At 67.6% G+C, this 43,207-nt stretch carries 46 protein-coding genes; 23 read left to right on the forward strand and 23 right to left on the reverse strand.

Translation table 11 applies throughout. The features are described 5' to 3' along the window. Positions 1-67: 67 nt before the first annotated feature. Positions 68-670, reverse strand: coding sequence for a hypothetical protein (locus A9974_RS17595; protein ID WP_183005452.1), 603 nt, complete (start codon positions 668-670; stop codon positions 68-70). 26 nt (positions 671-696) lie between these two features. Continuing rightward, entirely contained in the window at positions 697-1,188 is a 492-nt protein-coding gene (locus A9974_RS17600; RefSeq protein ID WP_183005453.1) for a hypothetical protein, read from the reverse strand. Between the two features lie 380 nt (positions 1,189-1,568). Here A9974_RS17600 and A9974_RS17605 point away from each other — a divergent pair, with 380 nt between their 5' ends. Then, positions 1,569-2,093, forward strand: coding sequence for a DUF4189 domain-containing protein (locus A9974_RS17605; protein ID WP_183005454.1), 525 nt, complete (start codon positions 1,569-1,571; stop codon positions 2,091-2,093). Positions 2,094-2,201: 108 nt separating this feature from the next. Here A9974_RS17605 and A9974_RS17610 read toward each other — a convergent pair whose 3' ends face one another. Beyond that, on the reverse strand, positions 2,202-2,537 hold the full coding sequence (locus A9974_RS17610) for a hypothetical protein (protein ID WP_183005455.1): 336 nt from the start codon (positions 2,535-2,537) through the stop codon (positions 2,202-2,204). Between the two features lie 258 nt (positions 2,538-2,795). On the opposite strand from A9974_RS17610, the gene A9974_RS17615 reads away from it, so the two are divergent. Next, complete coding sequence (locus A9974_RS17615) at positions 2,796-3,314, forward strand: DUF4189 domain-containing protein (RefSeq protein ID WP_183005456.1); 519 nt, start codon at positions 2,796-2,798, stop codon at positions 3,312-3,314. A 47-nt stretch (positions 3,315-3,361) separates the two neighbouring features. On the opposite strand, the gene A9974_RS17620 is transcribed toward A9974_RS17615, so the two are convergent. From A9974_RS17620 to A9974_RS17630, 3 genes are all read right to left on the reverse strand, one after another. Continuing rightward, the gene (locus tag A9974_RS17620) at positions 3,362-3,889 is read right to left on the reverse strand and encodes a DUF4189 domain-containing protein (RefSeq protein ID WP_183005457.1); all 528 of its coding nucleotides are present in this window, start codon (positions 3,887-3,889) and stop codon (positions 3,362-3,364) included. A gap of 149 nt (positions 3,890-4,038) precedes the next feature. Further along, positions 4,039-4,977, reverse strand: coding sequence for a tripartite tricarboxylate transporter substrate binding protein (locus A9974_RS17625; protein ID WP_255468218.1), 939 nt, complete (start codon positions 4,975-4,977; stop codon positions 4,039-4,041). 99 nt (positions 4,978-5,076) lie between these two features. Then, positions 5,077-5,970 carry an MBL fold metallo-hydrolase gene (locus A9974_RS17630; RefSeq protein WP_183005459.1) on the reverse strand — a complete coding sequence of 298 codons (894 nt, stop codon included), beginning with the start codon at positions 5,968-5,970 and terminating at the stop codon, positions 5,077-5,079. A gap of 121 nt (positions 5,971-6,091) precedes the next feature. Here A9974_RS17630 and A9974_RS17635 point away from each other — a divergent pair, with 121 nt between their 5' ends. Continuing rightward, positions 6,092-7,060, forward strand: a complete 969-nt coding sequence (locus tag A9974_RS17635) for a LysR family transcriptional regulator (RefSeq protein ID WP_183005460.1) — start codon at positions 6,092-6,094, stop codon at positions 7,058-7,060. 76 nt (positions 7,061-7,136) lie between these two features. Continuing rightward, a complete protein-coding gene (gene fdx, locus A9974_RS17640; RefSeq protein WP_183005461.1) occupies positions 7,137-7,475 on the forward strand; it encodes an ISC system 2Fe-2S type ferredoxin in 339 nt (112 codons plus the stop codon). Between the two features lie 79 nt (positions 7,476-7,554). Here fdx and A9974_RS17645 read toward each other — a convergent pair whose 3' ends face one another. From A9974_RS17645 to A9974_RS17660, 4 genes are all read right to left on the reverse strand, one after another. Continuing rightward, entirely contained in the window at positions 7,555-7,884 is a 330-nt protein-coding gene (locus A9974_RS17645; protein ID WP_183005462.1) for a YciI family protein, read from the reverse strand. A gap of 43 nt (positions 7,885-7,927) precedes the next feature. Further along, entirely contained in the window at positions 7,928-8,302 is a 375-nt protein-coding gene (locus A9974_RS17650) for a hypothetical protein (protein WP_183005463.1), read from the reverse strand. Positions 8,303-8,334: 32 nt separating this feature from the next. Continuing rightward, the gene (locus A9974_RS17655; RefSeq protein WP_183005464.1) at positions 8,335-9,042 is read right to left on the reverse strand and encodes an aspartate/glutamate racemase family protein; all 708 of its coding nucleotides are present in this window, start codon (positions 9,040-9,042) and stop codon (positions 8,335-8,337) included. An 88-nt stretch (positions 9,043-9,130) separates the two neighbouring features. Next, the gene (locus A9974_RS17660; RefSeq protein WP_183005465.1) at positions 9,131-9,589 is read right to left on the reverse strand and encodes a MarR family winged helix-turn-helix transcriptional regulator; all 459 of its coding nucleotides are present in this window, start codon (positions 9,587-9,589) and stop codon (positions 9,131-9,133) included. A gap of 200 nt (positions 9,590-9,789) precedes the next feature. Here A9974_RS17660 and aceE point away from each other — a divergent pair, with 200 nt between their 5' ends. Then, the gene (gene aceE, locus A9974_RS17665) at positions 9,790-12,453 is read left to right on the forward strand and encodes a pyruvate dehydrogenase (acetyl-transferring), homodimeric type (protein ID WP_183005466.1); all 2,664 of its coding nucleotides are present in this window, start codon (positions 9,790-9,792) and stop codon (positions 12,451-12,453) included. A 74-nt stretch (positions 12,454-12,527) separates the two neighbouring features. On the opposite strand, the gene A9974_RS17670 is transcribed toward aceE, so the two are convergent. Beyond that, on the reverse strand, positions 12,528-13,151 hold the full coding sequence (locus tag A9974_RS17670) for a LysE family translocator (protein WP_183005467.1): 624 nt from the start codon (positions 13,149-13,151) through the stop codon (positions 12,528-12,530). A 139-nt stretch (positions 13,152-13,290) separates the two neighbouring features. Here A9974_RS17670 and gorA point away from each other — a divergent pair, with 139 nt between their 5' ends. Continuing rightward, complete coding sequence (gene gorA, locus A9974_RS17675; protein ID WP_183005468.1) at positions 13,291-14,649, forward strand: glutathione-disulfide reductase; 1,359 nt, start codon at positions 13,291-13,293, stop codon at positions 14,647-14,649. A gap of 62 nt (positions 14,650-14,711) precedes the next feature. Here gorA and A9974_RS17680 read toward each other — a convergent pair whose 3' ends face one another. Further along, positions 14,712-15,539 (reverse strand): DUF72 domain-containing protein, encoded by an 828-nt coding sequence (locus A9974_RS17680; RefSeq protein WP_183005469.1) that lies wholly within the window; start codon positions 15,537-15,539, stop codon positions 14,712-14,714. A 237-nt stretch (positions 15,540-15,776) separates the two neighbouring features. Here A9974_RS17680 and A9974_RS17685 point away from each other — a divergent pair, with 237 nt between their 5' ends. Then, on the forward strand, positions 15,777-16,409 hold the full coding sequence (locus A9974_RS17685) for a LysE family translocator (RefSeq protein WP_183005502.1): 633 nt from the start codon (positions 15,777-15,779) through the stop codon (positions 16,407-16,409). Between the two features lie 63 nt (positions 16,410-16,472). Next, positions 16,473-17,111 (forward strand): LysE family translocator, encoded by a 639-nt coding sequence (locus tag A9974_RS17690; RefSeq protein ID WP_183005470.1) that lies wholly within the window; start codon positions 16,473-16,475, stop codon positions 17,109-17,111. A gap of 304 nt (positions 17,112-17,415) precedes the next feature. Here A9974_RS17690 and A9974_RS17695 read toward each other — a convergent pair whose 3' ends face one another. Next, positions 17,416-18,921: a PLP-dependent aminotransferase family protein gene (locus A9974_RS17695; protein WP_183005471.1), complete on the reverse strand. Its 1,506-nt coding sequence runs from the start codon at positions 18,919-18,921 to the stop codon at positions 17,416-17,418. 110 nt (positions 18,922-19,031) lie between these two features. Between A9974_RS17695 and A9974_RS17700 the strand changes: the two genes are divergently transcribed. Both A9974_RS17700 and A9974_RS17705 read left to right on the forward strand, forming a co-directional pair. Next, entirely contained in the window at positions 19,032-19,766 is a 735-nt protein-coding gene (locus A9974_RS17700) for a GNAT family N-acetyltransferase (protein WP_183005472.1), read from the forward strand. Beyond that, positions 19,757-20,659, forward strand: a complete 903-nt coding sequence (locus A9974_RS17705; protein ID WP_183005473.1) for a DMT family transporter — start codon at positions 19,757-19,759, stop codon at positions 20,657-20,659. The genes A9974_RS17700 and A9974_RS17705 overlap by 10 nt, the downstream gene beginning before the upstream one ends. Positions 20,660-20,668: 9 nt before the next feature. Here the strand turns inward: A9974_RS17705 and A9974_RS17710 are convergent, their stop codons facing one another. The 5 genes from A9974_RS17710 to A9974_RS17730 all read right to left on the reverse strand — a co-directional run bounded on the left by A9974_RS17710 (position 20,669) and on the right by A9974_RS17730 (position 25,659). Next, positions 20,669-21,598 (reverse strand): DMT family transporter, encoded by a 930-nt coding sequence (locus A9974_RS17710; protein ID WP_183005474.1) that lies wholly within the window; start codon positions 21,596-21,598, stop codon positions 20,669-20,671. Positions 21,599-21,611: 13 nt separating this feature from the next. Beyond that, positions 21,612-21,947: a co-chaperone YbbN gene (locus A9974_RS17715; RefSeq protein ID WP_183005475.1), complete on the reverse strand. Its 336-nt coding sequence runs from the start codon at positions 21,945-21,947 to the stop codon at positions 21,612-21,614. A gap of 31 nt (positions 21,948-21,978) precedes the next feature. Continuing rightward, complete coding sequence (locus tag A9974_RS17720; RefSeq protein WP_183005476.1) at positions 21,979-23,271, reverse strand: Zn-dependent hydrolase; 1,293 nt, start codon at positions 23,269-23,271, stop codon at positions 21,979-21,981. A 137-nt stretch (positions 23,272-23,408) separates the two neighbouring features. Then, positions 23,409-24,785 carry an MATE family efflux transporter gene (locus A9974_RS17725; RefSeq protein ID WP_183005477.1) on the reverse strand — a complete coding sequence of 459 codons (1,377 nt, stop codon included), beginning with the start codon at positions 24,783-24,785 and terminating at the stop codon, positions 23,409-23,411. 82 nt (positions 24,786-24,867) lie between these two features. Beyond that, positions 24,868-25,659, reverse strand: a complete 792-nt coding sequence (locus A9974_RS17730) for an enoyl-CoA hydratase/isomerase family protein (protein WP_183005478.1) — start codon at positions 25,657-25,659, stop codon at positions 24,868-24,870. A 140-nt stretch (positions 25,660-25,799) separates the two neighbouring features. Between A9974_RS17730 and A9974_RS17735 the strand changes: the two genes are divergently transcribed. Then, positions 25,800-26,711 (forward strand): SDR family oxidoreductase, encoded by a 912-nt coding sequence (locus tag A9974_RS17735; RefSeq protein ID WP_183005479.1) that lies wholly within the window; start codon positions 25,800-25,802, stop codon positions 26,709-26,711. Here A9974_RS17735 and A9974_RS17740 read toward each other — a convergent pair. Beyond that, positions 26,675-27,400, reverse strand: a complete 726-nt coding sequence (locus tag A9974_RS17740; RefSeq protein WP_183005480.1) for a TetR/AcrR family transcriptional regulator — start codon at positions 27,398-27,400, stop codon at positions 26,675-26,677. The two genes, A9974_RS17735 and A9974_RS17740, sit on opposite strands and share 37 nt — an antisense overlap. A 94-nt stretch (positions 27,401-27,494) precedes the next feature. Here A9974_RS17740 and A9974_RS17745 point away from each other — a divergent pair, with 94 nt between their 5' ends. The 11 genes from A9974_RS17745 to A9974_RS17795 all read left to right on the forward strand — a co-directional run bounded on the left by A9974_RS17745 (position 27,495) and on the right by A9974_RS17795 (position 39,368). Continuing rightward, positions 27,495-29,117, forward strand: coding sequence for an acyl-CoA synthetase (locus A9974_RS17745; RefSeq protein ID WP_183005481.1), 1,623 nt, complete (start codon positions 27,495-27,497; stop codon positions 29,115-29,117). A gap of 142 nt (positions 29,118-29,259) precedes the next feature. Beyond that, positions 29,260-31,116, forward strand: a complete 1,857-nt coding sequence (locus tag A9974_RS17750; protein ID WP_183005482.1) for a phosphoenolpyruvate carboxykinase (GTP) — start codon at positions 29,260-29,262, stop codon at positions 31,114-31,116. Positions 31,117-31,246: 130 nt separating this feature from the next. Then, the gene (locus A9974_RS17755) at positions 31,247-31,876 is read left to right on the forward strand and encodes a class I SAM-dependent methyltransferase (protein WP_183005483.1); all 630 of its coding nucleotides are present in this window, start codon (positions 31,247-31,249) and stop codon (positions 31,874-31,876) included. A gap of 49 nt (positions 31,877-31,925) precedes the next feature. Then, entirely contained in the window at positions 31,926-33,026 is a 1,101-nt protein-coding gene (locus A9974_RS17760) for an alpha/beta hydrolase (protein WP_183005484.1), read from the forward strand. 219 nt (positions 33,027-33,245) lie between these two features. Next, positions 33,246-34,034, forward strand: coding sequence for an SDR family oxidoreductase (locus A9974_RS17765; protein ID WP_183005485.1), 789 nt, complete (start codon positions 33,246-33,248; stop codon positions 34,032-34,034). A 68-nt stretch (positions 34,035-34,102) separates the two neighbouring features. After that, positions 34,103-35,344 (forward strand): styrene monooxygenase/indole monooxygenase family protein, encoded by a 1,242-nt coding sequence (locus tag A9974_RS17770; protein WP_183005486.1) that lies wholly within the window; start codon positions 34,103-34,105, stop codon positions 35,342-35,344. Next, entirely contained in the window at positions 35,344-35,853 is a 510-nt protein-coding gene (locus A9974_RS17775; protein WP_183005487.1) for a flavin reductase family protein, read from the forward strand. Before A9974_RS17770 ends, A9974_RS17775 begins: the two co-directional genes overlap by 1 nt. Positions 35,854-35,938: 85 nt before the next feature. After that, positions 35,939-37,567, forward strand: coding sequence for an NAD(P)/FAD-dependent oxidoreductase (locus A9974_RS17780; protein WP_183005488.1), 1,629 nt, complete (start codon positions 35,939-35,941; stop codon positions 37,565-37,567). Next, the gene (locus A9974_RS17785) at positions 37,564-38,457 is read left to right on the forward strand and encodes a transporter (RefSeq protein WP_183005489.1); all 894 of its coding nucleotides are present in this window, start codon (positions 37,564-37,566) and stop codon (positions 38,455-38,457) included. The genes A9974_RS17780 and A9974_RS17785 overlap by 4 nt, the downstream gene beginning before the upstream one ends. Positions 38,458-38,553: 96 nt before the next feature. Further along, complete coding sequence (locus A9974_RS17790; RefSeq protein WP_183005490.1) at positions 38,554-38,928, forward strand: glutathione S-transferase N-terminal domain-containing protein; 375 nt, start codon at positions 38,554-38,556, stop codon at positions 38,926-38,928. A 17-nt stretch (positions 38,929-38,945) separates the two neighbouring features. Continuing rightward, positions 38,946-39,368 carry a hypothetical protein gene (locus tag A9974_RS17795; RefSeq protein WP_183005491.1) on the forward strand — a complete coding sequence of 141 codons (423 nt, stop codon included), beginning with the start codon at positions 38,946-38,948 and terminating at the stop codon, positions 39,366-39,368. A gap of 94 nt (positions 39,369-39,462) precedes the next feature. Here A9974_RS17795 and A9974_RS17800 read toward each other — a convergent pair whose 3' ends face one another. The 4 genes from A9974_RS17800 to A9974_RS17815 all read right to left on the reverse strand — a co-directional run bounded on the left by A9974_RS17800 (position 39,463) and on the right by A9974_RS17815 (position 42,527). Beyond that, complete coding sequence (locus tag A9974_RS17800; RefSeq protein WP_183005492.1) at positions 39,463-40,506, reverse strand: AraC family transcriptional regulator; 1,044 nt, start codon at positions 40,504-40,506, stop codon at positions 39,463-39,465. A 340-nt stretch (positions 40,507-40,846) separates the two neighbouring features. Continuing rightward, complete coding sequence (locus A9974_RS17805) at positions 40,847-41,155, reverse strand: DNA-binding transcriptional regulator (protein WP_183005493.1); 309 nt, start codon at positions 41,153-41,155, stop codon at positions 40,847-40,849. Beyond that, on the reverse strand, positions 41,106-41,396 hold the full coding sequence (locus A9974_RS17810; protein WP_183005494.1) for a type II toxin-antitoxin system RelE/ParE family toxin: 291 nt from the start codon (positions 41,394-41,396) through the stop codon (positions 41,106-41,108). The genes A9974_RS17805 and A9974_RS17810 overlap by 50 nt, the downstream gene beginning before the upstream one ends. A gap of 267 nt (positions 41,397-41,663) precedes the next feature. After that, positions 41,664-42,527 carry a pirin family protein gene (locus A9974_RS17815; protein WP_183005495.1) on the reverse strand — a complete coding sequence of 288 codons (864 nt, stop codon included), beginning with the start codon at positions 42,525-42,527 and terminating at the stop codon, positions 41,664-41,666. A gap of 209 nt (positions 42,528-42,736) precedes the next feature. Between A9974_RS17815 and A9974_RS17820 the strand changes: the two genes are divergently transcribed. Beyond that, positions 42,737-43,207: DNA-deoxyinosine glycosylase (locus tag A9974_RS17820; RefSeq protein WP_183005496.1), on the forward strand; the 471-nt coding region annotated here is incomplete at its 3' end.

Here is a 43,207-nt window from a genome sequence, read left to right on the forward strand (position 1 = left end):
CGGCGGATCAGAAAGCCGGCAACCAGGCACAGCCCGCCCGACAGGGCAAGCGAGGGCATGGGGTCGCCTACAGCTTTTCCAGGCGCTGCGGATCGAACGCCCACTGGTGGCGGGCGTCCGCCTTGCACTGGATGACGGTCTTCGTGTCCCCCTTGGGGCCGACCTCCTTGAGCCCGACCTCGCCATTGCACACCGTGCAGTCCCCGCGCAGGACGGTGAAATAGACCCGGCCCGCCTGATCGGACTCGAAGTTGACCAGACCCGCCAGGCGGAAAAATGCCCGGCGCATCAGGCTATAGCCCATATAGAACGCGAGTCCGGTGGGAACGAGCAGCCAGAACCACCCGGTGTTCCAGCGGTAGGCCAGGTTGCCGAACATGATCACCAGACCCGCCGCGCCCATCCCCATGAGCCAGTTCCGCTTGAGAAAGCGGCCCCGCAAGGCGATCGGCACGACGTCGGTGCGCGTCAGCGCCGGCTGGCTCCAGATGCCCTCGCGGGCGCTTGGCTCAGGCGCTTGCGGGGCAGCGGTGGCTTCCTGGCCGGCCTTGAAACCATCCGCCAGCGACGGGTGCGTCTTGGCGTTGGACAGGCCCGACAAGGTCTTCTGGCATTCGTCGCACAGACGGCCGCGGCCGCGATGCGCGGCGCCACAGGTTTGGCAATGCACGTGTGCTCCTGTCTCTTGCTACGGCGTCAGCCGTGCTTGCCGAAACCGCCGCTGGCCCACTCGGCCGCGCGCTGCACGCTCAGCTTGTAGGTCGGCGCGACGTGGGTCTGGGCCAGTTGTTCGCCCGATTCGTCGTAGGCGCTCAGCACGGCATAGGGCTCGTCTTCGTCCGGAACGATATCCAGCTTGACAGTCAGGCGGCCCGCGGCGGCGTCGATCTTTACGCTCTTGTGTAGCAGGGCATGCAATTGCTGCTCGTGGCGGCGCAGGACTTCGTTGGCCGTTTTGACCAGCGTGATGAAGGCGGGTGAGTCGAGCGGCTTGGGGTTCTTCTTGTCGCGGCCCATCGTCCAGGGGCCCACCAGGGCCGGCTCTGCCTGGCCGTCCAGGGTCATTTCGACGGCCCAGCCGTCGTCGTCCTCGTTCTTGATGATGCGCGCGGTCCAGCCGTCATCGCGCCAGAGCCTGGCTTCCTGTTCCTTGCGGTCTTCCGTAACCTGCGGGGCGGTGTCATTCACTGCGGTACAACTCCTGAATTCGTGGGCTTGCGGGCCCGCTGCCGCGGGCCGCGATGGCGACGCTTGCCCTGTCAGCCTGATAAGGTCATGCATCGGGCAGGGCGGTTACGGGGAACCTGAAACGTCGCGGGGTTACCCGGCACTGTAGCGCAATGGGCGTGTGGTTTTCCTGGGCGGGGAGTTTTGCGCGACACATTGACCTTCCAATGATGGGCGGCTTTACGCTCCCGCTACCGTAAGCGGCGGCCTCGGCTGGTCGCACCGGGGCGCGGACCGTGGAGTGGCCATGCTACCCAAATTCCGCGCGTGATTCTATGATGGCGGCCGGCACCGCAGAAGCCGGATCCGGCGTTGCCTTGACAACCCCGCAGGTGAAACCGATGACACGTATGCGCTTGCCTTTCCTGACGTTCGCCACCCTGTGCCTGGCCCTTGCCCTGATGCGTCCGGCCGCCGCCGAACAAGGCTGCCCCGATGGGTACACCATGGCGCCCACGGGTACCGCCCAATGCGTTCCCATTCCCGGCCTGTACCAGGTTCCCAAGGATTCCCAATCCGACGGACCACCGGTGCCGCAAGTGCGCTGGGAAGCGCGCTGGGGCGCGATCGCGATGGACAACGCCTCGGGCAAGACCGCGGTTGCCGGCAGCCAGGCCAGCCGCCAGCAGGCCGAAAGCGCCGCGGTCGCGCTATGCCAAAAAAAGGGCGGAGGCGATTGTCGCGTCAGGATCTCGTACGCCAATCAATGCGGCGTCATGGCGTGGGGCAACGGCTGGTCGGTCGCCAAGTACGCGCCTACGCTGAAGGAAGCCTCGGAACAGGCGCTCAGTCAGTGCCAGAAAGAGATCGGCGCTACCTGCGAGATCTTCTTTTCGGATTGCAGCATGCCCGTGCGGGTGCAGTAAGACGATGCGAGGCAGAAAGGGCGCGCACGCGCGACGCTTGAATAAAAACAGCCGCCTGGCGGCGGCTGCGATAGCGCGGGCATGACACGGGCATGCCGGACGGCGGCATCACTTCTTCTTATTGATCGAGTGCACTTGCACCGGGGTGCACGACGGCGTCGTCAGCGTGGGAGGCGAGGTCAACAGACCCGGCATCATGCGCGCCGTGCAGTCGAAGCGGCGTCCCTTGGTGGTGGTCGCGGTGTAGCTCAGGTTCTGCGCGCCCAACGAATCGGGCTTGTCGGCTTTGACGTCGGTAATGCTGAGTTCATCAGAGGACGCCAAACCGATCATCTGCGCCGTGGCGCTTTGCAGCGGCACGATGGCTTCGTTGGTGCCCATGGTGGTGCAGCCGGCAATCACGGCCACAGCCGCCGCCGAAAAAAGGATCTTTCCGATGTTCATTGTTGCCCCAATTCTCGTAAGGTAAATCTGACGGGATGCCTCTCTTTCAGGTCGTGTGGACCCGCCCGTTGAACCTCTGATTGGCGTTCACGCGCGCTCCATCCGGCCTTCCCCTGCAAAAATCGCAGAGTGCGAATTTTAATGATTTTTCACACTAATGAAAGAGAATTGACAGAAAAACACAGCTCGATGTGCAATAGCCAACCTTCCCATTTGGGCAGGTCTGGAATGGGAACTTCCTTCTCTTTGGAGATCCTGATGAAAATGCTCCGTCATCTTGTCATGGCCTTGGCAACGCTGACCGCGACGGTAGCCCTCATGCCCGCGGCTGTGGCCGAGCAAGGCTGCCCCGACGGTTACACCATGGCGCCTCTGGGCACCGCCCGATGCGTGCCGATCCCGGGCCTGTACCAGGTCCCCGGAGGAACGCAGGAAGCCGCGCCAGCGCCCCCGCGTTGGAAGGAACAGTGGGGCGCCATCGCCGTGGACAGTGCGACGGGCAAGACCGGGGTGGCCGGCAGCAAGGCGAACCGGCAGCAGGCCGAGGACGCGGCCATGGCGATATGCGCAAAGAAGGGCGGCGGTGATTGCCGCGTCAGGCTGTCGTACGGCAACCAATGCGGCGTGATCACGTGGGGCAATGGCACGTTCGTTGCCCGCTCCGCCGGTACGCTGGAGGCGGCGTCCGAACGCGCCCTCAATGAATGCAGGCAGGAAAGCGGCGGCGCTTGCGAGGTCTTCTTTTCAGACTGCAGCCTGCCGGTGCGGATTCAGTAGCGGTTGACCTGTCAGACGGTGAGCCCTGGCGCCAAGGCCGATGCGGGTTATTGAATGAATTCCGCCTGGCTGCAATCGGAAAAATAGACTTCGCACGCTTTCAGGTTTTTCTCTTTGCAGATATCCATGGCGTCGTTGGTCGCCTGCTCGATGGTGTAGTGTTTCCGGAAAATGGTGGTGAACAGGCCATTGGCCGCTTCACCCGCAGCGACGATGGCGCATTGGTTGTAGAACGTCATTGCCGTCTTGCACTCGGACCCGCCCTTCGAGACGCAGTGGGAAATGGCGGCGTCCTTCGCCGCCTGCTCGCTGCGGCGGCCGCCCGCTACACCGATGAGATTTTCCTTGCTCTGTGCGAAGGCGCCCCAGCGGGTTTCCCAATGTCCTTGCGGGCGTTGCGGCGCCCCCCCGCCAGTCTGGGGCACCTGATACAGGCCCGGCATGGGAATGCACCGGGCCGCGCCTTGGGTCGCCATGGTGTATCCGTCGGGGCAGCCTTGCTCCGCAGCTGCCGGACGCGCCGCGCCAAGCAGCAGAACCGTGACCGCGAGAACAATGAAGGGAGCGCGTTTCATCTTGATGTCCGGTAAAGCGGGCCGGGGGGGCGCCGGAATGCGTGGATATTAGCAATTCCATGCCCACGCGCAAGCGAGGGCGCTGCGCGCCATTCTGGCGCGCCGGGGGGCTCGAACCCCGACCCTGGGCTCAGGGCGTCGGGGCGCGGCTAGTTGTCCAGGACCACGCCCGATTCACGCACCACGGATTGCCATTGCCGGGCCTCCTCGCGCCATATCGCGCCGAATTCGGCCGGGGTGTCCTGGCCTGGGACAAAGCCGTTGGCCAGGTAGGCCTGGCGCACTTGCGGCTGGCTCAGCGCGTCGTGCAGGGCCCCTGCAAACCGCGATACACGGTCGGCGGGGGTGTCCTTGGGCGCGGCAAATCCCCACCAATTGCCCCGTACCACGTCCGGCATGCCGATCTCGGCGGCGGTCGGTACGTCGGGCAGGCCGGCAAACCGTTGCGGCGCCGCCACCGCCAGCGCCCGGACCTTGCGCTGCGGCATGTAGGCGGCCCCGATGCTGTAGCCGCCGATGTAGAGCTGGATTTCGTTGGCAATCAATGCCTGCACGCCCGGCGCCGAGCCGCGGTAGGCAATGTGCGTCATGTTCGCGCCCATGGCTTTGGACAACCGGTAGCCGGACAGGTGCGGCGTCGTGCCCATGCCCGGCGAACCATAATTCAGCTTGCCCGCCTGCTCGCGGGCGTACTGCGCGAACTGCGCGTAGTCGGATGCCGGCACCTGTGTGCTCAGGTAGATGAAAGCCGGCACATCGGCGAGCTTGCCCACCGGCACCAGGTCAGCCAGCGGATCGAAGCCCAGTTTGCGGTACAGGAACGGGTTGATGACGAAGTTGTTGGCGGCGCCCAGCACCAGCGTGTATCCATCGGGCTTGGCGCGCGCGACTTCCTGCGCGCCGATGTTGCCGCCCGCGCCGGTCTTGTAGTCCAGCACCACGGGCTGGCCCAGACGCTTTTCCAGAAGCGGCTGGATCTGCCGGAAGGCGATATCTCCCGCGGCGCCTGGCGCGTAGGGCAGCACCACGCGGATGGGATGGTCGGGATACTGCGCCCAGGCGGGGGGCGGCGCCGCGATGGCGGACAAGACAGCCAGGACGGATACAGCACAAGATCGGTACGGCATCATGCTCTCCCTGGCCGGGCGGAAGTCGGCCCGGCGGCCGGTCATCGAACGTCACGGACACTACAGATCGATACGCATCAGGTCATGGGCAAGACGCAGCGGACCCGCGTAATTCTTGCGGATATCCGCCACGATCTCATCCATCAGGTGCGGCCCCATCAGTTCCACGGGCAGGTGCTTGGACGCTGCGCGCTTGAGCACCGGACTGGTGGAATCGAAGTGGCCAAAGTGCGTGGCCACCAGGCTCTTCACATTGGCCTGGCGCGCGATCTTGCCCAGATCGGTCGGACTGGTGTGGGCATAGGTGCCCACGCCCGTCTTGGCGCGATGCGCGATGAACGATTCGGGAAAGGTGCATTCGTGGATGAGCAGGTCGGCATCCCTGGCCAGTTCTACCATCGCCTCACAGGGCGCGGTGTCGCCGCTGAACGCGATGACCTTGCCTTCGGCCTCGACCCGCACGCCGAAGCACTCGCAGACCTCGCGCGGAATGTGCTCCACCCAGTCCACCGAAATGCGCACCTTGTCGTCCTCGAACACCACGCCGGGGCTGACCTCGCGCACGTCCGGCCGCATGGCCTCCAGGTTGCGCTGGCGCACGGGGTAGGCGGCTCGGGCCTGAAAATCGGTGTGATAGGCGCCGTTTTCGAACAGGTGGTCCACGAAATGCTTCGTGCCCTTCGGGCCCAGCACCAGGGGCGAACCTTCCTTGTTGAGTATCCAGCTTGAAATGACGAAATAGGGGTAGTCGCAGATGTGATCGTGATGCAGGTGGGTCAGAAAGACAAAGCCCACCTTGGCCGGGTCGACGTTGGCGCGAACCATCTGCCGCGTCGCGCCCTCGCCGCAATCGAACAGGTAGTGCCTGTCGTCGTCCAGCGTCAGCAGAATGGCTGACTGCCCACGATCGGGATCCGGCAAGGCGGCCCCGGTACCCAGCATGGTGATCTTCATCGGTAACCCTCTTTGGTCAAGAACGCGGAATGGGTGTGTCTGCCGGGTCAGTATAGGAAGGGAGTGCATACTCATTGATCAATTATTAGAATGCTGTGAAAACCTATGGGAATCACTAACTATGTCTGCCAGTCCCCGGATTCCTGATCTTCGCCACATCAGCGGACGCTTGCGTCTGCGCCACCTGGATCTGCTGCAGGCCCTGCATGCGCTGGGTAGCGTGCATAAAGCCGCGGCGCGGTTGGGCATGACGCAACCCGCGGCCAGCAAGCTGCTGCTGGAACTCGAGGATATGTTTGGCGTGGCCCTGTTCGTGCGCTCGCGGCGCGGCATCACGCCGACGGCGTTCGGACGTGCGTTGGCCAGCAAGACGGACGTGCTGCTGGCGGACCTGGCTGGCGCTCGCCATGAGATTGCCGCGCTGGCCGCCGGCGCCTGCGGCCGTATCCGCGTTGGCGTGCAGCCGGTGGCGCTACCGGTGCTGGTGCCGCGCGCCATCCAGCGGATGCGGCTGGATGGCCCGGGCGTCACCGTCATGCTGCACGAAGACACCCATGACGCACTGTTGGCCAGCCTGGCCCGCGGCGAACTCGATTGCGTGGTGGGGCGGCTGATGCTGGGCGCGGCCCAAGCCATGTTCCGGACCGAGATGCTGTATGACGAACCGATTTGCGTGGTGGCACGGGCGGGGCATCCCCTTGCGAGGTCCACTCGCATTACCGCCGAGTCGCTCGCCAAGCAGGACTGGATCCTGCCGCCGCCCGAAGCGCCTTTGCGTCAGCGCATCGATGCCTATTTCGCGCAGCAGGGCCTGGCCTTGCCGGCTCCCATTGCGGAATCGGTGTCGTTGCTGGCCAATGAAGTGCTGCTGCGCGGGGCAGACATGCTGGCGGCCATGCCGCGCGCCGTCGCCCACCACTACGCCGAACTGGGCGTGCTGGCCGTGCTGAAGTTCAAGCCCGATTGGAGCCTGCCCGCGGTGGGCGTGGTGCAACGGGCGCATCTGGAGCCGGCTCCCGCTTTGGCGCGATTCCTGGCGGCGTTACGCAGCGAAGCGCAGGCGTTGCGGGGCGCGGCCGCGCCCGCTTGACCTTGCCACGGTGGTCAGCTTCAGGCTGTGGGCATGATTCGGTCCAGACCTGGACAGACGCGAAAGGTGCCCTGATATGCCAAAGATTACCGTTCTTCCCCATCCCGACCTCGCGCCCGCCGGCGCTGTCCTGGACGTACCGGCTGGGACCACCATTTGCGATGCCTTGCTCGATCACGGCATCGAGATCGAACACGCTTGCGAGCAAAGCCGCGCCTGCACGACGTGTCACTGCATCGTTCGCCAGGGCTTCGACGGGCTCGATGCGCCGGATGAAAACGAGGAAGACCTGCTGGACCGCGCCTGGGGGCTGGAGCCGCAGTCGCGCCTGAGCTGCCAGGCGATCGTGGGGCAGGCGGACCTGACGGTGGATATTCCCAAGTACACGGTCAATCATGCGAAGGAAAATCACTGAAGCCACGGGCGCCAATGTCCGCGCAGTCCGTGCGGACCGCGATGCTGCCGGCGTTGCCTGGGGGGCGCGCCATGCCGTCTTATGGTTTTTCCAGGGGCCAGACCTCGACGACGCCGTGCGCAACCGCGCACGGCGTTCGTGACACGATGTCTATGGCTGCGGCCAGATCGGCCGCTTCGATGATGGAAAAGCCCGCAAGGGGCAAGGGCGATGTCATGTACGGCGCGTTCGTCGTTGCCACCCCAGCCGCTTCGGTATTGCGCACTTGCACAGGGCTCCCCGCCACGCCCATCAGCACGCCGGCACGCTGCAGGGCCGCGTCATGCGCATGGGCGGCGTCACGCAGGGCGGGCGGGGTTCGGTCGTAGCCCGCCTGATCGCCATATCCTATTGCTATAAATTTCGGCATCGGTCATCTCCTTGAGATGCTGAAATGAAGAGGGTTTCAGAGATCACCAGAGTTTCCACCAAGGCTTCCGGGGCGCGGGCGCTTCCGGGGGCGGAATATGTTCGGGCGGCACACCGGGTTCAAAGACGTACGTGCCTGTCGGATCCGTGATGACCTGCATTTCCTGGCGAAAATCCGCCAGCTTGCCGAAGAATTCCTTCGCTTCTGGCGGGATGGGCGAGGTAACGCCCAGGGGCTCGTCCGGCCTTAGTGTCGCGAGCTTGATTTCGGCTCGGCCCGCAAACTCGAAGCCGGGCAGATCGCCATCTGATTCGTGAACCGGCGCAACGAAGCCGATCTGCCTGAAAAGCGCGAGGGTCTGTTCGACATCGGGTTCGACAAAACCCCTGTCTTCGCCGTCATCCGATACGTGAGTCATGGGCAATCCCTTTGATGAATGTGAATGACAAGTCACGCGCCTTGCAACGCCCGCCCCAGCGCCGCCCGCGCCAGGATGCGGGTGGAATCCAGCGTCGGCAGCGCGCAGTTGCCGTCGTTCAGCACCAGCGGCAATTCCGTGCAGCCCAGCACTACCGCGTCGCAGCCGGCGTCGCGCAGCCGCTCGATCACGCCTTGCAGCAGCGCCACCGAGGCGGGCCGGAAATCGCCGTAGACCAGTTCGTCCATGATGACGCGGGCCAGCAGGTCGCGGTCGGATTCGGACGGGCGCACGAACGCCAGGCCCTGGGCCGCCAGCTTGTCGGGATAGACGCTGCTGTCCACCAGCCAGCGCGTGCCCATGATGCCGATGCGGCGAAAGCCGCGCTTGGCCGCCTCGGCGGCGACTTCTTCGGCGATATGCAGCCAGGGCAGGGGCGAGCGCGGCAGCACGGGGTCCAGCGCCTGGTGGATGGTGTTGTCGGGGCAGATCAGGAAGTCGGCGCCGGCGCGCGCCAGCTTGCCGGCCGACGACAGCATCAGCGCGCCCACGCCGGCCAGGTTGCCCTGGTTGAGGCACGCCACGTAATCGGCCAGCGAATAGGTATGCAGCGAGACCTGGGGATGGGCATGCGGGCCCATCCGCTGCGCGCCTTCGGCGCAGATCGTGCGGTAGCAGAGGGCGGCGCCTTCGGCCGAGCAGGCGACGATGCCGATGTGCAGGGGCGGGCGGTCGGACATGCGGGCTTTCTCCTTGGGTGTCCTGGACGGGCTTGCCTGATGAGCTTACCTGGTCGAATGACGGTGTGAGTTCACCCGGGGTGCAACGCTACTCAGCCGCGCTTTTCGTCAACGCCCGCACATGCCGGGCGATGCCGCGGAACTGTTCGGCCATGACGTCCTGCTGCGCCTGCGGCAGCCGCGACAGGAACAGCTCATCGATCGCCGGTCCGTAGATCTTCCACATCTTGCGCCGCAACGCCAGGCCATCCGGCGTGATGCGGGCAAAGGTCGCGCGCCGGTCTTCGTCGCTGCGGAACCGCTCGACCAGCCCGGCCGCCTCGATCCGGTCCATCAGCCGCGTCAGGTTGTAGCGCGCGATGACCATGCGTTCGGCCATCTCGAACATGCGGGCGGTGCCTTGCGGCGCGCGTTCCAGCGCCCACAGCGCGTCGTACCACGCGAGCGGCGGCAGGCCGGCGGCGGACAGTCTTTTCTCGATCTCTTCCACCACCAGCGCGTGCGCGGTCAGAAAGAGGCTCCACGCATCGGGCTTGCCCGTGGCCATGCGGTCGTTTCCTTGTCTAGAGATGTCACTGCCGCGATTGTAGAGGCGGCGGCCGGCAAATCCCCTGATAGTTGCACTTGCAATTGTTCGGGAACCTTCATACGATTGCAATTGCACATTATGCAAATGCAATTCACGATGTGAAATGAAGGCGCCGGCCCATTCCGTTCAGGCGCCGCTTTCCCCAAAGGAGGATGCCCATGGAAACCGAGATCGACCCTATCGACGCCGACCCGCAGGAAACCCGGGAATGGCTGGAGGCGATGCAGGCGGTGCTGGCCCACGAAGGCCTGCCGCGCACGCACTATCTGCTGGACCAGCTGATCAACCAGGATCGCGCGCGCCTGGGCGGTTACGCCGCGCCGGGCGCCACGCCCTACGTGAACTCGATCAGCCCGGCGGCGCAGGCGCCGTTTCCGGGCGACGTGGGCATCGAGTCCCGGCTGGACGCCTACCTGCGCTGGAACGCGATGGCCATGGTGCTGCGCGCGGGCAAGACGTCGGGGGTGGGCGGGCACATCGCGACCTACGCGTCGGCGACGACCCTGTATGAAACGGGTTTTCGCCATTTCTTCCGCGCGGCCACGCCGGATTACCTGGGCGACATGCTCTACATCCAGGGGCATTCGGCGCCGGGCATCTATGCCCGCGCCTATCTGGAAGGCCGCATCTCGGAAACGGAACTGGATCGCTTCCGCCGCGAGATCGGCGGCGGCGGGCTGGCCTCGTATCCGCACCCGCGCACCATGCCGGGCTTCTGGCAGTTTCCGACCGTGTCGATGGGGCTGGGGCCGCTGATGGCGGCATACCAGGCGCGCTATATGCGCTACCTGGAAGACCGCGAGTTGATCCCCGCGCAGAACCGCCGGGTGTGGGGCTTTCTGGGCGATGGCGAGCAGGACCAGCCCGAGACGCTGGCGGCGGTGGCCATGGCCGGGCGCGAAAAGCTGGACAACCTGATCTTCGTGGTCAATTGCAATCTGCAGCGCCTGGACGGCCCGGTGCGCGGCAACGCCAAGATCATCCAAGAACTCGAAAGCGTGTATCGCGGCGCGGGCTGGAATGTGATCAAGGTGGTCTGGGGCGGCGGTTGGGATGCGCTGCTGGCGCAGGACCACGACGGCCGGTTGCGCCGCCGCATGATGCAATGCGTGGACGGCGAATACCAGGTGTTCAAGGCCCGCGGCGGCGCCTATGTGCGCGAGCATTTCTTTGGCGCGGATCCGGCGCTGCTCGAACGCGTGGCGCATCTGTCCGACGACGAGATCGGGGCGCTGAACCGGGGCGGGCATGACCCGGTCAAGGTGCATGCGGCCTATGCCGCGGCGCTGGCCCATCGCGGCCAGCCCACGGTGATCCTGGCCAAGACGGTCAAGGGCTACGGCATGGGGGCGGCCGGCGAGGCGGCCAATACCAACCACCAGCAAAAGAAGATGGCGGACCCGGCGGTGCGGGCGTTTCGCGATCGCTTCGGCATTCCCGTGCCGGACGAGCAACTGCCGGAGATTCCCTACATCAAGCCGGCGCCGGGCAGCGCCGAGCAGGCGTATTTCGAGGCCGGCATCCAGCGCGCGGGCGGCTATTTGCCGCGCCGTCCGGCCGGCCCCGGGCCGCAGGCCATGCCGGCGCTGGCCGCGTTCGCCTCGCACCTGAAGGGCAGCGACGGGCGCGAGTTTTCCACCACCATGGCGTTCGTGCGCATCCTGGCGCAACTGCTCAAGGACCCGGACATCGGCGCGAAAGTGGTGCCGATCGTCCCCGATGAATCGCGCACCTTCGGCATGGATGGCATGTTCCGCCAGGTGGGGATCTATTCGCACGTGGGCCAGTTGTACACGCCGCAGGACGCGGACCAGCTCAGCGTCTATCGCGAAGACCGGCGCGGCCAGATCCTGCAGGAAGGCATCAACGAGTCGGGCGCAATGTCGTCATGGATCGCGGCGGCCACGGCCTACAGCACGCATGGCGTGGCGACGATTCCGTTCTACATCTTCTATTCGATGTTCGGCTTCCAGCGCGTGGGTGACCTGGCCTGGGCGGCCGGCGACATCCGCGCACGCGGCTTCCTGCTGGGCGCCACGTCGGGCCGCACCACCCTGGAAGGCGAAGGGTTGCAGCACGACGACGGCCACAGCCATGTGCTGGCGTCGGTGATTCCGTCGTGCGTGGCCTACGATCCGGCCTATGCCTACGAGATCGCGGTGATCGTGCAGGATGGCCTGCGCCGCATGTACCAGGAAGAGGAAGACGTTTTCTATTACCTGACGCTGATCAACGAAAAGACCGCGCATCCGCCGTTGCCGGCAGGTGCCGAGATCGGCATCCTCAAGGGCATGTACCGCCTGCGCGAGGGCGGGCCGGGCGAGGTACGCGCCCAACTGCTGGGCAGCGGCGCGATCCTGGCCGAAACGCTGGCCGCGGCCGAACTGCTGCGGCAAGACTACGGCGTGGCGGCCGACGTCTGGAGCGTCACCAGCTATTCGGAACTGCGGCGCGACGGGCAGGAGACCGAGCGCTGGAACCGCCTGCACCCGCTGGCCGCGCCGCGGCGGGGCTTTGTCCAGGCGAGCCTGACGGGCAGCGCCGGACCGGTGGTGGCGGCGACCGACTACATGAAGACGGTCGCCGAGCAGATCCGCCCCTTCCTGGAAGGCCGCCGCTACGTCACGCTGGGCACCGACGGTTTTGGCCGGTCGGACACCCGGCAGACCTTGCGGGCGTTCTTCGAGGTAGACCGGCACCACATCGTGCTGGCAACGCTGAAGGCGCTGGCGGACGAGGGCACGGTGCCGCGGGAACAGGCGGCGGATGCGATCCACCGCTACGGGCTGGACCCGGAAGCCGTGTCGGCGGCGTTGCCGTGATCAGGCCTCGAAGGCGGGCGGCGGCGCAATCCATGGCCGCCCGGCCCGTTCAAGCCAAGGCAGGCATTGCGTGATCAGGCGCGGCGCGCCAGCAAGGCCCAGATGCCCGCGGCCGACAGCAGCGCGCCGCCGCCCAGGTTGAAGCCCCGCTGCGCCCGGGGCGATGCCAGCAGGCGGCGGGCCGAGCCGGCGAACAGCGCGTAGAGCGTGGCGTTGATGCCGGCGCAGGCCACGAAGGTGGCCGACAGCGTCCACAACTGGCGCGAGACGTCGCCGGTCGGGTTGATGAACTGGGGCAGGAAGGCGACAAAGAAGATGATGCCCTTGGGGTTCAGCGCGGTCACCAGGTAGGTGTTGGCGAACAGCTTCCAGCGCGAACCGGCCTCGCCGGCCTGCGGCAAGGTGGCGGGCGACACGCCGGCGCGCAGCAGCTTGAAGCCCAGGTACAGCAGATACAGGCCGCCCACGGTCTTGACCACGGTGAACCAGAACGCCGACGCCGACAGCAGGGCGCCCAGGCCCAGCAGCGACAGCGCCAGCGCGGTGGAATCGCCCAGCGCCACGGCCAGCACCAGCGGCAGGCGGGCGCGCTTGCCGTGGGTGATGGAATAGCTGATGACGGTCAGGATGGTGGGGCCAGGCAGCATCACCAGCAGGGCGGATGCGCCCAGGAAGGCCAGCCAGGTTTCCAGCGACATGGGTCTTGCTCCAGGGAAAAGGAGGGCGGCGGCGTCGCCCTGGCGGTCAATGTATCGCAAGGTCCGGCGGCCGTGGTGCAAAATAGGGGTTTCCCGGACAGTGAGCGCGGCGCCGGACGGCGGCTGCGAAGGAAACACCATGGCATTCGATTTTGACCTGTTTGTGATCGGCGCGGGCTCGGGCGGCGTGCGCGCGGCCCGTTTCGCGGCCGGTTTCGGCGCCCGCGTGGCCGTGGCGGAAAGCCGCTATCTGGGCGGCACTTGCGTCAACGTGGGCTGCGTGCCCAAGAAGCTCCTGGTCTACGGCGCCCACTACAGCGAAGATTTCGAGCAGGCGCACGGCTTTGGCTGGACCGCCGGCGAACCCAGCTTCGACTGGGCGACGCTGATCGCCAACAAAAACCGCGAGATCCAGCGCCTTAACGGCATTTACCGCAATTTGCTGGTCAATAGCGGCGTGACGCTGCTCGAAGCCCACGCCCGCATCAAGGACCCGCACACCGTCGAGGTCGACGGCAAGTCCTACACCGCCGCCCATATCCTGGTGGCCACGGGCGGCTGGCCGCAGGTGCCGGACCTTCCCGGCAAGGAACACGCCATCACCTCGAACGAGGCGTTCTTCCTGCCCGCGCTGCCCAAGCGCGTGCTGGTGGTGGGCGGCGGCTACATCGCGGTGGAATTCGCTTCTATTTTCAATGGCATGGGCGCGCAGACCACGCAGGTCTACCGTGGCCCGCTGTTCCTGCGCGGCTTTGATGGCGCGGTGCGCGAACATCTGCGCGACGAGCTCACCAAGAAGGGCATCGACCTGCGCTTTGACGCCGAGGTCGCGCGCATCGACAAGCGCGCCGACGGCACGCTTGCCGCCACGCTGAAGGACGGCTCGGTGATCGAGACCGATTGCGTGTTCTACGCCACCGGCCGCCGTCCGATGCTGGACAACCTGGGGCTGGAAAACACCGGCGTGAAGCTGAACGACAAGGGCTTCATCGACGTGGACGACGAATACCGCACGGCCGAGCCGTCGATCCTGGCGCTGGGCGACGTCATCGGCCGGGTGCCGCTGACGCCGGTGGCGCTGGCCGAGGGCATGGCGGTGGCGCGCCGCCTGTTCCGTCCCGAGGAATACCGCAAGGTGGACTACAAGCTGATCCCGACCGCCGTGTTCAGCCTGCCCAATATCGGCACGGTGGGCCTGACCACCGAAGAGGCGCGCGAGGCCGGCCACGAGATCAAGCTGTTCGAAAGCCGTTTCCGCCCGATGAAGCTGACGCTGACCGAGTCGCAGGAAAAGACCCTGATGAAGCTGATTGTGGACGCCAAGACCGACCGTGTGCTGGGCGTGCACATGGTGGGCCCGGATGCCGGCGAGATCGTGCAGGGCATCGCCATCGCGCTGAAGGCGGGCGCCACCAAGCAGGTGTTCGACGAGACCATCGGGATCCATCCGACGGCGGCCGAAGAGTTCGTGACGCTGCGCACGCCGGTCGCGAACTAGGGCAGGCCGGCGCCCGCGCCGGTCCAGGCGGCGCGGGGGGCCTGGCGCGGACATCGTCCGCGCTACAGCCGTTCGATCATGGCGCGCGCCGCGGCCGGCGCACGTTCCTTGGCGCCATTGATGAAAAACGCAAAGACGTCCTGCGGTTTCGCGCCGCCGGCGGCCTTGTGCGCGCCGACGCGCGGCAGGTCGGCCGGGTCGCCGCCGCGCGCCCAGGTGCGCAGCCGGTCGGCCCACGCGTCCAGCACCTTGGGCGCGTAACCGGCCTTGAAGGCGGTGCTGGCGCGCATCAGCCGAGCATAGACAAAGGCGCCGGTGCGATCGGCCAGCGAGGGATAGTCTTCGCTGTCGGTGTAGACGGTGGCCGCGCCGTGACGGCGCGCCAGATCCAGGTATTGCTCGCAGGCGAAGCTGGGGTGGCGCACGTCCAGCACGTGGCGCAGCGGCAGGCCGTCGACCGCGTCGGGCAGCAGCGCCAGGAAGGCGCCGAAGTCGTCCGGATTGAACACTTTGGTGGGCGCGAACTGCCACACGATCGGGCCCAGCTTGGGGCCGAGTTCGGCGATGCCGGAATGCACGAATCGGTGGATCGATTCCCCCGCGCCGGCCAGCTCACGGCGGTTGGTGGCGTAGCGCGAGGCTTTGAGCGAAAACACGAAACCGTCGGGCGTTTCATCGCGCCACTTGGCGAAGGTGGCCGGCTTCTGGCTGCTGTAATAGGTGCCGTTGATTTCGATGGCGGTGAGCTGGCTGCTGGCGTATTCCAGCTCGCGGGCGTGGGGCAGGCCTTCGGGGTAGAAGGCGCCGCGCCAGGGGGCGTAGGTCCAGCCGCCGATGCCGACCCGGATGGCGGCCGGTTTGTGCGCCGGTGGCGATTTGCGTAGCGGCATGTGCGAGTCCTCCCTGGTAGTGCCCCTCAGCCACTCTATCCCTGTCCGGGCGCGTCTCCCATCCGTCCACATTTAAAAGAAGCGGCTGTCAGTGTTTATTCAGCCAGGGTGTTGCCTGGATGCCGCGCCGGCTGCGCGGACCGGCCGCGCCGCGCAAAAATACCGGCTGTTCCGATACAGATTTCGGATAACGTGCAGAGCATCCCTTCACTGCCGTCCGGCCTGCGCCGGTTCATCATGCCCGACATTGCCAATCTTTTGACTTTCGCCCTGGTCGCCTTGGGCATGGTGCTCACGCCCGGGCCCAACATGATCTATCTGGTGTCGCGTTCGATCTCGCAGGGCCCCAAGGCCGGGCTGATTTCCTTGGGCGGCGTGGCGGTGGGTTTCGTGTTCTATGTGCTGTGCGCGGCGTTCGGCATCACGGTGCTGCTGATGGCCGTGCCCTACGCCTATGACGCGCTGCGCTTTGGCGGCGCGCTATATCTGCTGTACCTGGCCTGGCAGGCGGTGCGCCCGGGCGGCCGTTCGCCCTTCCAGGTGCGCGAGCTGCCGGCCAGCAGCCCGCGCACGCTGTTCTCGATGGGGCTGGTGACCAATCTGCTTAATCCCAAGGTGGCGGTGATGTACGTGTCGCTGCTGCCGCAGTTCATCCAGCCCGACCACGGCAGCGTGTTCACACAGTCGCTCGCGCTGGGGTTGACGCAGGTGGCGGTCAGCCTGTCGGTCAACGCCGTCATCGCGATCATGGCCGGGTCCATCGCCGGTTTCCTGAATGGCCGGCCGCTATGGATGGTGGTGCAGCGCTGGCTGATGGGTACGGTGCTGGCCGGCCTGGCGCTGCGCATGGCGCTGGACTCGCGCCGCTAGGGCCTGTGCAAGGCTGGTTTCGGTGTCAACAGGCCCTGGGCCAACCCCTTTTAGGACGCTTCCATGGATTCGCCACCTTCGTATCTGCCCGGCATGCTGCTGGCCTATTCGGCCTTCGTGCTGGCCACCGTCAGCCCGGGCCCCGCGGTGCTGGCCACGTTGGGCACCGCGATGGGCGCGGGGCGCCGCGCTGGCGTGATGCTGGGCCTGGGCGTGGCGATGGGCTCGTGCAGCCTGGGTGTGCTGACCGCGCTGGGCCTGTCGGTGGTGCTGGCGTCCTACGCCGGCGCGTTGATCGCGATCAAGATCGCCGGCGGCCTGTACCTGCTGTGGCTGGCCTTCAAATCCTTGCGCTCGGCCACCCGCCGCCAGCCGCTGCCGGCGATGGCAGGCGGCGCGCGCCGTGGCGCGCTCGGGTATTTCGCGCGCGGCTGGGCGGTGCAGATCAGCAACCCCAAGGCCATCCTGGCCTGGATCGCCATCATCTCGCTGGGCTTGAAGCCCGGCGCGCCGCACTGGGTGGCGCCGGTCATCGTCATCGCCTGCACACTGACGGGCATGGCGTTCTACAGCCTGTGCGCCGTGGTGTTTTCCAGCGCGGCGATGGCGCGCGGCTACGCCCGTGCGCGCCGCGCGATCGACGGCGTGTTGGGCGTGTTCTTCATGCTGGCCGCCGTCAAGCTGCTGACCAGCAAGGCCTAGGGCCTGTTCACACTAGAAGGCGCCTCGCATGAGTACCCAAATGAGTGGCTATCAAGGCGCGAAGCGCAGTCGTGGCCGCCCCCCGGCGAGCATTCGCAACGCTGAGAGGCGCTCATTTGGGTACTCACCCTGCGGGCAGGCCGGTAATCGGGCGCCAGGCGTCGTTGCGCTCACCTTGCGTGGCACAGCCACGCGGCGGCGACCGCGCCTAGCCTGGCGCCCGATTACCGGCCTGTGCGAGGCGCCTTCTAGTGTGAACAGGCCCTCGCCCGCGCATGGGCCGCGCGCGATGCGCCGGGCAACGTCAGGCCCGCAGCGTCTTCGCCAGTTTTCCCAACTGCTTGACCAGCGCCGGAAAGCGGTCGGCGCTGGTGTTGCCGTAGCCCATCACCAGGCCATTGTCTTGCGGCTGCGGCGTGACGGCGAAGGTGGACAGCGCGTTGGGATTCATGCCCAGCTTGCGGGCCTGTTCAACAATGGCGCGGTCCGGGATGTCGGGTGGCAGCCGCACGGTCAGGTGCAGGCCGCTGTGGCCGCCCAGGACCTCGTGGTCCACGCCCAGATGCTGCGCCAGCGCCTCGCGCAGCGCGGCCTGGCGCTCGCGGTACAGCCGCCGCATGCGGCCCAGGTGGCGCGAAAACTGGCCGTTTTCGATAAAGGCGGCCATGGTCAGCTGTTCCAGCCGGTGGCCGCCGCGCAGCATTTCCACGATCGACGGCATGGCCGGCCCGGCGATGGCCTGCGGCAGCACCAGGAAGCCCAGGCGCAGGGCAGGGAACATGGTCTTGCTGAAGGTGCCCACGTACAGCACCGGCGCGTCGGGCAGCAGGCCTTGCATGGCGGCGATGGGCTCGCCCTGGTGGCGGAATTCGCTGTCGTAGTCGTCTTCGATGATCCAGGCGCCGGCCAGGCGAGCCCGCTCCAGCAGGTCCAGCCGTCGCGCCAGCGACAGCACTGCGCCGGTGGGGTACTGGTGCGTGGGCGTGGTCTGGATCAGGCGCGGCGCCTGCTTGTCCCAGGCGTCGTCAGCAATGGCGATGCCGTCGGCGTCCACCCGCATGGCCACCACGTTCAGGTCGCCCGCGTGGAAGGCGGCCTTGGCGCCGCGGTAGCCGGGTTCTTCCAGCCAGGCGGTGTCGCCCGGGTTGGTCAGCAGCTGCACGCACAGGGCCAGCGCGCCTTGCGCCCCTTCGGTGATGACGATGCGCTCTGCGTCGCAGCGCACGCCGCGCGACACGCGCAGGTACTGGGCGATGGCTTCGCGCAGCGCGGGTTCACCCACGGGCGGGCCGTAACCCAGCGTGGCGGCGGGAGCGGCTTGCAGGGCGCGGTCTTGCGCCCGGCGCCAGGCGTTGAGAGGGAATTGGGTCAGCGCCGGGGTGCCGGGCGTGAGCGGCAGCGCGCCGTCGTTGGGCGCGCGGGTGGCGACGATGCGCGACAGCCGCTGGGCGGTACGAAACGCGGGGGCCTCGGGAGGCGTGGCCTGCTTGGCCGCGCTGGCGGCCGCCGCGGACAGGGGCGCGACCCGGGTGCCCTGGCGGTCGGCGATGACGTAGCCTTCGGCGGTTAGTTGCTCGTAGGCGATCAGCACGGTGTTGCGCGAAATCGCCAGCTCGTCGGCCAGCACGCGCGAGGCGGGCAGCTTGCCGCCCGCCGGCAACTGGCCGGCCAGGATAGCTTGCTTGAGGCGCTGGATCAGCTGGCGCTGGCGCGGCAGCGCGCCGGGCCCGCGCGCCAGGGGGCTGGACAACAAGGCGGCACTGTCTATCATGGCTCTATTAAATTCAGGGATCGTGGTGCTTTTTATCATGCCACGATTTCGCTATCGTGAGGGCATGTCGGGGCCTGCTTCCATGTGACGGCCCTGCTTGCGTCGCCACCGCGGGCGGCGCTTTCCAACCTGGATGAGGCTCAGCAAGCATGCAACCCCGCGTCAATGCTTTTCAACAACCCATCGGCCATGACCTGCCTGGCTGGACGCCGCGCCCGCGTCCTCCGGTGACGCCCATCGAGGGCCGCTATTGCCGCCTGGAGCCCCTATCCGCCGAGCGCCATGCGGCCGACCTGTTTCACGCGTTCAGCCAGGCGCCCGATGGCCGCGACTGGACCTACATGAGCGTGGGCCCCTTCGCCGACGCGGCGGCGTACCGCCAGTTCGCCGAGCAGTCGCAGGCGCACGCCGCCAGCGATCCGATGCATCACGCCGTCATCGACCTGGCCACCGGACGCGCCGTTGGTTCGCTGTCGCTGATGCGCATCGATCCGGCCAACGGCGTCATCGAGGTCGGCTTCGTGGCGTTCTCGCCGCTGCTCAAGCGCACCCGCATCGCGACCGAGGCGCAATACCTGCTGATGCGCCGCGTGTTCGATGAACTGGGCTACCGCCGCTACGAATGGAAGTGCGACAGCCTGAACGCGCCGTCGCGCACCGCCGCCGCCCGCCTCGGCTTTCAGTTCGAAGGCATCTTCCGCCAGGCGACCGTGTACAAGGGCCGCAGCCGTGACACGGCCTGGTTCTCGATTATCGACAGCGAATGGCCGGCCCTGCGCACCGCCTACGAGCACTGGCTCAACCCCGCCAACTTCGATGCCGAAGGCGGCCAGCGCCAGGGCCTGGCGGACCTGATCGCCCAGGAAAAGGCCGCGTGCGCCTGATCCCGGTGGCGTTGGCCCTGTTCTGGGGCCTGAACTGGCCGGCGGTGAAGATCGTGCTGTCGATCTGCCCGCCGTTCACCCTGCGCCTGCTGGGCCTGGGCAGCGGCGCCTTGCTGCTGCTGGCGCTGGCGCGCGCCAAGCGGCTGCCGCTGCTGCCGCCGCGCGGCTCGTGGCTGGGCATCGTGGTGGGCGGCATCCTGGCCGTGGCGGTGTTCAACCTGGCGGTGGCCTGGGCGCAGCTCAGCACCAGCACGTCGCGCGCGGCGGTGCTGACCTTCACCATGCCGATGATGTCGGCGCTGCTGGCCTGGCTGGTGCTGGGCGAACGCCTGGACCGCCGCCGCGGGCTGGCCTTGCTGCTGGGCGGGCTGGGCGTGGCGGTGCTGGCCTGGCCGGTGCTGCGCGCCGTCTTCGGCGAACACGACCTGGCCGCTGCGCGGGGCCTGGTGTTTCCGCTCACCGCCGCCTTCGGGTGGGCCGCCGGCACGGTCTACCTGAAGCGCTGGCCGGTGGCCGGGCACCGCATCGTGGTGACGGCCTGGCAACTGGTGGTGGGCGCGGCCTGCGCGCTGGCCGGTGTGCTGCTGGCCGGCGAGTCGTTTCCCGTGCAAGGGTGGGATGGCCGGGTGGCGGCGGCGCTGACGTTCCATATCGTGCTGGGCACGGCGGTGGCGTATTGGCTGTGGTTCGTGCTGAGCGAACGGGTCAGCGCCACGGTGGCGGCGCTGACGACGCTGATGGTGCCGGTGGTGGGCGTGCTGGGCGCGATGGCGCTGGTGGGCGATCGTCCGGCCCCGGCCGATTGGTGGGGCTTTGCGCTGGTGCTGGCGGGGGCGGCGTTGATCGTGCTGAACCTGGGGGGCAAGAAAAGCCTGGCGCGCGGGGCGGGCTAGCACGGCCGTTCAGGGTTTGGCCGCGCGCCGCAGTTTTTCGCGCAGCAGGCCCGCGCCGCTGACCAGCGAGATCCCGGCCAGCACCATCAAGGCGCCCACGACGAAGGCGCCGTCCAGCGGCTCGTCCAGGATCAGCACGCCGAACGACACGCCGAACAGCGGCGTCATGAACGACAGGATCGACAGGCGCGACGCCAGGTAGCGGCGCAGCAGCCAGAACCACGCCAGGTAGCTGGACAGCGCCACCACCACCGATTGGAATGCCACGCTGAGCACGGCCGCCTGGGTATAGCGGATGCCGGCGTTGCCCGTTGCCGCGGCATAGCCGAGCAGCAGCACGGCGGCCACCGCCATCTGATAGAACAGCGTCTTGGACGGCGCGGCTTCCGACAGCGCGCTGCGGCGGATCGCCACCGTGGTGGCGCCCCACAGCAGCCCGGCCAGCAGGCCCAGGCCGTCGCCCAGCAGCATGTCGCTGCCGCCGGCTTGCGGACGGCCATTGCCCAGGAACGCCACCGCGATGCCGCCGAACGCCACCGCCACGCCCAGCCACTGCAGCGGCGTCATGCGCTCTTCGGGCATGCGCCAGTGCAGGCCCAGCGCGGTGAAGATGGGCGCGGTGTACAGGAACACGGACATGTGCGAGGCGGTGGTGTAGACCAAGCCTTGCGCGACCGCCAGGAATTCCAGGCCGAAGAGCCCGCCCACCAGCAGGCCGGCGCCCAGCGTGCCGTCGCGCAGCGCGCGTCGGCCTTCGCTGCGCCAGACGAAGACGGCCAGCACCAGCGCGGCGAACGCCGAGCGCAGGCCGACCTGCATGATCGGCGAAATGTCGGCGGCCACCAGCTTGATGGCGATCTGCTGGAAGCCCCAGCAGATGCACAGCACCAGCATGACGCTGGTGGCCAGCGTGTCCAGCGGACGGCGCAGGGGTGTCATGGCGCGCCCCGGCTCAAGGCAGTTCGGCGGGGTAGCTGTCCAGCGCCAGCCCGATCTGTTGGCGCAGGTCCCATTCGGCCAGGGTCGATTGCACCGGGCCGAAGAATGCGCCGTCGCGCGTGACGAACATGGCGGGCAGGTGGAAGACCTCGTAGCGCTGGACCAGGCCGCCGTTGTCGCCGGCATCGACCCAGCACACGCGTTCGACCGGCAGGTCCAGCTTGGGCAGCTGTTCGCGCGCGATGCGGCAGGTGCCGCAGGTGCGGCTGTGGAACACCAGCAGGGTCAGCCCGGGGGTGTCCAGCAGGTAGCGGTCGGCAGTGCTGTCGTTCAGTTCTATCTGTTCCATGGCGTCAAGAGTGTCCTGGTTGGCGCAAGCGTTAACGAGACAGAACCCGGTCCAGTTCCAGCACCGTCTGATACAGCACGCGGGTGCCGTCCAGCAGCTGGGCGGGTTCGATCCATTCTTCGGGGCAGTGGCTGCGGCCGTTCAGGCAGGGGATGAAGATCATGCCGATGGGGCCGGTAGGCGCCATGTAGACCGCATCGTGGCCGGCGCCGCTGGGCAGGCGCATGCTGGCGTAGCCCAGCTGGTCGGCGGCGGCCTTCACCGCATCCATCACCAGCGGCGCGCAGTCGGTGGGCTGGGCGCGGCTCAGTTGCGTGAAGCCGGCAGTCAGGCGCAGCGCTTTCAGGTCTTGCTCGACGGCAGCCATCAACGTTTCGGCAAACGCATCCAGCACCGCGTTGCTGTCGCTGCGCATTTCCAGCGTCAGTTCGACGCGGCCGGGCACGGCGTTGGCGGCGTTGGGCGTCATGGCCAGCTTGCCGACGGTGGCGACCACGTAGTGCGGATTGCCGCTGGCGGCGCTGGCCTGGCGGCTGGCGGCGTCGATGATGCGGGCCGCGCCGACCAGGGCGTCGCGGCGGATGTCCATGGGCGTGGTGCCGGCGTGGTCGGGCTGGCCTTCGACCACGATCAGCACGCGGCGGATGCCGACGATGTTGGTGACCACGCCGATGGGCAACTGGCGGCTTTCCAGCACGGGGCCCTGCTCGATGTGCAGTTCGACAAAGGCCGCGGTGCCGTGGGCGCCGCGCAGGGGCGCGGTGAGCGCTGCTGGATCGCCGCCGATGCGGGCGATGCCTTGGGCCAGGGTTTCGCCGTCGGCGTTGCACGCGGCCAGCATGTCGGCGCTGAGCTGGCCGCTGAGCGCGCGGCTGCCGACACAGGAAATGCCATAGTCGCTGGGTTCTTCGGACAGGAAGTCGATGACCTCGAAGTCGTGTTCCAGTTCGATGCCGTGTTCTTGCAGCGTGTGGGCGACCTCGATGCCGGCTAGCACGCCGATGATGCCGTCAAAGCGTCCGCCGCTGGGCACGGTGTCGCAGTGCGAGCCGGTGGCAATCGGCTTGCGAGCGGGGTTGCGGCCGGCGCGGGTGCCGATCAGGTTGCCGCCGGCATCCAGGCGGGTCGTCAGGCCCGCGGCCTCGAATTCGCTGCGCAGCCACGCGCGCGCTTGCAGGAACAGTGGCGAAAACGCGCGGCGGGTCCAGGGCTGATCGGCCACGGTGAAGCGCGACAGGGTTTCGACGCGGGCCCACAGGCGTTCGGCGTTCAGGGGCGGAAAGGAGACGGGGGCGGTAGAAGAGGCAGGGGAGGAAGAAGGCATGGCGTGAGGCAGGGGACGTTCCGGGAAAAGCATCGGCGATTATGGCATGCAGGGCAACGCGGACCGGGCGGTGCTGCGACACGATTCGACCCCGCCTGGAGGCGGGAAGAGGGCGGGGCCTCGCGACGAGCGGCGCATCACGCGGCAACCAGTCCCAGGCGCATGCGCCGGGCCCAGCGTTGCATCATCAGCACGGCGACCACCGCCAGGCCGATCGCCAATCCGCTCCAGATGCCCACGCCGCGCCAGCCGGCCTGGAAGGCCAGCCAGGCGCCGCAGGGCAAACCCACGCCCCAGTAGCCGATGGCCGCGTACACCATCGGCACGCGGGTATCGTGCAGACCGCGCAGCATGCCCGCGCCCAGCACTTGCGCGCCGTCCACGATCTGGAACACGGCGGCCACGGCCAGGTAGCTGACCGCGAACGCCAGCACCCGCGAATTGGCCGGGTCGTGCACATCCATGAACACCGACACCAGCGCATAAGGCACCGTCACCATCAGCAGGGCGGCGATCACCATGGCGCCGATGCCCAGGCCGAACGCGCTCCAGCCGGCGCGCGTGACGGCCGCGGGGTCGCGCGCGCCCTGGGCGTGGCCGACCCGTACCGTCGCGGCTTGCGCCACGCCGTAGGGAATCATGAAGGTGACGCTGGCGATCTGGATGGCGATGGCGTGCGCGGCCAGTTCGGCCTCTCCCAGCCAGCCGATCAGGAAGGCCGCGGCATTGAAGATGGTGACCTCGAACGCGGTCGCTACCGCGATCGGCAGGCCCAGTTTCCAGAACGCCTTCAGCCGCTTCCAGTCGGGTTCGAACAACTCGCCGAACAGGCGGTAGCGGCGAAAACGCCGGTCGCGCAGCACCACGATCACCATGCCCAGGAACAGGCACAGGCTGGCCAGCGCGCTGGCCACGCCCGCGCCGATCAGGCCCAGCGCCGGAAAGCCCAGGTTGCCGAACACCAGCACCCAGTTGCCCAGCACGTTGAACAGGATCGCTCCGACCGCGACGATGAAGGCCCAGCGCGGTTGCTGCAGCGCGGCCATGAACGAACGCAGTACCAGGAACCCCAGGAAGGGCGGCATGCCCCATAGCAGCGCGCGCAGGTATTCGCCGGCCAGCGCGGCCAGTTCGGGCGGCTGGCGCAGCAGGATCAGGATGTGTTCGCCATACCAGAGCGCCAGACAGCCCGGCACGGAAATCAGCACGGCGCTCCAGAAGCCCTGGCGCACCGTGCGGCGCACGTCGCGCACCGAATTGCGCCGCGCGCCTTCGGCTCGGGCGGCCATCGGCGCGGTGGCGCTGACCAGGCCCAGCGCAAAAAAGGCGATGGCCGAATACAGGTTGGCGCCCAGCGCGCTGGCAGCCAGCGGCTGCGACCCCAGGTGGCCGATGAACATCACGTCCGTCACGGTCATCGCGATCTGGGCAAGATTGGTCAACACCAGCGGCAGGGCCAGCAGCAAGGTGGCGATGATTTCACGTTTCCAGGCGGCGCGGCGGGCGAGGGGCATGCAGGGTCTCTTGTTATTAGAGACCGCATCTTAGACGCTGGTCGGGGTTAACCCGAGGATTCCCCCTGCCGCGTCCGGGGCTTCACCGCTTGCGCCAGGCGGGTTCGCGCTTTTCCAGGAACGCGCCCACGCCTTCGCGGGCCTCGTCCGAGCTGCGCACGGCGGCGATGCGTTCGACCGAGTCGGCGATCAGGTCCGCGTCCAGCGGCCGGCCGGCGAAGTCGCGCACCAGCCGCTTGCTGGCCTGCACGGCCTGCGGGCCGTTGTCGCACAGGGCGCGGCAGACTTCCTCGGCCTCGTCGTGCAGGTCGGCTGCCGGCACCACGCCATGCAGCAGGCCCATGCGGTACGCGGCGGCGGCGTCGAAACGCTCGGCGGTCAGGAAGTAGCGGTTGGCGGCACGCTCGCCCATGGCGCGGATCACATAGGGGCTGATGGTGGCCGGCAGCAGGCCCAGGCGGGTTTCCGAGAGGCAGAAGTGGGCGTGGTCCGCGGCGATGGCGATGTCGCACGCGGCCACCAGGCCCAGCCCGCCCGCGTAGGCGTCGCCGTTGACGGCGGCCACCACTGGCTTGGAGCAGGACCACACCGCGCGCAGCATGCCGGCCAGACGGGTGGCGTCGGCGCGGTTGTCGGCGTCGGTAAGCGTGGCCATCTTGCGCATCCAGTTCAGGTCGCCGCCGGCGCAGAAGGCCTTGCCCGCGCCGGTCAGCAGCACCACGCGTACCTTGGGGTCATCCGCCGCCTGCCGCATGGCCGCGCTCAGGGCCGCGATCAGGGTGTCGTCAAAGGCGTTGCGCACATCGGGGCGATTCAGCGTCAGGCGGGCGACGGGGCCGTCGACGGCGGCCTCCAGCGGGGCTTGCGTAGCCATGCGGGTCTCCTGGTTATTGATTTATGCTCAATTAATAACCTGAATGCAGTCGTTGAATCCATAGGGTCATACGCTATGCCAGGATGTTTTTTCGATAAATATTGAGCTATCCTCAAAAAAAGAAAGCGATGGAGCGAGACATGAGCCTTACCCCTGGCGGCGATGCCGCCGCAGCGCGTTACGCGTCGGTGTTCCGGCCCGGCCTGTTCGACGGCAAGACCGTCATGGTGACCGGCGGCGGCAGTGGGCTGGGCCGCTGCACCGCGCACGAACTGGCCGCCTTGGGCGCGGGCCTGGCGTTGGTGGGCCGCAAGCCGGAAAAGCTGGAGGCCGCGCGCGACGAGATCACGCGCATCTATCCCGAGGCCGCCGGCCGCGTCACGCTGCACGCCTGCGACATCCGCGGCGAAACCGGCGTGCGCGGCGCGGTGGCCGATGCGCTGGCCGCGCACGGCGCCATCGATGGCCTGTTCAATTGCGCGGGTGGCCAGTTTCCGGCGGCGCTGCAAGACATCAGCTTCAACGGCTGGAACGCGGTGGTGCAGAACAACCTGCACGGCACCTTCCTGGTGGCGCGCGAGGTCTATGTGCAGCACATGCGCCAGCACGGCGGGGCCATCGTCAACATGCTGGCTGACATCTGGGGCGGGATGCCCGGCATGGGGCATTCGGGCGCGGCCCGCGCCGGGGTCTGGAACCTGACCGAAACCGCGGCCTGTGAATGGGCCCATGCCGGCGTGCGGGTGAACGCGGTGGCGCCGGGCTGGATCGCGTCCAGCGGCATGGACAGCTACGACGAGGACTATCGCCAGGTGCTGCGCGAACTCAGGACCAAGGTGCCGCTGCAGCGTTTCGGCACCGAGGCCGAACTGGCGGCGGCCGTGGTGTTCTTGTTGTCACCCGCGGCGGGGTTCATCAATGGCAGCGTCATCCGGGTGGATGGCGGGGTGCCGAACGCGCGCCATTCGTGGACGCTGCGGCCGGCCGAGAGAAGCCTGGCCTACGACGGCTTTCCTCAGTATTCGCCGCCGTCCTTGTTCTCGGAAGACTGAAGCCGATGCAGGGCGTCTTGCACTTCACCGCGAAACCGCGCCAACGCCAGCGCGTCGCGCTGCGGCGGTTGCAGGGCCTGCCACAGGAAGTCGACCAGCTGGTCGGCGGTGGCCGCCACGTCGACTCGCGCGTCGCGCAGGATGGCGTCCCACAGCACGTGTTCCATCGGGCCGTACACGGCCGAGCGCAGGAGCCGCAGCGGCATGTCCTGGCGGATGTGGCCGTCGGCCTGGCCCTGCGCCAGAATGCGCATCAGCGGCGCGGTGTAGCGGCGCTGCAGGCCGGCGTAGACCTCGCCGAAATCGTCGTTGCGGGCGCGGCCTTCGGACAGGATGAAGGCGCACAGCCCGGTGCCTTCGGCCAGCAGGTGGCGCAGGTGGGCGTGCACCAGGTAATGCAACTGGGCCCGCGGGCCCTGCACGTGCGGCAGCCTGTCTTCGACCTTGGCGATGATTTCGTCGTACCAGTCGCTGATGACGCGCACGCACAGCTCGCGCTTGCCGCCGAAGTACGTGAACACCGTGCCTTCGGACACCCCCAGGCGCTGCGCGATCTCAGTGGTGGTGGCGGCCTGGAAGCCCGCCTCGGAGAACACCTGCCGCGCCACCCGCAGGATGTCCCGGATCCGTTGTTCGGACTTGGCGCTGGCCGGCAGGCGGCGCATCGGGACGGGAGCGGTTTTTTCCATGGGGCAGAGGGCGGGGCGGACGGATTCGGGTGTGATCGACGCCCACTATCATAACGACACGAACACAAGAATAACGACACGGAGACCCCTCATCATGCTGTCCAGAACCGACACCTACGCGCAATTGACGTCTTCCTTCCGATGGCGCGTGCCGGCGGCCTACAACATCGGCGTGGACGCCTGCGACAAGTGGGCCGACGGTAGCGGCCGCCTGGCGCTGATCCACGAAAAGAGCGATGGCGCGCAGACGCGCTACAGCTTTGACCAGATCAAGGCGCGCTCCAATCAATTGGCCAATGCGCTGCGGCGCCAGGGCGTGGGCCGCGGCGACCGGGTAGCGGTGTACTTGCCGCAGGCGCCCGAGACGGCCGTGACGCACATCGGCGTCTACAAGCTGGGCGCGGTGGCGGTGCCGCTGTTCACGCTGTTTGGCGTGGACGCCATCCAGTACCGCCTGGCCGACAGCGGCGCCGCGGCACTGGTGACTGACGCCGAAGGCTGCCGGCGCCTGACCGGGATCCGCGCCAGCCTGCCGGACCTGAAGGTGGTCTATTGCATCGACGGCGCGGGCGAGGGCGGGGCCCTGCCGTTCCATGACGCGCTCGATGCCGAGTCCGAGGCGTTTGAACCGGTGGCGACCGCCGCCGACGACCCGGCGGTCATCATCTATACGTCGGGCACCACCGGCAAGCCCAAGGGCGCGCTGCATGCGCACCGCGTGCTGCTGGGTCACCTGCCGGGCGTGGAGATGTCGCACGAGTTCTTTCCCGAGCAGGCGCGGCTGATGTGGACGCCGGCCGATTGGGCCTGGATCGGCGGCCTGCTGGACGTGTTGTTGCCGGCCTGGCACCACGGCGTGCCGGTGCTGGCGCGGCGTTTCGAGAAATTCGACGGCGCCTCGGCGTTCGACCTGATGGCGCGCCATGGAGTCACGCATACCTTTCTGCCGCCCACCGCGCTCAAGATGATGCGCGGCATGGCCAACCCGCCCGCGCCGGGCACGCTGGCGCTGCGCTCGGTGGCCAGCGGCGGCGAATCGCTGGGCGCCGAGCTGATCGACTGGGGCCGCCGGGTGCTGGGCGTGACCATCAACGAGTTCTACGGCCAGACTGAATGCAACATGCTGGTGTCGTCGTGCTCGTCGCTGTTCGACCCCGTCATCGGCGCCATCGGCCGCGCCGCGCCCGGGCACCGGGTCGCCATCGTGGATGACCAGGGGGGCGAAATGGCCGATGGCCAAGAAGGCAACATCGGCGTATTGCGGCCCGACCCGGTGATGTTCCTGGGCTATTGGAACAACCCGCAAGCCACGGCCGAGAAATTCGCGGGCGACTATCTGTTGACCGGCGACCTGGGTGTGCGCGACGCCGAGGGCTTTATCCGCTTCGTCGGCCGCAACGACGATGTGATCACCAGCGCCGGCTACCGCATCGGCCCCGCGCCCATCGAAGACTGCCTGATCGGCCACCCCGCGGTGCGCATGGCGGCGGTGGTGGGCGTGCCCGACGCCGAGCGCACCGAGATCGTGATGGCCTACGTGGTGCTGAACGAAGGCGTCGACGGCGACGACGCCCTGGTCAAAGCCTTGCAGGCGCACGTGCGCACCCGCCTGGCGGCGCATGAATACCCGCGCAGGATCCGCTTTGTAACCAGTTTGCCCACCACCGCCACGGGCAAGATCATCCGCCGGGCGCTGCGCGACGGCAGCCATGCCTGAGCCGTCTCAACCCGTGACAAACTCGTCCGTCTGGTTGGGTTGACGGCCAACCTAGCGCTGCAAGTATGATGGCGCAAACATGTATACGGCCCCATGCAAACGGGGCCGTATCGCCATTAGTCTTAGTATGGAGATAACCCCAATGAATAAACCCTTGGACGGGGGCCTGGCGGCCTTGAACGTACCCGCGTACGTCAAGCATCGCGGCCTGATCGACTGGGTCGCCAGCGTCGTTGCGCTGGCCAAGCCGGATCGCGTCGAATGGTGCGATGGTTCGCAGGAAGAATACGATCGCCTGTGCGAACTGATGGTCCGGTCCGGCACCATGCGCCGCCTCAATCCCGCCAAGCGGCCCAATTCATTCCTGGCCTGTTCCGACCCGTCCGACGTGGCGCGCGTCGAAGACCGCACCTTCATCTGTACGGATCGCGCCGAAGAAGCTGGCCCCACCAACAACTGGGCCGATCCGGCCGACATGCGCGATACGCTCAACGGCCTGTTCGACGGCGCCATGCGGGGCCGCACGCTGTATGTGGTGCCGTTTTCCATGGGCCCGCTGGGCTCGGACATCGCCCATATCGGCGTCGAGCTGTCCGACAGCCCCTACGTGGCCGTCAACATGCGCATCATGACGCGCATGGGCAAGCAGGTCTATGACGTGCTGGGCGCCGACGGCGAATTCGTGCCGTGCGTGCACTCGGTCGGCAAACCCCTGGCCGCCGGCGAAACCGACGTGGCCTGGCCCTGCAACCCCACCAAGTACATCGTCCATTTCCCCAAGACCCGCGAAATCTGGAGCTTCGGCTCGGGCTACGGCGGCAATGCGCTGCTGGGCAAGAAATGCTTCGCGCTGCGCATCGCGTCCACCATGGGCCGCGACCAGGGCTGGCTGGCCGAACACATGTTGATCCTGGGCGTCACCTCGCCCAAGGGCCGCAAGTACCACGTGGCCGCCGCCTTCCCGTCGGCCTGCGGCAAGACCAACTTCGCCATGCTGATCCCGCCGCAAGGCATGGACGGCTGGAAGGTCACCACCATCGGCGACGACATCGCCTGGATCAAGCCCGGCGCCGACGGCCGCCTGCACGCCATCAACCCCGAGGCCGGCTACTTCGGCGTGGCCCCGGGCACCAGCGAGCAGACCAACTTCAACGCCATGGCCACGCTCAAGGCCAACGTCATCTTCACCAACGTTGCCCTGACCGACGACGGCGACGTCTGGTGGGAAGGCATGACCGACACGCCGCCCGCCCACCTGATCGACTGGCAAGGGCAGGATTGGACCCCGGCCATCGCCCGCGAAACCGGCCGCAAGGCCGCGCACCCCAACGCGCGCTTCACGGCGCCCGCGGCGCAGTGCCCGTCCATCGACCCCGAATGGGAAAACCCGCAGGGCGTGGTCATCGATGCCTTCATCTTCGGCGGCCGCCGCTCCACCACCGTGCCGCTGGTCACCGAAGCGCGCAATTGGGTCGAAGGCGTCTACATGGCCGCCACCATGGGCTCGGAAACCACCGCCGCGGCCGTCGGCCAGCAGGGCGTGGTGCGGCGCGATCCCTTCGCCATGCTGCCGTTCTGCGGCTACAACATGAGCGATTACTTCAACCACTGGCTCAAGCTGGGCAAGCAGCTCGAAGCCGCCGGCGCCACGCTGCCGCGCATCTACTGCGTCAACTGGTTCCGTAAGGGTCCCGACGGCAAGTTCGTCTGGCCCGGCTTCGGCGAAAACATGCGTGTGCTGCGCTGGATGCTCGGCCGCATCGACGGCCAGGCCGGCGGGGTGGACCAGGTGTTCGGCGTGTCGCCCAGCTACCAGGACATCGACTGGACCGGCCTGGAATTCAGCCCCGACAAGTTCGATCAGATCATGTCGGTCGACTCGGGCGCCTGGCGCGACGAGCTGGCCCTGCACGACGAACTGTTCGGCCAACTGGCCCAGGGCCTGCCCGAAGACCTGCCCGCCACCAAGGTCAAGATCGAAGGCCGCCTGGCCGCGTGATGCTGCCAGCGCGTTCGCAGCCCAAGCCGCGCACGATGACGTGCGCGGCTTTTTCGTGGCGGCGAGTCCGAGCCAGAACCGGACCCCGTGCAATGCGTCGCACCGCAACGAACTACGGCACAATCGTCCCATGAAACTCGATGCCCAAGACCTTGCCAAGATCACGTCCCTGACGCTGGCTCACTACGAAGAAAGCGCCCAGTCATTCGAGGCCGGCACCCGCGACCACGACGTCAGCCAGAACATCGCCGCCTTGCTGCGCCATATCGAAGGCCAGGCGCCGCTCGACATTCTCGACCTGGGCTGCGGCCCGGGCCGCGACCTGAAGACCTTCGCCGCGCTGGGCCACCGCCCGGTGGGCCTGGACGGCACTCCCAGCTTCGTCGAGATGGCCCGCCAGGCCAGCGGCTGCGAAGTCTGGCACCAGGACTTCCTGCACCTGTCCCTGCCGCGGGCGCGCTTTGATGGCATTTTCGCCAACGCCGTCCTGTTTCATGTCCCCGGCCAGGAACTGCCCCGCGTCCTGACAGACCTGCGCGCCGCGCTCAAACCGCGAGGCGTCCTGTTCAGCTCCAACCCCCGCGGCGGCAACCAGGAAGGCTGGAACCGCGGCCGCTACGGCGCCTACCACGACCTGGACGGCTGGCGCGCCTTGCTGCAGAACGCGGGCTTCGAGGAGCTTGAGCATTACTACCGCCCCGACGGCCTGCCCAGGGAACAGCAGCCCTGGCTGGCCAGCGTATGGCGCCGCGTGGATTGAATACGAAGCCCTGGAAGTCTTGATTCACCATGTGATCTGGAGCGTGGCAATGAAAATGGGAACATTCCTGGCATCCCTCAAATGGTGTGTGCTGCTTGGGCCGCTGCTCATGGCCGCCACCGGATGCGCAACGCACGAGGCCCCGAGCGCCGCCCAGAGCACTGCGCCGAAAACGTCGAAGCTGGAGGCACCGGTAAAACAGGTTGCGAATCAGGAGCTGGCGGTAAAGGGTTCCGCCGGCGCGGGGGCGCTGCCGCTTTACGCCTCCAGCGATATCAACGCCCCAGCCCCGCAGATATCGACCGTGCTGATCGTGGTCCATGGCACCCTGCGCAACGCCGACACCTACTTCGAGACGGGCAAGAAAATCGTGTCGGGAGCCGGCACGCCGGACGGCAGCGTGATGGTCGTCGCCCCGCAGTTCCTGACCGCACCGGATGTCGAGAAATTCTCGATGTCCGCCAGTACCTTGACGTGGACCCAAGAGGGCTGGAAAAGCGGCGAGCCCGCCATCGCCCCGGCGCCGATCAGCTCGTTCGAGGCCATTGACGGCTTGCTGGATCACTTCGCGGACAAGAAGCGCTATCCCGCCCTGAAGAATATCGTCGTGATGGGGCATTCCGCCGGCGCCCAGATTGTCCAGCGATATGCCGCGGTAGGGAAAGGCGGGGCGTCCTTGCAGCGCCGCGGCGTGCCCATACGCTATGTCGTCGCGAATCCTTCCAGCTACGTCTATTTCAGCGACGAGCGGCCCTCGCCGTCCCCCGACAAGGCCTGCCCCAGCGCGACGAAATGGAAGTATCAACTTGACGGCGGTCCGCCGTATGTCGCGTCGCAAAACCCTGCCGAGGTCGAGGCAAGATACGCCAGGAAGCACGTGGTGTATCTGCTGGGCCAGGCGGACACCGACCCCTATACCCATTTCATCGATCGTTCCTGCGGCGGCATGGCGCAAGGCCCCAACAGACTCGAACGCGGCCGCGCCTATTTCGACTACCTGAAGAACCGCCACCCCGCCGCCTTCAATCAGCGCGTCGTGGAAGTGCCGGGCGTGGGGCACGACAACCTGGGGATGTTCACGTCGGCTTGCGGCATCGCCGTGTTGTTCGACCGCCCGGTTCCGGCGACGTGTGCGGCGACCCGGCAGTAGACCTGGCGGATCCGCGCGCGTCCGCCTGGGCCCCAGGCGCCGCCGGCCCCCGCCAGATCCGGATACCCACGGCACTTCCCGGACAATCGCCCCGCCTCACATCAACTCCCCCTCAAATCCCTGCACCCGGCGGATAGGCGCCGCCAAATCCGGCTAGTCCCTCCCGCGCCAGCCAGGCCACCATTCACCTCGTCATCCCGTCTTCCACGAGGTCCCGCAATGAAAGGTCTGGCTCACAAAACCGCCATCGTCACGGGTGGCGCCACGCTCATCGGCGCCGGCGTCGTCGCCGCGCTGCGCGCCTACGGTGTGCGCGTCGCTGTCTTCGACATCGACACGGCCGGCGGCGAGCGTCTTGCCGCCACCGACCCCGACGCCATCCGCTTCTGGCCCCTGGACATCACCGACGACGCCCAACTGGCCCGCGGTGTTTCAGAGGCCGCCGCCCATTTCGGCCGCATCGACTTCCTGGTCAACCTGGCCGCCACCTACCTGGACGACGGCGCCGCCTCCGGCCGCGCCGATTGGCTGCGCGCCCTGGACATCAACGTCGTCAGCGCCGTGATGGCCGCCCGCGCCGTCCACCCGCACCTGGCCGCGGCCGGCGGCGGGGCCATCGTCAACTTCACCAGCATCTCCTCGCGCGTCGCCCAGACCGGCCGCTGGCTCTATCCCGTCTCCAAGGCCGCCTTGCTGCAAGTCACCCGCAGCCTGGCCATGGACTATGCCGGCGACAAGATCCGCGTCAATTCCGTGTCTCCCGGCTGGACCTGGTCCCGCGTCATGGACGAGATCACCGGCGGTGACCGCGCCAAGACCGACCGCGTGGCCGCCGACTACCACCTGCTGGGCCGCGTGGGCGATCCCGCCGAAGTGGCCGAAGTCGTCGCCTTCCTCTTGTCCGACCACGCCAGCGTCGTCACCGGCGCCGACTATGCCGCCGACGGCGGCTATTCCGCCATGGGTCCGGAACAGGCCCGTCCCGCCATCCCGCGCCTGGCCGAATAAGGCGCGCCCGAACCCCATGCAATGGCCCGCCGCGTCAGGCGGGCCGGCACCAAAACAGGAGAACGCACATGCGTCGAATTGCGATCGTCGGAGGCGGGCAGGCTGGACTGCCCTTGGCATTGGGCCTGCTGGACAAAGGCTATGACGTCACCGTGGTCACCAACCGCGAACCGGACAACATCCGCCAGGGCAAGGTCATGTCCAGCCAGTGCATGTTCGATGCCTCGCTGCAGATCGAACGCGACCTGGGCCTGAACCAATGGGAAGCCCAGTGCCCGCCCGTCGAAGGCATCGGCCTGGCCGTGCCGCATCCCGAACGCCCCGGGCACAAGCTGATCGACTGGGCCGCGCGCCTGGACAAGCCGGCGCAGGCGGTGGACCAGCGCATCAAGATGCCGGCCTGGATGGAACGGTTCGCGGCCCGCGGCGGCCGCCTGCTGATTCAGGACGGCGGCGTGGCCGAGCTGGAAATCCTGGCCGCCTCGCACGATCTGGTGCTGCTGGCCGCCGGCAAGGGCGACGTGGTCAAGCTGTTTGAACGCGACCCGGTCCGCTCGCGCTTTGACAAGCCGCAGCGCGCCCTGGCGCTGACCTACGTGTCCGGCATGACGCCCGCGCCGGCGTTCTCGCGCGTGGCCTTCAACCTGATCCCGGGCGTGGGCGAGTATTTCGTGTTTCCCGCGCTGACCACCGGCGGCCCTTGCGAGATCATGGTGTTCGAGGGCGTGCCCGGCGGCCCCATGGACTGCTGGCGCGACGTCAAGACGCCGCAGGAACACCTGTTGCAAAGCCTGAACATCCTGCACACCTTCCTGCCGTGGGAGGCCGAGCGCTGCGCCTCGGTGGAGTTGACCGACGCCAACGGCATCCTGGCCGGCAGTTTCGCGCCCACCGTGCGCAAGCCGGTGATGACGCTGCCGTCGGGCCGGCTGGTGTTCGGGCTGGGCGACGCGGTGGTCACCAACGACCCGATCACGGGCCAGGGCTCGAACAACGCCACCAAGGCCTGCGCCGTCTACCTGGACGCGATCCTGGCGCACGGCGATGGCGAATTCACGGCGCAGTGGATGCAGCAGACCTTCGAGCGCTTCTGGGACTACGCCAGCGCCGTGGTGGACTGGACCAACTCGATGCTGCTGCCCCCGCCGCCGCACCTGCTGCAACTGCTGCAGGCCGCGGGCGGCGCGCCCGAACTGGCCCATGCAGTGGCCAACGGGTTCAACCATCCGCCCAGCTTCTTTCCGTGGTGGAGCGATCCGGTGGCGTGCGAAGCCTTCATCGCCGCCAAATCACCGCGGGCGGCTGCGTGATGGCGGCCCTGGACTGGGGCAGCACCGACCTGCACCCCAAGGTCCTGCGTGGCGTGCTGGGCAGCTATCCGACCGGCGTGGCCATCGTGGCCACGCGCTGCGCCGACGGCCGCAAGGTCGGGCTGACCATCAATTCCTTCGCCTCGCTGTCGCTGGACCCGCCACTGGTGCTGTGGAGCCTGGTGAACCGGTCGCCCAACCTGGAGGCGTTTCGCGATTGCCGCCACTTCACCATCAGCGTGCTGGCCTGCGGCCAGGAGGCGCTGGCGCGGCGCTTTGCCGACCCGGCCGTGCCGGACAAGTTCGACGGCACCACGTTGCACGAGGTGCCCGAGGGCGTGCCGGCGATTGCCGGCGCCGTGGCCACGCTGGTCTGCGCCAACGACCAGCAAAGTCCGGCGGGCGACCACCTGCTGCTGTTCGGCCGGGTGCTGCGCGTGGCCAGCCAGGCGGCCACGCCGCTGGTGTTCCACGCGGGGCGGTTCACCGAGCTGCTGCAACCGGATTGACGTAACCGGATCCATGCGGACCGGCCCGCCGCGCTGGCGAACCCAACCCGCGTCCCAGGCTTGACGCAACCGACCTGATCCCATCATGACTCACTCTTGTACGTCCGACGCCCAGATCATCGTGGTGGGCAGCGGTATGAATTCACTGGTGTGCGCCGCGTTGCTGGCGCAGCGCGGCAAATCGGTGCTGGTGCTCGAGCGCAACGATCGCCTGGGCGGCTGCATCCGCACCGAGGAACTGTTCCCGGGCTATCACCACGACGTACTGTCCAGCTGGTACCCGCTGTTTGTCGGCAGTCCGGCCTATGCCGCGCTCAAGCCCGCCTTGCATGCCGCCGGCCTGGAGTTCGCGCAGTGCGGCTACACGACGGGCCTGGCGCTGCCGGACGGCAGCGGCATCGCCTTGAAGCAGGACATCGAAGACAGCGTGCGGCGCCTGGAGGCCTGGGCGGCGGGGGACGGCCAGGCGTTCGGCGCCATGGCGCAGCGCCTGTTCGGCCAGGACGCGGCGCTGACCTTCGGGCTGCTGGGCCAGAACCCCTATGGCGCTGGCATGCTCAAGCTGCTGTTCAACGAATGGCGCCGGCGCGGGTTGGACGGGCTGATGGCATTTGCCGCCGACTCGCTGGAGAGCTTCCGGCGCTGGTCGGACCGCGAGCTGCGGTCCGACGCGGCCCGCGCGCTGATCGCGCCGTGGGTGCTGCATACCGGACTGGGCCCGGACGACGCCTGTTCGGCGCTGATCGGCAAGCTGACCTTCGCCGCGGTGGTGGCGGGCGGCATGCCGGTGGTGAAGGGCGGTAGCCAAGGCGTGGTCGACGCGCTGGCCAAGGTGATCGAACAGCACGGCGGCCGCTTGCTGACCGGCACCACGGTCGAACGCGTCCTGACGCAAGGCGAAGGCCGCCGCCGCCGCGCAGCCGGCGTGCAGGCGAACGGACGCGAGTTCCGCGCCACCGAAGCGGTCGTGTGCAATGTGGTGCCCGGCCAGCTCTACGGCACGCTGCTGCCGGACGCGCCCGAACCTGTGCGCCGCCGCGCCGCCGGCTACCGCCATGGCCGCGGCGGCATGCAGATCCATTTCGCCTTGAATGCGCCGCCCGACTGGCGCACGCCGGAACTGCGCCACGTGCCGCTGGTGCACCTGACCGACAGCATGGAACAGGTCTGCGCGTCGGTGACCGAGGCCAACAACGGCCTGCTGCCAGCCCGGCCCACGCTGGCCATCGGCCAGCCCACGGCGGTGGATCCGTCGCGCGCGCCGGCGGGCGGCTGGATCCTGTGGGTGCAGATGCAGGAACTGCCGGTGCGGATCAAGGGCGATGCCGCCGGACTGATCGCGCCGCCCGCCGACGGGCGTTGGACCGCGGCGCTGCGCGAAGCGATGGCGGACCGGGTGCAGGCGCGCCTGGAACAGGTCATGCCGGGCCTGGCGCCCCGCATCGTCGGCCGCCGCAGCTATTGCCCGGCCGACCTGGAGTCGCTGAATTGCAACCTGGTGGGCGGCGATCCGTATGCCGGCGTCTGCTCGCCCGACCAGTTCTTCTGGCTGCGGCCCTTTGCCGGCAGCCACGGGGCGCGCGCCCACCGCACGCCGCTGCGCAATCTTTTCCACATCGGCGCCGCCACCCATCCGGGCCCCGGACTGGGCGGCGGTTCCGGCTATTTCGTCGCGCAACATCTCGCGCCCCGCGGGGGCAGGAGCGGAACATGAAGAGACACCTGACACGCCGGCTGGCTTGCGCCGCGGCATTGGCGTTGGCAAGCACCGCGGCGCAAGCCACGGAAGGCGGCGGCTTGGGCATCTATCCGGACGGCCTGGAGAACTTCATGTCGGGCGCGCTGCCGCCGCCCGGCGTGCACATGCTGATCTACGGCGGCGGCGCCCGCTACAACAAGCTGCGCGGCAACGACGGCGAACGCCTGCCGGTGCCGGACTTCAAGGTCGACGTCAACGTGCTGGCGCCGCGCCTGATCTGGGTAACGCCGCAGCAGGTGCTGGGCGGCCAGCTGGCCTTTCATGCCATCGCGCCGCTGCTGGACGTGACCTTCAAGGCCGGCGGCCAGCGCTACCGCAGCACCGGCCTGGGCGACATGACGCTGGGCGTGGCGCTGGGCTATCACCTGTCCGAATCGCTGCACTACGTGGTCGGGCTGGACATGTACGCGCCCACCGGCGAATACAGCCGCACCGACCCGTCCAGCCTGGGCAAGAACTACTGGACCGCGCAGCCCGTGTTCGCGCTTAGCCGCATCAGCCCCGACGGCTTGAATGCCGACCTGAAGCTGATGTATGACTTCAATTTCCGCAATTCGGCCACCGACACGCGCTCGGGGCAGGCCATCCACGCCGACTACGCGGTGGGCTGGGGCGTGGGCAAGGGCTGGGTGCTGGGCGTGGGCGGCCATGCGTTCCAGCAGGTCACCGACGACAACGGCCCCAACAGCGCCGCTGGCCGCGCCCGCGCCTTCGGCGTCGGCCCGTCGGTGCGCTACATGAATGACCGCGGCTGGCTCTTTACCGCCAAGTGGCAGCAGGAATTCCAGGTCAAGAACCGTCCGGAAGGTGCGCAGCTCTACGTCAAGCTGGCGATTCCGTTCTAGGAAAGCGTGCGGCGGGCCCGGCGGGGATGCGGATAATCCGCCTGTCGCTGTGAATGGGCTAGACTCAAGGCCTCTCTTCGTTTCAAGTTGCCATCCATGATTGTGAAAGCCTTGCGTGTCGGTGTGGGCCAGCTGATTGTTCTTGGCGACGCGTTGACGCGCCCACGCCCGCAGCAGCGGTCGGCGCAAGGCCAGGCCAGCGTCAATGCGCAAGCCGCCGCGCTGTCGCTCTACCAGTTTCATGCCTGCCCGTTCTGCGTCAAGACGCGGCGCGCGATCCACCGGCTGAACCTGCCGATCGCGCTGCGCGACGCCAAGGGCGATCCCCAGGCGCGCGCCGAGCTGCAGGCCGGCGGCGGCAAGGTGAAAGTGCCTTGCCTGCGCATCGAGGAAGCGGGCGGCACGCGCTGGATGTACGAGTCCAGCGACATCATTGCCTACCTCGAACAACGCTACGCCAACGTGGCCTGACCCCGGCGTTCCCCCACATGACTCTCGCCGTCCGCAGCCTGGCCCTGACCTTGTGCGCGGCCGTTGCGCTGGCGGGCTGCGAGCCGTCGCTGCCGCAACCACCCGCCGGATCCAAGCTCACCGCCGAGACCATCGCCACGCAGGAAACTCCGGCGGCGCTGCAATTCCAGGGCACGCTGGCGGGCAAGCCCATTCATCTGCTCGTCCACGAGTGCAAGGTCTACAAGGTGGATCCGGCGGAGGGCGGCAACGTGGCCTGGACGCTGGTGCTCGAGGGCGAGTTCTATCCGCTGCCCACCCTCTGCATTCGCCAGGAACTGACGGTGAACAAGGGCGTCGCGAAGGTCTTTCTTGGCCGCCAGGCGTTTGGCGCCGGCGGCTGCTGCACCGGGAACCCTGAATACCGTTCCACCGACGGGCTCACCTGGAAGCCGCACTGAGCGGCTTCAGCCGCAACCCTGTATCCGGCAGGGTGCGGCGCATGGCTCTGGGGATGCGCCGGCGTGAGATCGCGGCGCGTGGCGCCACCAGGATTCAGGCGCGCCGGCGCAGGCTCTGGCTGGGGCTTTCGCCGTAGCGCGCCTTGTAGCTGGCGCTGAAGCGGCCCAGGTGGGCAAAGCCCCAGCGCAGCGCCACGCCGGCGATGTTCTGGCATTCGCCCGACACCAGTTCCGCGTGCGCGCGTTCCAGGCGCAGGTCGCGCAGATAATGCATCGGGCTCACGCCCAGGAATTCCTTGAAGCCCGCGTACAGGCTGCGCACGCTGACCCCGGCGATGCGCGCCAGTTGCTCGGCGCTGACGGGTTCGTGCGCGTGCGCCTGCAGGTAGTCCTGCACGCAGCGCACATGGCGCGGCAGCACGGCGGCGCGGCGGCCGGCGGGCGCGTTGCTGTAGTTGTGGGGCAGGGCGGACAGCAAGGTGGCGGCCACCAGCTGTTCCATCTGGTGCACGATCAGCTTGTGCTCGGCCAGGTCGCCGTGCTGCGCGGAACAGTCCAGCAGATACGCCATCAGGCAGCGCCAGGCCGGGCAGTCGCGCCAGCGGAACGCCAGCTGGAACCGCAGCGGCCGGTCCAGCGTGCAGCCCAGATGGCCCACCAGCGTGCGCTCCAGCAGCGAGCGGCCGATGCGCAGCATGAACTGGTCGTTGTCGTCCGCCCAGCGCATCGCCAGGTCGTCGTCGGGGCTGACCACCGAGGCCACGTCGGGCGTGGAATCCACCCGCTGCGCGCCGCTTTCGATCGTGGCGGTGCCCGACAGCGGCATCTGCACCAGGAAGAAGTCCTCGAGCGGCCCCGGCCGGATCTCGACATTCGCGCCGTAGTGCAGCCGGTTCAGCGATACCTCGCCCAGCGGCTGGTGATGCATGCGCGCATCCAGCCGTTGCCGCGGCCCCACCACCCCCAGCAGGTGCGGCCGCATCACCCGGCCCACCATCGAGCGCGCTTCATCCAGATCGCCCGACGCGAACAGCTGCTGCGCCGGCATCGCCAGCACCGCATCGATCCGCCACCCGGCCGGCCGCGGCTCGACCGACTGCCATGACGTGCCGGCATCGGACTGCATCGTGTTCAGCATGGCCGGGATTCCCTCGCTCTTGTCTTGGTGTCCGGCGGCCTGCCGCCACCGGGGTCCCAGGCCCGTCGCGCCTATGCGGCCGCGGACCTTTTGATGGCCCCCATAGTAAAGCGGGCCCGGCCCCGTCGAACTGCTGGAAAACCCGTCCTGAGGGCGAGGAAACTATCCGTTTTTTGCGGCGGCTATCCGCGGACTGCGGAAAACCGGCGGAGGGCGGATGCGCGCCGGGTCTGCTCAGGACCGCGCCGTATCCCGCTGCAACGCAGCATCGGCGCGCATCGGGGATGCCGGGGCCAGCGATACAGACAGGCCGTCGCGCCGGGCATCCTGTCGGCCTGCCTTAGAGGATGGCCAGCAGCCCTTTGCTGGCGATGATGTTGAGCAGCTTGAGCGCCGGCCCGGTAGGGCGGGTATCGCCTTGCTCCCATTTGCGCACGGTCGATGCGGTGGTGTGCAGATACCGAGCGAATACCGGTTGGCTGAAATTCAAGGCTTCCCGCAGGCGCCGGATATCCGTGGCGCCGAACGCCCGTACCGGCGGAGGTGGCGGGCAGAGGGCATCGAACTCGCGCAAGGTGACCTTGCCGATTGCGCCGGCTTCATGAAGCGAGGCCAGATCGCCGCGCAGTGATTCGATCAGTTCGCTCACAATGCACCTCCAATAACACCCCTGACCGCAGCGCCGTCGATAGCGCTTGCGCGGTCAGTTCAAGAAATACCTTTCCTGCGAATTGCAGTGCCCGTTGCTCGTCACACGTGAGGGTCTCTTGGTCATTCTTGGAGAATCCATACAGGAATACGTACAGATGCCCCATTCGAGCCGATACCAGTGTGCGATAGCCGCCGCGCTTTCCGGCACCGGGGCGGGCGACTCGCAACTTGTGGAGCAAGCATTCTCAAAATATACCCGATACGGGCATAGTTTTGCCCGCGCGTCAGTCCGATTTTTCCGAGCCCGCCAAGGTCGTTCGGGCGCTTGTGCTCGTCCGTTGCGGGACCATATCGCGATACGAGTGCTGCCGTCCCGCCTACTGCGATGCTTATGTCCACCCCAAAAGAAAGCGCGGCCACTTCCGTAACGGAAGGGCCGCGCAGTATCGCGATGCCGCGATCATCGGCGGGCGGTCAGGGCCTTGCAGCCCCGTGCCTGCCGGGCGTCAATGCATCTGCCCGTACTTGCCGGCGTTGAAGTCCTGGATCGCCTCGACGATTTCCGCCTGCGAATTCATCACGAACGGTCCATAACCCACCACCGGCTCATCGATCGGCTCGCCACTCAGCACCAGGAACAGCGCGTCGTTGTTCGCTTCGACCGTGATCGACTCGCCGTCGCGGCCAAACAGCGCCAGTTGCGCGTCGCGCGCCACCGACTCGCCGTTGATCAGCACCGTGCCGCGCAGCATCACCAGCATGCTGTTGCGGCCCGCCGGAATGTCGAACGTCGCTGATTTGCCCGCCGTCAGCCGCACGTCCCACACGTCGATCGGCGTGAACGTGCGCGCCGGCCCGGTCTGGCCCGCGAAACTGCCCGCGATCACCCGCAGCGAACCCGCGTCATCCGGCAAGGCCACCACCGGAATGTCCGCGTTCAGCAGGCTCTGGTAGCCCGCCGGCGCCTTCTTGTCCTTGGCCGGCAGGTTCACCCACAGCTGCACCATCTCCAGCTCGCCGCCTTGGCGCGTGAACGCCGGCGAATGGAACTCTTCATGCAGAATTCCCGACGCCGCCGTCATCCACTGCACGTCGCCCGGCCCGATCACGCCACCGTTGCCGGTGGAATCGCGATGCTCGACTTCACCGCTGTAGACAATGGTCACCGTCTCGAACCCGCGGTGCGGATGCTGACCCACGCCGCGCGGCTGCGAAGCTGGCGTGAACTGCGCCGGACCGGCGTAGTCCAGCAGCAGAAACGGGCTGACATCCTTGCCCTTGTCCCCATAAGAAAACATCGAGCGCACCGGAAAACCGTCGCCCACCCAGTGGGGACGCGCGCTGGCATGCACACCCAGAATCTTCTTCATGATCGTCTTTCCTGTTGCGCGGCCCCTGCGGGGCCGTTCGTCATACCTATCAAGATAAGGGCGATACCCCTGTTCCGGTAGCCCCGGCATTGATAAGCACCGTTCCATGAATAGGACAGCGGCAATGCCAACGTCATCCGTCCGCCTTCACGGGGCTCCATCAAGATTCGGCGTCATGAGCCCGCGTCCTCCTCGCGTATCCTTGCGCCATGAGTTTCCTCGCCGACCGCGCCATGAACGAGCCGTCCCATCACGTCCAAGGCTTTCCCCCCGTCGCCGCCGCCGACGCCCGCATCCTGATCCTGGGCTCCATGCCCGGCATCGCCTCGCTCAAGCAGACCCGCTACTACGCCCATCCCCGCAACGCCTTCTGGCCCATCGCCGCCCAAGTCCTGGGCTTTCCCCCCGCCGCCGACTACCTCCACCGCTTGCAAGCCCTGCAACACGCCCGCATTGCTCTCTGGGACGTCCTGCAAACCTGCGAACGCCCCGGCAGCCTGGACGCCGCCATCCGCCCCGACACTCTGGTCCCGAACGACTTCGCGTCCTTCCTCCAGGCCCACCCCCACGTTATCCGTATCTGCTTTAACGGCACCAAGGCCGCCGCCCTCTACCGCCGCCACGTGCTGCCGCAGCTGACCCCCGCCCATCCCCTGCAATTCCTGGACCTTCCCTCCACC

This window comes from Achromobacter sp. UMC71, assembly GCF_014170305.1.
GTDB lineage: Bacteria > Pseudomonadota > Gammaproteobacteria > Burkholderiales > Burkholderiaceae_B > Achromobacter.

Coding starts and splice junctions, on each gene's coding strand:
- A9974_RS17680 (WP_183005469.1), bottom strand. CDS start 15,539: ATGCCGCTACGCAAATCGCCACCGGCGCACAAACCGGCCGCCATCCGG.
- A9974_RS17720 (WP_183005476.1), bottom strand. CDS start 23,271: ATGCCTTCTTCCTCCCCTGCCTCTTCTACCGCCCCCGTCTCCTTTCCG.
- A9974_RS17615 (WP_183005456.1), top strand. CDS start 2,796: ATGAAAATGCTCCGTCATCTTGTCATGGCCTTGGCAACGCTGACCGCG.
- A9974_RS17740 (WP_183005480.1), bottom strand. CDS start 27,400: ATGGAAAAAACCGCTCCCGTCCCGATGCGCCGCCTGCCGGCCAGCGCC.
- A9974_RS17605 (WP_183005454.1), top strand. CDS start 1,569: ATGACACGTATGCGCTTGCCTTTCCTGACGTTCGCCACCCTGTGCCTG.
- A9974_RS17690 (WP_183005470.1), top strand. CDS start 16,473: ATGGATTCGCCACCTTCGTATCTGCCCGGCATGCTGCTGGCCTATTCG.
- A9974_RS17780 (WP_183005488.1), top strand. CDS start 35,939: ATGACTCACTCTTGTACGTCCGACGCCCAGATCATCGTGGTGGGCAGC.
- A9974_RS17685 (WP_183005502.1), top strand. CDS start 15,777: ATGCCCGACATTGCCAATCTTTTGACTTTCGCCCTGGTCGCCTTGGGC.
- A9974_RS17760 (WP_183005484.1), top strand. CDS start 31,926: ATGAAAATGGGAACATTCCTGGCATCCCTCAAATGGTGTGTGCTGCTT.
- A9974_RS17765 (WP_183005485.1), top strand. CDS start 33,246: ATGAAAGGTCTGGCTCACAAAACCGCCATCGTCACGGGTGGCGCCACG.
- A9974_RS17660 (WP_183005465.1), bottom strand. CDS start 9,589: ATGGCCACGGGCAAGCCCGATGCGTGGAGCCTCTTTCTGACCGCGCAC.
- A9974_RS17775 (WP_183005487.1), top strand. CDS start 35,344: ATGGCGGCCCTGGACTGGGGCAGCACCGACCTGCACCCCAAGGTCCTG.
- A9974_RS17795 (WP_183005491.1), top strand. CDS start 38,946: ATGACTCTCGCCGTCCGCAGCCTGGCCCTGACCTTGTGCGCGGCCGTT.
- A9974_RS17650 (WP_183005463.1), bottom strand. CDS start 8,302: ATGACTCACGTATCGGATGACGGCGAAGACAGGGGTTTTGTCGAACCC.
- A9974_RS17635 (WP_183005460.1), top strand. CDS start 6,092: ATGTCTGCCAGTCCCCGGATTCCTGATCTTCGCCACATCAGCGGACGC.
- A9974_RS17815 (WP_183005495.1), bottom strand. CDS start 42,527: ATGAAGAAGATTCTGGGTGTGCATGCCAGCGCGCGTCCCCACTGGGTG.
- fdx (WP_183005461.1), top strand. CDS start 7,137: ATGCCAAAGATTACCGTTCTTCCCCATCCCGACCTCGCGCCCGCCGGC.
- A9974_RS17655 (WP_183005464.1), bottom strand. CDS start 9,042: ATGTCCGACCGCCCGCCCCTGCACATCGGCATCGTCGCCTGCTCGGCC.
- A9974_RS17715 (WP_183005475.1), bottom strand. CDS start 21,947: ATGGAACAGATAGAACTGAACGACAGCACTGCCGACCGCTACCTGCTG.
- A9974_RS17790 (WP_183005490.1), top strand. CDS start 38,554: ATGATTGTGAAAGCCTTGCGTGTCGGTGTGGGCCAGCTGATTGTTCTT.
- aceE (WP_183005466.1), top strand. CDS start 9,790: ATGGAAACCGAGATCGACCCTATCGACGCCGACCCGCAGGAAACCCGG.
- A9974_RS17610 (WP_183005455.1), bottom strand. CDS start 2,537: ATGAACATCGGAAAGATCCTTTTTTCGGCGGCGGCTGTGGCCGTGATT.
- A9974_RS17620 (WP_183005457.1), bottom strand. CDS start 3,889: ATGAAACGCGCTCCCTTCATTGTTCTCGCGGTCACGGTTCTGCTGCTT.
- A9974_RS17645 (WP_183005462.1), bottom strand. CDS start 7,884: ATGCCGAAATTTATAGCAATAGGATATGGCGATCAGGCGGGCTACGAC.
- A9974_RS17785 (WP_183005489.1), top strand. CDS start 37,564: ATGAAGAGACACCTGACACGCCGGCTGGCTTGCGCCGCGGCATTGGCG.
- A9974_RS17725 (WP_183005477.1), bottom strand. CDS start 24,785: ATGCCCCTCGCCCGCCGCGCCGCCTGGAAACGTGAAATCATCGCCACC.
- A9974_RS17800 (WP_183005492.1), bottom strand. CDS start 40,506: ATGCTGAACACGATGCAGTCCGATGCCGGCACGTCATGGCAGTCGGTC.
- A9974_RS17770 (WP_183005486.1), top strand. CDS start 34,103: ATGCGTCGAATTGCGATCGTCGGAGGCGGGCAGGCTGGACTGCCCTTG.
- A9974_RS17750 (WP_183005482.1), top strand. CDS start 29,260: ATGAATAAACCCTTGGACGGGGGCCTGGCGGCCTTGAACGTACCCGCG.
- A9974_RS17735 (WP_183005479.1), top strand. CDS start 25,800: ATGAGCCTTACCCCTGGCGGCGATGCCGCCGCAGCGCGTTACGCGTCG.
- A9974_RS17670 (WP_183005467.1), bottom strand. CDS start 13,151: ATGTCGCTGGAAACCTGGCTGGCCTTCCTGGGCGCATCCGCCCTGCTG.
- A9974_RS17755 (WP_183005483.1), top strand. CDS start 31,247: ATGAAACTCGATGCCCAAGACCTTGCCAAGATCACGTCCCTGACGCTG.
- A9974_RS17695 (WP_183005471.1), bottom strand. CDS start 18,921: ATGATAAAAAGCACCACGATCCCTGAATTTAATAGAGCCATGATAGAC.
- A9974_RS17700 (WP_183005472.1), top strand. CDS start 19,032: ATGCAACCCCGCGTCAATGCTTTTCAACAACCCATCGGCCATGACCTG.
- A9974_RS17730 (WP_183005478.1), bottom strand. CDS start 25,659: ATGGCTACGCAAGCCCCGCTGGAGGCCGCCGTCGACGGCCCCGTCGCC.
- gorA (WP_183005468.1), top strand. CDS start 13,291: ATGGCATTCGATTTTGACCTGTTTGTGATCGGCGCGGGCTCGGGCGGC.
- A9974_RS17630 (WP_183005459.1), bottom strand. CDS start 5,970: ATGAAGATCACCATGCTGGGTACCGGGGCCGCCTTGCCGGATCCCGAT.
- A9974_RS17710 (WP_183005474.1), bottom strand. CDS start 21,598: ATGACACCCCTGCGCCGTCCGCTGGACACGCTGGCCACCAGCGTCATG.
- A9974_RS17745 (WP_183005481.1), top strand. CDS start 27,495: ATGCTGTCCAGAACCGACACCTACGCGCAATTGACGTCTTCCTTCCGA.